The 57,487-nt window shown below is 72.2% G+C and carries 50 protein-coding genes and 1 tRNA gene (1 of these 51 cut by a window edge); 24 read left to right on the forward strand and 27 right to left on the reverse strand.

Translation table 11 applies throughout. From position 1 onward, the window contains the following. The 3 genes from ACFV57_RS03305 to ACFV57_RS03315 form a co-directional block, all read right to left on the reverse strand. Positions 1-1,051 (reverse strand): serine/threonine-protein kinase (locus ACFV57_RS03305; protein ID WP_385225155.1); only part of this gene is annotated, 1,051 nt, incomplete at its 3' end. Then, a complete protein-coding gene (locus ACFV57_RS03310; protein ID WP_385225157.1) occupies positions 1,048-1,791 on the reverse strand; it encodes a hypothetical protein in 744 nt (247 codons plus the stop codon). The genes ACFV57_RS03310 and ACFV57_RS03305, both read right to left, overlap by 4 nt. 143 nt (positions 1,792-1,934) lie before the next feature. Then, positions 1,935-4,007 (reverse strand): N-6 DNA methylase, encoded by a 2,073-nt coding sequence (locus ACFV57_RS03315; protein ID WP_385225610.1) that lies wholly within the window; start codon positions 4,005-4,007, stop codon positions 1,935-1,937. A 346-nt stretch (positions 4,008-4,353) separates the two neighbouring features. Here ACFV57_RS03315 and ACFV57_RS03320 point away from each other — a divergent pair, with 346 nt between their 5' ends. Further along, a complete protein-coding gene (locus tag ACFV57_RS03320) occupies positions 4,354-5,139 on the forward strand; it encodes a DUF4190 domain-containing protein (RefSeq protein ID WP_385225159.1) in 786 nt (261 codons plus the stop codon). 136 nt (positions 5,140-5,275) lie between these two features. Here ACFV57_RS03320 and ACFV57_RS03325 read toward each other — a convergent pair whose 3' ends face one another. After that, positions 5,276-6,034: an HNH endonuclease family protein gene (locus tag ACFV57_RS03325; RefSeq protein ID WP_385225161.1), complete on the reverse strand. Its 759-nt coding sequence runs from the start codon at positions 6,032-6,034 to the stop codon at positions 5,276-5,278. 112 nt (positions 6,035-6,146) lie between these two features. Here ACFV57_RS03325 and ACFV57_RS03330 point away from each other — a divergent pair, with 112 nt between their 5' ends. Beyond that, the gene (locus tag ACFV57_RS03330) at positions 6,147-7,610 is read left to right on the forward strand and encodes a DUF2079 domain-containing protein (RefSeq protein WP_385225163.1); all 1,464 of its coding nucleotides are present in this window, start codon (positions 6,147-6,149) and stop codon (positions 7,608-7,610) included. 74 nt (positions 7,611-7,684) lie between these two features. Further along, positions 7,685-8,254, forward strand: coding sequence for a chloramphenicol phosphotransferase CPT (gene cpt, locus ACFV57_RS03335; RefSeq protein WP_385225165.1), 570 nt, complete (start codon positions 7,685-7,687; stop codon positions 8,252-8,254). A 19-nt stretch (positions 8,255-8,273) separates the two neighbouring features. Here the strand turns inward: cpt and ACFV57_RS03340 are convergent, their stop codons facing one another. The 6 genes from ACFV57_RS03340 to mfd all read right to left on the reverse strand — a co-directional run bounded on the left by ACFV57_RS03340 (position 8,274) and on the right by mfd (position 15,761). Further along, the gene (locus ACFV57_RS03340; RefSeq protein ID WP_385225167.1) at positions 8,274-8,801 is read right to left on the reverse strand and encodes a hypothetical protein; all 528 of its coding nucleotides are present in this window, start codon (positions 8,799-8,801) and stop codon (positions 8,274-8,276) included. Positions 8,802-8,987: 186 nt separating this feature from the next. Next, positions 8,988-9,647 (reverse strand): hypothetical protein, encoded by a 660-nt coding sequence (locus ACFV57_RS03345; protein ID WP_385225169.1) that lies wholly within the window; start codon positions 9,645-9,647, stop codon positions 8,988-8,990. Beyond that, positions 9,644-10,255: a hypothetical protein gene (locus ACFV57_RS03350; RefSeq protein WP_385225171.1), complete on the reverse strand. Its 612-nt coding sequence runs from the start codon at positions 10,253-10,255 to the stop codon at positions 9,644-9,646. Before ACFV57_RS03350 ends, ACFV57_RS03345 begins: the two co-directional genes overlap by 4 nt. 2 nt (positions 10,256-10,257) lie before the next feature. Then, entirely contained in the window at positions 10,258-11,703 is a 1,446-nt protein-coding gene (locus ACFV57_RS03355) for a putative T7SS-secreted protein (RefSeq protein ID WP_385225173.1), read from the reverse strand. After that, positions 11,700-12,107 (reverse strand): WXG100 family type VII secretion target, encoded by a 408-nt coding sequence (locus tag ACFV57_RS03360; RefSeq protein WP_385225175.1) that lies wholly within the window; start codon positions 12,105-12,107, stop codon positions 11,700-11,702. The genes ACFV57_RS03355 and ACFV57_RS03360 overlap by 4 nt, the downstream gene beginning before the upstream one ends. 117 nt (positions 12,108-12,224) lie before the next feature. Continuing rightward, positions 12,225-15,761, reverse strand: a complete 3,537-nt coding sequence (gene mfd, locus ACFV57_RS03365; RefSeq protein ID WP_385225177.1) for a transcription-repair coupling factor — start codon at positions 15,759-15,761, stop codon at positions 12,225-12,227. A 476-nt stretch (positions 15,762-16,237) separates the two neighbouring features. Between mfd and ACFV57_RS03370 the strand changes: the two genes are divergently transcribed. Next, positions 16,238-17,965 (forward strand): MFS transporter, encoded by a 1,728-nt coding sequence (locus ACFV57_RS03370; protein WP_385225612.1) that lies wholly within the window; start codon positions 16,238-16,240, stop codon positions 17,963-17,965. Between the two features lie 77 nt (positions 17,966-18,042). Here ACFV57_RS03370 and ACFV57_RS03375 read toward each other — a convergent pair whose 3' ends face one another. The 4 genes from ACFV57_RS03375 to ACFV57_RS03390 form a co-directional block, all read right to left on the reverse strand. Beyond that, positions 18,043-19,221, reverse strand: coding sequence for a cellulose-binding protein (locus ACFV57_RS03375; protein ID WP_385225179.1), 1,179 nt, complete (start codon positions 19,219-19,221; stop codon positions 18,043-18,045). Between the two features lie 186 nt (positions 19,222-19,407). Then, complete coding sequence (locus ACFV57_RS03380) at positions 19,408-20,349, reverse strand: LCP family protein (protein ID WP_385225614.1); 942 nt, start codon at positions 20,347-20,349, stop codon at positions 19,408-19,410. 220 nt (positions 20,350-20,569) lie between these two features. Then, positions 20,570-23,227: an SUKH-4 family immunity protein gene (locus ACFV57_RS03385; protein ID WP_385225181.1), complete on the reverse strand. Its 2,658-nt coding sequence runs from the start codon at positions 23,225-23,227 to the stop codon at positions 20,570-20,572. A 6-nt stretch (positions 23,228-23,233) separates the two neighbouring features. Then, on the reverse strand, positions 23,234-24,241 hold the full coding sequence (locus tag ACFV57_RS03390; protein ID WP_385225616.1) for an SMI1/KNR4 family protein: 1,008 nt from the start codon (positions 24,239-24,241) through the stop codon (positions 23,234-23,236). 320 nt (positions 24,242-24,561) lie between these two features. Here ACFV57_RS03390 and ACFV57_RS03395 point away from each other — a divergent pair, with 320 nt between their 5' ends. Together ACFV57_RS03395 and ACFV57_RS03400 are read left to right on the forward strand one after the other, a co-directional pair. Next, a complete protein-coding gene (locus ACFV57_RS03395; protein ID WP_385225183.1) occupies positions 24,562-25,074 on the forward strand; it encodes a YwqJ-related putative deaminase in 513 nt (170 codons plus the stop codon). 8 nt (positions 25,075-25,082) lie between these two features. After that, complete coding sequence (locus ACFV57_RS03400) at positions 25,083-25,664, forward strand: SUKH-3 domain-containing protein (RefSeq protein WP_385225185.1); 582 nt, start codon at positions 25,083-25,085, stop codon at positions 25,662-25,664. A 61-nt stretch (positions 25,665-25,725) separates the two neighbouring features. Here ACFV57_RS03400 and ACFV57_RS03405 read toward each other — a convergent pair whose 3' ends face one another. Then, positions 25,726-27,171: a sensor histidine kinase gene (locus tag ACFV57_RS03405; RefSeq protein ID WP_385225187.1), complete on the reverse strand. Its 1,446-nt coding sequence runs from the start codon at positions 27,169-27,171 to the stop codon at positions 25,726-25,728. A 155-nt stretch (positions 27,172-27,326) separates the two neighbouring features. Between ACFV57_RS03405 and ACFV57_RS03410 the strand changes: the two genes are divergently transcribed. From ACFV57_RS03410 to ACFV57_RS03440, 7 genes are all read left to right on the forward strand, one after another. Further along, positions 27,327-28,172 carry a hypothetical protein gene (locus ACFV57_RS03410; RefSeq protein WP_385225189.1) on the forward strand — a complete coding sequence of 282 codons (846 nt, stop codon included), beginning with the start codon at positions 27,327-27,329 and terminating at the stop codon, positions 28,170-28,172. 29 nt (positions 28,173-28,201) lie between these two features. Beyond that, positions 28,202-28,273: transfer RNA gene (locus ACFV57_RS03415), tRNA-Gln, on the forward strand. Between the two features lie 111 nt (positions 28,274-28,384). Next, positions 28,385-29,842 carry a bifunctional UDP-N-acetylglucosamine diphosphorylase/glucosamine-1-phosphate N-acetyltransferase GlmU gene (gene glmU, locus ACFV57_RS03420; RefSeq protein WP_385225191.1) on the forward strand — a complete coding sequence of 486 codons (1,458 nt, stop codon included), beginning with the start codon at positions 28,385-28,387 and terminating at the stop codon, positions 29,840-29,842. A 70-nt stretch (positions 29,843-29,912) separates the two neighbouring features. After that, positions 29,913-30,887: a ribose-phosphate diphosphokinase gene (locus tag ACFV57_RS03425; RefSeq protein ID WP_385225193.1), complete on the forward strand. Its 975-nt coding sequence runs from the start codon at positions 29,913-29,915 to the stop codon at positions 30,885-30,887. A gap of 221 nt (positions 30,888-31,108) precedes the next feature. Continuing rightward, on the forward strand, positions 31,109-31,693 hold the full coding sequence (locus ACFV57_RS03430) for a 50S ribosomal protein L25/general stress protein Ctc (RefSeq protein WP_385225195.1): 585 nt from the start codon (positions 31,109-31,111) through the stop codon (positions 31,691-31,693). Between the two features lie 141 nt (positions 31,694-31,834). Next, on the forward strand, positions 31,835-32,428 hold the full coding sequence (pth, locus tag ACFV57_RS03435) for an aminoacyl-tRNA hydrolase (RefSeq protein ID WP_385225618.1): 594 nt from the start codon (positions 31,835-31,837) through the stop codon (positions 32,426-32,428). A gap of 127 nt (positions 32,429-32,555) precedes the next feature. Further along, the gene (locus ACFV57_RS03440) at positions 32,556-33,095 is read left to right on the forward strand and encodes a hypothetical protein (RefSeq protein WP_385225197.1); all 540 of its coding nucleotides are present in this window, start codon (positions 32,556-32,558) and stop codon (positions 33,093-33,095) included. Between the two features lie 65 nt (positions 33,096-33,160). Here the strand turns inward: ACFV57_RS03440 and ppc are convergent, their stop codons facing one another. Beyond that, positions 33,161-35,938 (reverse strand): phosphoenolpyruvate carboxylase, encoded by a 2,778-nt coding sequence (ppc, locus tag ACFV57_RS03445; protein WP_385225199.1) that lies wholly within the window; start codon positions 35,936-35,938, stop codon positions 33,161-33,163. A gap of 374 nt (positions 35,939-36,312) precedes the next feature. Here ppc and ACFV57_RS03450 point away from each other — a divergent pair, with 374 nt between their 5' ends. The 6 genes from ACFV57_RS03450 (at position 36,313) to ACFV57_RS03475 (ending at position 40,242) form a co-directional block, all read left to right on the forward strand. Further along, positions 36,313-37,305: an acyl-CoA desaturase gene (locus ACFV57_RS03450; RefSeq protein WP_385225201.1), complete on the forward strand. Its 993-nt coding sequence runs from the start codon at positions 36,313-36,315 to the stop codon at positions 37,303-37,305. Positions 37,306-37,327: 22 nt separating this feature from the next. Then, entirely contained in the window at positions 37,328-38,014 is a 687-nt protein-coding gene (locus ACFV57_RS03455) for a TetR family transcriptional regulator (RefSeq protein WP_385225203.1), read from the forward strand. A 291-nt stretch (positions 38,015-38,305) separates the two neighbouring features. Then, positions 38,306-38,599: a WXG100 family type VII secretion target gene (locus ACFV57_RS03460; RefSeq protein ID WP_385225205.1), complete on the forward strand. Its 294-nt coding sequence runs from the start codon at positions 38,306-38,308 to the stop codon at positions 38,597-38,599. 47 nt (positions 38,600-38,646) lie between these two features. Further along, on the forward strand, positions 38,647-39,123 hold the full coding sequence (locus tag ACFV57_RS03465) for a WXG100 family type VII secretion target (RefSeq protein ID WP_385225207.1): 477 nt from the start codon (positions 38,647-38,649) through the stop codon (positions 39,121-39,123). Positions 39,124-39,180: 57 nt separating this feature from the next. Further along, complete coding sequence (locus ACFV57_RS03470) at positions 39,181-39,591, forward strand: hypothetical protein (protein ID WP_385225209.1); 411 nt, start codon at positions 39,181-39,183, stop codon at positions 39,589-39,591. Positions 39,592-39,630: 39 nt separating this feature from the next. Beyond that, positions 39,631-40,242, forward strand: a complete 612-nt coding sequence (locus ACFV57_RS03475) for a hypothetical protein (protein ID WP_385225211.1) — start codon at positions 39,631-39,633, stop codon at positions 40,240-40,242. On the opposite strand, the gene ACFV57_RS03480 is transcribed toward ACFV57_RS03475, so the two are convergent. Continuing rightward, complete coding sequence (locus ACFV57_RS03480; protein WP_385225213.1) at positions 40,232-40,642, reverse strand: glyoxalase; 411 nt, start codon at positions 40,640-40,642, stop codon at positions 40,232-40,234. The two genes, ACFV57_RS03475 and ACFV57_RS03480, sit on opposite strands and share 11 nt — an antisense overlap. Before the next feature lie 46 nt (positions 40,643-40,688). Then, positions 40,689-41,507, reverse strand: coding sequence for a trans-aconitate 2-methyltransferase (locus ACFV57_RS03485; protein WP_385225215.1), 819 nt, complete (start codon positions 41,505-41,507; stop codon positions 40,689-40,691). Between the two features lie 144 nt (positions 41,508-41,651). Here ACFV57_RS03485 and ACFV57_RS03490 point away from each other — a divergent pair, with 144 nt between their 5' ends. The 3 genes from ACFV57_RS03490 (at position 41,652) to ACFV57_RS03500 (ending at position 45,511) form a co-directional block, all read left to right on the forward strand. Continuing rightward, complete coding sequence (locus ACFV57_RS03490; RefSeq protein WP_003984378.1) at positions 41,652-42,149, forward strand: MarR family winged helix-turn-helix transcriptional regulator; 498 nt, start codon at positions 41,652-41,654, stop codon at positions 42,147-42,149. 81 nt (positions 42,150-42,230) lie between these two features. Then, a complete protein-coding gene (locus ACFV57_RS03495; RefSeq protein WP_385225217.1) occupies positions 42,231-43,142 on the forward strand; it encodes an SDR family NAD(P)-dependent oxidoreductase in 912 nt (303 codons plus the stop codon). Between the two features lie 245 nt (positions 43,143-43,387). Further along, positions 43,388-45,511 (forward strand): beta-galactosidase, encoded by a 2,124-nt coding sequence (locus ACFV57_RS03500; protein ID WP_385225219.1) that lies wholly within the window; start codon positions 43,388-43,390, stop codon positions 45,509-45,511. 53 nt (positions 45,512-45,564) lie between these two features. Here the strand turns inward: ACFV57_RS03500 and ACFV57_RS03505 are convergent, their stop codons facing one another. From ACFV57_RS03505 to galT, 4 genes are all read right to left on the reverse strand, one after another. After that, positions 45,565-46,344, reverse strand: coding sequence for a LuxR C-terminal-related transcriptional regulator (locus ACFV57_RS03505; RefSeq protein ID WP_385225221.1), 780 nt, complete (start codon positions 46,342-46,344; stop codon positions 45,565-45,567). A 365-nt stretch (positions 46,345-46,709) separates the two neighbouring features. Beyond that, the gene (galK, locus tag ACFV57_RS03510; RefSeq protein WP_385225223.1) at positions 46,710-47,981 is read right to left on the reverse strand and encodes a galactokinase; all 1,272 of its coding nucleotides are present in this window, start codon (positions 47,979-47,981) and stop codon (positions 46,710-46,712) included. Beyond that, entirely contained in the window at positions 47,978-48,949 is a 972-nt protein-coding gene (galE, locus tag ACFV57_RS03515) for a UDP-glucose 4-epimerase GalE (protein ID WP_385225225.1), read from the reverse strand. Before galE ends, galK begins: the two co-directional genes overlap by 4 nt. After that, positions 48,946-49,992: a galactose-1-phosphate uridylyltransferase gene (gene galT, locus ACFV57_RS03520; protein ID WP_385225227.1), complete on the reverse strand. Its 1,047-nt coding sequence runs from the start codon at positions 49,990-49,992 to the stop codon at positions 48,946-48,948. Before galT ends, galE begins: the two co-directional genes overlap by 4 nt. Positions 49,993-50,225: 233 nt before the next feature. Between galT and ACFV57_RS03525 the strand changes: the two genes are divergently transcribed. After that, entirely contained in the window at positions 50,226-51,896 is a 1,671-nt protein-coding gene (locus ACFV57_RS03525; RefSeq protein ID WP_385225229.1) for a sodium:solute symporter family protein, read from the forward strand. A 33-nt stretch (positions 51,897-51,929) separates the two neighbouring features. Further along, positions 51,930-52,229: a hypothetical protein gene (locus ACFV57_RS03530; protein WP_385225231.1), complete on the forward strand. Its 300-nt coding sequence runs from the start codon at positions 51,930-51,932 to the stop codon at positions 52,227-52,229. Positions 52,230-52,239: 10 nt separating this feature from the next. On the opposite strand, the gene ACFV57_RS03535 is transcribed toward ACFV57_RS03530, so the two are convergent. The 5 genes from ACFV57_RS03535 to ACFV57_RS03555 all read right to left on the reverse strand — a co-directional run. Then, positions 52,240-52,956, reverse strand: coding sequence for a LuxR C-terminal-related transcriptional regulator (locus tag ACFV57_RS03535; RefSeq protein ID WP_385225233.1), 717 nt, complete (start codon positions 52,954-52,956; stop codon positions 52,240-52,242). A 237-nt stretch (positions 52,957-53,193) separates the two neighbouring features. Next, on the reverse strand, positions 53,194-54,990 hold the full coding sequence (locus tag ACFV57_RS03540; RefSeq protein ID WP_385225235.1) for an ABC-F family ATP-binding cassette domain-containing protein: 1,797 nt from the start codon (positions 54,988-54,990) through the stop codon (positions 53,194-53,196). A 212-nt stretch (positions 54,991-55,202) separates the two neighbouring features. Beyond that, complete coding sequence (locus ACFV57_RS03545; protein ID WP_385225237.1) at positions 55,203-56,120, reverse strand: 4-(cytidine 5'-diphospho)-2-C-methyl-D-erythritol kinase; 918 nt, start codon at positions 56,118-56,120, stop codon at positions 55,203-55,205. Further along, positions 56,117-57,010 (reverse strand): 16S rRNA (adenine(1518)-N(6)/adenine(1519)-N(6))-dimethyltransferase RsmA, encoded by an 894-nt coding sequence (gene rsmA / locus ACFV57_RS03550; RefSeq protein ID WP_385225239.1) that lies wholly within the window; start codon positions 57,008-57,010, stop codon positions 56,117-56,119. Before rsmA ends, ACFV57_RS03545 begins: the two co-directional genes overlap by 4 nt. A gap of 68 nt (positions 57,011-57,078) precedes the next feature. Continuing rightward, positions 57,079-57,487, reverse strand: partial view of a ubiquitin-like domain-containing protein gene (locus tag ACFV57_RS03555; protein WP_385225241.1) — the final stretch only. It continues 1,208 nt past the right edge of the window; the window shows 409 of its 1,617 coding nt (coding positions 1,209-1,617); the start codon falls outside the window, past its right edge — the gene reads right to left on this strand; the stop codon is at positions 57,079-57,081.

Below are 57,487 nucleotides of genomic sequence, written 5' to 3' on the forward strand. Positions count from 1 at the left end.
GGGCACCTCGCCGCTGAGCAGTTCGTGGAGCAGCACGCCGAGCGCGTACAGGTCCGTGTACGGGCCGAGCCGCGGCCGGCGCCCCGCCCGGCACCGCGACCGGCTGCGGCGCGGCAGGCGCCGCCGCGCGCGCCGGCCAGGGCGCGTGCGGATGAAGGAACGGCCGGGTCGGGTCCATCGGCGCGCCCGCCCCCGCACCGGCACGCGCCGCGTCCGCGGTGGGCAGCAGCGGCACCAGGGCCCGGTAGACCTCCTGCGCGTCGGCGGGCCGCTCCTGCGGGTCCTTGCCGAGCAGCCGCAGGACGAGCGCCTCCAGCTGTTCGGGCACGTCCGGCCGGAGCCGGCGCACCGGGACCGGCGGCTCGTACAGATGGCGGTGCAGCACGCCCAGGGCCGTGGAACCGGCGAAGGGCACCTCGCCGCTGAGCAGTTCGTGGAGCAGCACGCCGAGCGCGTACAGGTCCGTGTACGGGCCGACCGTGCCGCCCATGGCCTGCTCGGGCGCCATGTAGGCGGGACTGCCGATGGGCGAACCGGTGCTGGTCAGACGGGTGGTGTCGGTGTCCAGGGCGGCGGCGATACCGAGGTCGAGGACGGTGAGGGTGCCGTCCGGCTTGACCATCACGTTCCGCGGCTTGAGGTCGCGGTGGATGATCGGCACGGCGTGCACGGACGCCAGGACGGCGCACAGCTGGGCGGCGACGCTGACCGCCCACGGCCAGGGGTACGGCTCGTGCTCGGCCAGATGGTCGGCCAGGTCGGCGCCCTCGACGTACTGCATGACCAGGTAGAGGTCGTCGCCGTCGCTGCCCGCGTCGTGGACGGTGACCAGGCCGGGGTGGTCGACCTGGGCGGTGACGCGGCACTCGCGTACGAAGCGGCGGCGCATCTCCTCCGCGTCGGGCGTGCCGGAAACCCGGTCGGGGCGCAGCAGCTTGACGCCTACGCGGCGGTCGAGGCGGCGGTCGTAGGCGATCCAGACCTGGCCCATGCCGCCCTGGCCGAGCAGCGCGGAGAGTTCGTAGCGCTCGGCGACGACACGTCCGTTCAACGCCCCTCCTCCTTGCGGAGGTAGTCGCTCAGCTCGTCCAGTTCGGCGCGGACGCGGTCGATGCGCTGCGGCTGGGCCGGGTAGGGGGCGGCGGGCTGCGGCTGGTCGTACGGGGTGCCGGGCGGCGGTTCGTACGCGGCTTGCTGGGGCTGGTGCTGGGCCTGGGGCTGGTGCTGGGCATGGCCCTGGAAGGCGCTCTGCGTGTGGGTCTGCGCGTAGGGCCAGTCCTGGGGCAGCGGCTCCGGGGCCTGCCTCGGCGGCTGGGGCGGCAGCTGCGCTCCGGCGTACGGATGCGGGGCGGGCGGCATGGGGGCCGGGGCGGGGGCCGGTCCGGGATAGCCGTACGCCGGGCCCGTGCCGGCACCCGCGCCCGGGACCGCGCCGGGAGGCCCGTACGCCGGCCAGGTGTGCGCGACGCGCTGGGCGCGCCCGTCGACGACGAGGAAGTACACGACGGCCGCGGCCATCTGGACGAGGATGAGCACCACGCCGGTGTTCGTCTGCCAGGAGTTCTCGTCCCGGCCGCCGCCGAGCATGATCGCGAAGAGGACGAGGGCCAGGTCGGCGCCGAAGATCCACCAGCCCAGCGGGCGGCGCTGCACGAGGGCGGCGCGCAGCAGCGTCGCCCAGGCCAGGAAGCCGAGGCTGAGCACGGCCAGCGCCACGAAGGCGACCCGCAGCAGGACGACCGTCCCTTGCGATGCGGGACGGTGCGGCGGTGCCGGGACAGGGCCGTGCATTACTGCTCCTGACGGATCAAGGCCCGGCGGGGTGCGGTGTGCTGCCGGGGACATGCTGCGGATGCGTGTGATCGAGCGTATATACGACACCGCAGACGCCGCCGGGGTTGTAGGAAATCAGCCGGGCGTGACCGACCCGTCCGTCAGCCGGGCGTGACCGACCCGTCCGTCAGACCGTCGTGGAGCCCTTGTACGAGCTGCTCGCCCAGGCGGGCGGCGAGGCGCAGGGTCTCCTCGAAGGCGGCCAGTTCGCAAAACCGCCGCCCGTAGCGGTGCTGGTCGGCCAGCGGCAGCCGCGGGAGCTGGAGGCGGCGGACGTCCAGGCGGGTGGCGGTGGACGCGTAGCTGCTGGCCTGCCGGGTGTTGGCGGTGCCGCGCAGGAACCCGGCGAGGAACCAGGGGTCGAGGGCGGCCGGGTCGGGCCGCAGGAGGAAGAGGTTGCGGCCGAGGGCGGCGCCCGCGGTGGCCTCGTCGACGACGCGGGCGACGGCGCCGCCGCCCAGGACGGGCACCACGACGTCCCCGGCCGCCACCAGGACGGGTTCCTCGGCCGGTGCGGTCGCGGCGCCTTCGGGCAGCGCGCCGGTGGGTGCCGTACCGCCGATGACGTCGTGCTCGGTGAGGACGGCGGGCGCGGCGTCCGCGGTCGCGGTGCCGGGGCCGCCTGCGCGCAGCACGAGGGCGCCGGCGCGGGCCAGTTCGCCGACGGTGGTCAGCGGCCAGCGGACGGGCGCGGACTCCGGGCCGGCCGCCGGTCGCGGTGTCAGTTCGGCCGTACGGGACAGGGTGGTGGCCAGCCGCTCGCGCATCCCGGCCAGTTCGGCGAGGCCGCCGGCGGCCGACGGGGGCGGCAGGTGCCGGGCCGGGGCCAGGTCCACGTCGTCGCCGAGCAGGTCGATGGCGGCGAGCGAGCGCCGTACGCCGGGCTGTTCCTCGACCCCACCGTCCTGGTCGAAGGCTTCCCAGGCCTCCAGCGCGGTGGTCCGTACGGCCTGCCAGTCCGGCTTGTCCCGGCCGGGCGCGCCGCCGGCGGCGAGGGCCGCGGTGTCGACGACGAGCAGGTGCGGCGAGGGCGCCGCGGCGGCGCCGGGCTTGCGCAGGACCCACAGGTGCAGCGGGATGCCGTACGGCGGCGCGGACCCGGCGGGCAGGGCGATGACTGCGCGCAGGGCGCCGCGGCGCAGCAGGTCGGCGCGGATGCGGCGGCCGGAGCGGCGGGAGGCGGCGGCGGGCGGCATCAGCAGGACGGCGGTGCCGCCCTCGCGCAGCCGGGCCAGCGCGTGCTGCACCCAGGCCAGTTCGGATTCGGTACGGGCCGGGAAGCCGTACTCCCAGCGCGGGTCGTAGGCCAGTTCGTCGTGGCCCCAGTTGCGTTCGTTGAACGGCGGGTGGGCGAGGACGGCGTCTGCGGCGAGCTGCGGGAAGGCGTCGGCGCGGAGGGTGTCGGCGGCGTGCACGCGCACCTGGGCGCCGGGCGCGCGCAGCGCCAGCCGCAGCGCGGTGAGCGCGGCCAGGTCCGGGTCGGCCTCCTGGCCGTACAGCTCCGTGGCGCCCTCGGCGGCGTGCGAGGCGGCGTCCTCGGCGGCGTCCAGCAGGCTGCCGGTGCCGCTCGCCGGGTCGAGGACGCTGCGGGCGCCGCCGGCCAGCGCGGCCATCAGCCCGGCCGGGCCGGGCGGGGTGAGGGTGTACTGCCGGGGGTTGGCGTCCAGGTGGCGGCCGAGCAGGAACTCGAAGGCCGCGACGGCGCCGCCCTCCTCGGAGGCGAGTCCGGCGGTGGCCCGCACGAGGGCGGCGGACGGCAGGAGGGCGTCGCGGGTCAGGCCGTGTACGGGGTGGTGGCGGCCCAGGTGGGCGGCGAGGACCGATTCGAGGATGGCGGGCAGCATCCCGGCCAGTTCGGTGTCGTCGGCGGCCCCGCTCAACTGGTTCCAGGCGGAGGGCCGGTCGCGGACGAAGAGCAGCACGGCGCCGGCGTGCCGCAGGGCGGTGGCGGCGCCGGCCGGGTGCGAGACGAGCTGTTGCCAGACCCGCTCGCGCAGCGGCACCTCGGCGAGTTTGCCCTGTGCGCGCAGCCAGTGCTCGACGTCGGCGAGGGCGAAGGTGGGGCTGGTCTCCGTACCGCCGACGGGTTTGGGGAAACCGGCGTGGCGGCGGCGCCAGTTGCTGACCGCGGCGCGGCCGACGCCGGCCAGCCGGGCGATGCCGGCGGCGGTCACCTCGGCCGGTTGGCCGGGCGCCGTGCCGTCCGCCGGTCCGTTCCCCGTCGCTGCTGCTGTCTCCGGCACCTGGCTGGCTCCCGTCCGCTCGCCCCTCACCTGCGTGTGGCGCCGAGCATACCCACGAATGCGGCATCACCCTCTTCACGGCGTGAATGGACCCATAACCCAAAGCCATGTTGACTCGGTTCACAGCTAGTGTTGTTATTGACCCACCGCACCGCCGGTTCACACGGCGGGACCAGTTCACTCCTGGTAGGCGGCGCACCGCCGCGCGTCCATCCGCCGATGTCCGCCGCTCTCCGCCGACTTTCCTGATCCACCGCCCGGAAGGGGCCGTATCTCCATGTCGCACCAGATGCACCACCCGCACGCCCCGCAGGCCCCCACGGGCATGCCGCCGCACCAGGCCGCACGCAACGGGCTGGGCGTCGCCGCCCTCGTCCTCGGCATCATCGGCGCGCTCAGCGGCCTGATCCCGCTGTTCTTCTGGCTGGCGGGCATCCTCGGCCTGCTCGCCCTGGTCTTCGGCCTGGTGGGCCGCGGCCGGGCCAAGCGCGGCCAGGCCACCAACAAGGGCATGGCCACCGCGGGCGCCGTCTTCGGCGCCATCGCGCTGATCCTGTCGGTGGTCGGCGTGGTGATCACGGCGACCGCGGTCAACGACGCGGTGAAGGAGGTCAACAAGTCCCTGGAGGGCTCGGAGGCGAAGCCCGAGGACGGGCAGGGCGGCACGTCGGCGAAGAGCTACAAGGGCGGCGCCACCGCCGTCTACGACACGGGCCTGAACGTCACCGTCTCCAAGCCGTCCCCGTACACCGCCGACGAGATCGCGGTCGGCCACGAGCAGGGCCACAAGTCCTACAAGGTCACCGTGCGGATCGAGAACAAGGGCGGCAAGGACGTCGCCGGGGACCTGGTCATGGTCGAGGCGCGGGCCGGCAAGGACGGCAAGGCCGCCGAGCGGATCTACGACAGCAAGGTCGGCTCCGGCTTCAGCGGCTCGCTGCAGCCCGGCAAGACCGCCACCGCCGACTTCGCCTTCGACGTACCGGCCGGCGCCAAGGACCTCGACGTCCAGATCCGGCCCGGCTTCGACCACAAGGCCACCCACTGGCAGCTCGGCCTCTGACCGGCCGGCGCCCTCCGTACGGCCCCTTCTCCCCACACAGGCCGCCGGCCCGGAACCCGCGACACGCGGGACCGGGCCGGCGGCCTGCCGTGCACCGCTTCCGGCCGCCCGCTCCGGTTGCGGCCACCCGCCGCGGCTACTTGGCCGCGAACCGCTCCGGCGCCTCCGTCGGCCCGCCGCCCGTCGGCAGCTTCAGCTTCGGGCAGCCGTTCAGCACCTCGGTCATCGCGTCCTTCTCCCCCTGCGTCACCCACAGCCCGTACTTCTTCTTCACGGCCACCTGGTGCGCCACATAGTCACAGCGGTACGCCTTGTTGGCCGGCAGCCACGTCGCCGCGTCGCCGTCCCCCTTCTGCCGGTTGGCGGAGGCGTCGGCGGCGATCAGGTTCAGCGGGTCGTTGGCGAGCGCGACCCGCTTGCGCCCCGGCCACTGCTGCGCACCCTTCTGCCAGGCATCCGACAGTGCCACGAGGTGGTCTATGTCGACCTTGCTGCGCCCGCGCTCGTACTGCACCGCCTGGCCGGTGTACGGGTCCTTGGTCAGCGTCCCGGAGGCCACCTTGCAGTGCCCGTCGGTGAACCGCACCTCCTTCAGGTCCCGCTTGAGGATGTCGTCCCGCGTCCCGCAGTGGTTGCCGTCCGTGTCGGCCCAGGCCGTGCCGAAGCGGTCGCGGGCATAACCCGTCTTGGGGGCGCGGCCCTTGACCGTGAGCGACCCGACGGCGTGCAGCGCGGTGCCGCCCGCGGCGGGAACGGACGTCGCCGCGCCGCCGTCTCCCCCGGTACCGCCGCCCTTGCCACCGGGGGTACAGCCGGTGAGGGCGAGCAGCGCGGCCAGTCCCGCCGCGGCGACGGCGCCGCGGCGGGCGCTGGGCAGGTTCCGTATGGGGGACAACGACGCGGTCCATATCCGGAGCAAGAGGGACATCCCATCTCGAAAGAGGCGACAATACCGGCCGGTTCGACGGCCTCGGATATCTTTTCGGAAGTTGAGAGTAAGGACGCCCATGGACACGGCCGCAGCAACCGCGGCGAGCGGCAGGACGACGTCCGCGCCCGTCGCCGGGGCCGGGTTCGCCCCCGCCCCCGGCCGGCTCCGCGCCCGGACCGCCACCCTGCTCGGCCCCCGGCTGCTCCCGTACTGGACCGCCGCGGCCCTCTTCGCCGTCTTCTTCGCGATCTCCGCCCTGCGGTTTCGCGCGATGGCGACGGCTTCCTGGGACCTCGGGATATTCGAACAGGCCGTACGGGCCTACGCGCACCTGCGCGCCCCCGTCGCCGACCTCAAGGGCCCCGGCACCAACCTCCTCGGCGACCACTTCAGCCCCGTCCTCGCCCTGCTCGCCCCCCTCTACCGGGTCTTCCCCGGCCCCCTGACCCTCCTGTTCGCGCAGGCCTTCCTCTTCGCCCTGTCCGCCGTGCCGGTGACCCGGGCCGCCGTCCGCGCCCTCGGGCAGGGCCGGGGCCTGGCCGTCGGCGTCGCGTACGGGCTGTCCTGGGGGCTGCAGAAGGCCGTCGACTTCGACTTCCACGAGATCGCCTTCGCCGTACCGCTGATCGCCTTCGCGCTCGAAGCGGTGCTGCGCGGCCGCTGGACCGCGGCGGTGTGCTGGGCGGCGCCGCTCGTCCTGGTCAAGGAGGACCTGGGGGTGAGCGCCGCCGCCATCGGCGCGCTGATCCTCGTACGGGCGCGGCGCGCCGTGCCGCTCGCCGTCGCGCTGGTCGCGTTCGGCCTCGTCGCCGCCGCCGTCACCCTCGGCGTGATCATTCCCGGCTTCAACGGCTCCGGCTCGTACGACTACTGGAACAAGCTCAGCGGCGAGGGCGGCCCGGCCCCCCGCATCCCGCCGGACACCGCCGTACGCACCCTGCTGTGGATCGTGCTGCCCACCTCCGGGCTGCTCGCGCTGCGTTCACCGCTGCTGCTGGTCGCGCTCCCCACCCTCGGCTGGCGCTTCATCTCCCACGAGCCGCACTACTGGGGCGTCGACTGGCACTACAACGCCGTCCTGATGCCGGTGGTCTTCCTGGCCCTGGCCGACGCCCTGCCGCGGACGCTGGTCTCCACGCGCCCCTGGGTACGCGCGTACGCCCACCACCTGCCCGCCGCCGTACTGGCCGCCGCGCTGGCCCTGACCACCACACTCCCCCTCGCCCGCCTCACCGAGGCCGGCACCTACCGCAAGCCGCCCGCCGCGACGGCCGCCGAACACCTGCTGGAACGTATCCCCGACGGCGCCACCGTCGAAGCCGACATACGGCCCATCTCCCGGCTGACCGACCGCACCCGGGTCTTCTGGATAGGGGACACCCGGGGCATCGCCCCCGATTACGTCGCCGTGGAGCTGCGCGACGGCCGGGGGCCCGAACAGGCCCAGGACGACGCCCGCAAGCGCCACCCCAAGGCCGTGTACGACATCCTCGGGGCCGCCGGTGACGTGACGGTACTGCGGCGGACGGGACGGCGCTGACCGCATGCTCCGGGCCGGCCCCGGCCCCGTAATTTCACGGGACAGGCCCGGACCCGCCTGCGTACGGTGGCCCGATGACCACCGGCCCCACGCGCACCCGCACCGACGTAGTCGTCCTGAACGGCGGCTCCAGCTCCGGCACTTCGACCATCGTCCGGCAGCTCCAGGGGCTCCTGCCCCGCCCCTGGCTGACGTTCGGCGTCGACTCCTTCATCGAGGCGCTGCCGCCGTCGCTCGTCACACCGGAAGCCTCCGCGGCCGCGCCGGGCCTCGGCCTCGCCCCCGACGGCAGCATCACCGTCGGGCCGGTCTTCCGCGCCCTGCAGACCGACTGGCAGGAGGGCGTCGCGGCCATCGCCCGCACGGGCACCGGCGTCCTCCTGGACGAGGTCTTCCTCGGCGGCGGCGCCGGCCAGGAACGCTGGCGCCGCACCCTGAAGGGCCTGTCGGTGCTGTGGGTCGGCGTACGCTGCGCCCCCGAGACGGCCGCCGCCCGTGAGGCCGCGCGCGGCGACCGCGTCACCGGCATGGCGAAGTCCCAGGCCGAACTGGTCCACCAGGGCGTCGCCTACGACATCGAGGTCGACACCACCGACACCGACCCGCTCACCTGCGCACACCGGATCGCCGCCCACGTGGTGTGAGGGCGGGCCGGGCCCCGGCTCACTGCCAGTGCGGACGCCCGCTCTGCATCTCACAGCTCAGCGTCGCGCCGTGCGAGTCCTTCGTGGTCAGACCGAGGTGGGCCTTCTTGCAGAACTGGCCGCGGCGGTAGTGGTTGCCGGACGGCGCGAGGATCACCCCGTCGTCCGAAGCGCCGGAACCGGAGCCGGAACCGGAGCCGCCGGAGGACGACCCGCCGGACCCGCCGGAGGAAGAGCCACCGGAACCGGAACCACCGGAGCCCGAGCCTGCGCCGGTCCCGTGCGTCTTACGCGCCGGCGCGGGCGGCTCGGCCGCCTCGGGCGTGGGCGCGGGCGCGGCGGACGACGGCGTGGCACTCGGGCTCGGACTCTCGGACGGCGACGCGGACGGCGAAGGCGTGGCCGGGGCCGAGGCGGAAGCCGTCGCGGACGGGCTCGCCGCGCCGCCCTTGTCCGCACCGCCGTCCGGAGTGCATCCGGAGAGGGCGACCAGCGCCGCGGTGATCAGGGAGGCGGCGGACAGGGCGGCGCGGCGGGGTCTTATCACGGTGGAAACATCCAGTTCTCGATGGTCGGGTGCCCCCGTGGGACCCACGAGGCAGCCCGACCATAGAGCGATATCTCCCACCGGTCACCGTCAAGGTGCCTGAATGGGGCGGAAGACGGCAGAAACGCCGCTACGCCCGGCGCGGCGAGCACAGCGGGGACGTAGCGGCGGGTGTAGCGGCCGGCCTCAGCCGAAGGTGGAGCGCATTTCGTCGGCAACGCTGTGCCGCGAGGTGCCCACCTCGGCGCCGGAGCCGGACGGGGGCCCGGCGTCCACGACCGTCACGGTCTCGGCGATGAGGCGCAGCATGTTGACGTACACCGGCAGCTCGGTCAGCGACGGGGTGCTGAGGGAGAGCGTCAGCAGCTGGGAGCGGCTCGGGACGGGAATCTGCGCGTCCACGCGGGCGATGCCGAGCGGCTCCGCGCCCTCGGACGGCACCCATTGCGAGCCGTGGAAGGACACCACGCACGGACCGGCGGGCACCCGCGTCACGCTGACTTCCGTCGTCGTGTGGGACAGCGCCTCCGCGAGCCCGGCGGCGACGATGTCGGCATCGGCCGCGTCCGCGTCGTCGAGCCGGGCGACCACCGATGCGGTGCTGACGCGGTCGTCGTCCATGCCCACGAAGCAGACACCGGCGTAGAACGCCCCGTCGTCGGCGAAGGTCCCGGCCATCTCACCGTAGACGGCCGCCATGGTGTCGCGCTGGAGATCGGTCCCTTCGGACCAGACGAGGTCCGCCATCTCCTGAACGCAGTCCTCGCGGTAGGCGTCGTCGCCTTCGAGCCCGAGGGTGTGGAACCCGTCCGGTATCTCGATATGGAGCTGAGTGGACTGGGTCATGGCCTTCCGGAGGGGGTGTTGGGGGGTGAAGTTGGGGTGTTGCGGGGGTTCGGGATGGCAAGGGCGAGGCCTTGGTCGTCGTCAGGGGCCATGTCTCCCGCCATCCGGTCCCCGGGCGCGATGATCCGCCAGCCGTCGGCCCGCGCTATGCGCCGGGCGGCCTCCGGTCCGCATCCGCGGTAGTGGTGCACAAAGACGATGAAGGCGACGTCGGCGAAGAGGTCGGAGCGCTCCTCGTGCTCCGCGCGCGCGTGCGTACTCAAGTACTTGAGACGCGCCCGGAGCGGGTACCCCACTTGGCCGGGCGACATGATCTTCGCCGCTTCCGCACGCAACTTGGGCAGGAGGGCCCGGAAGTGGTCTTCCCAACGGGCCGGGTCCCGGCTCCATTCGCGGGCGAGCCGCCGGGGGCCGACGTAGATCCGGACCAGGTAATCGAGGCGGGGCGTGCTCTCGACGACCGCGTTCGCGAGGAACGCGCAGACGTACCAGAGCACTATGAGTGCCACAGCAACCGGCAACACCAGCCACTGCAGCACAAACCACACCAGGAGCCAGGTCCGGGAGAGGTATGCGGGCCCGCCGCCCGTTTCCTGTCGATGAACCATGCTCACCCCTCGGTCGCGGTCTGGTAGCTGCCCACTCCTGCGCTGACGGCGCCCTGCCCGACGAGCGGGCCCTTGGACCACCAGGACATGGGGTCGAGGGTGCCGTCCGCCCGGAGGGCCGCCTTGAAGGAATCGGCGTCCGCGACTCCGGGGATCCTCTTCAGCGTCTGCGCCCAGCCTTGTTCCTTGATGCCGGACGCCATGTTGTTGCTGACATGGCTCTCCCAGGCCAGCTTCATCCGGTTGGAGAAACCGCCGTTCGCCTCGAAAACCCGCCCCGCGGCACGCTCGATGGGGCCGAGACTTCTACCCCTCGCGAGGTCGTCGCTGGAGGCGATGCCCCGCTGCACCAGTCCCTCAAGGTGGTTCACCTGGGCCACCTTGTCCACGTCGTTCACCACGCTGCGCGCACCCGTCGCCGTGTCGATCAGCTCCCTGGACCCCACCCGGATCTTCACCTTCCCAAGCACCCCCGCCTTCGCGAACTTGCCGAACGGCAACACCCCCACGGCATCCATACCGAGATCCGTCCAGCTCACCTTGGCCCCGCCCAGCTTGGCCCCGGCGTGTGCCGCCAGCGAGCCCAGGGACAGCGCGCCGCCCGCCAGGGCGAGGGCGCCGGACAGCGGCGGGCACCACATGGTGAGGAGGGAGAGGACGCCCAGGACGCCGGCGATGTTGCCGAGCCAGTCACCGATCGTCTTCAGCAGGTCGGCGTGCTTGACGCACCATTCCTTGATCGCGTGGCCCAGGCGCTTGAAGGCGTCCCCGAGCCGCTCGAAGAGGCTGATGTCCGGTGCGTTCTTGTTGGCCTTGCGCAGTCGGTCGGCGACGTCCCGCGCGTCGGACTGGTGGTGTTCGAGGAGTTCCTTGGCCTTCTTGATGATGTCGTCGAGCTCGTCCTTGGCCGCGTCGAGACGCTTGCCCACGGTGTCGAGTTCCTGGCCGGCGGACTTCAGCCGGGCCTGGGCCGCGTCGAGCTTGCTCTGTGCCTCGTTGAGCGCCGCCTGGTCGGTGTAGTACTGGCCGGCGAGCCGGAAGGCCGGGGCCGAGGCTGCCTGGTTGTAGTCGTTCGTCGCCCGGTCGTGGGCCGCCTCTTGCGTCTTGATGCGTTCCTTGGCCGCCTTGGCCTCGGCCTCGTACTGGCGGGCCGTGTTCTGGTAGCCCGACAGTTTGCCGCGCCAGCCGCCGAGCTGGGTGGACGCCTGCTTCAGCGCGTCGACGCTGTCGGAGAGGGATTTCGGCAGGTCGCCGACGTGCTGGCTGAAGGCGTTCGCCGCCACGCCTTCCCACGTCTTGCCGCCCTTGGCGATGCCCATGAGCGTCTTGTGGGCGCTCTCCAGACCGCCGGACGCTCGGTTGATCTTGTTGCTGAGGTCCTCGACGCTCTCGACCTTGCCCGGGGCCGGGTCGAAGCCGAGGCCGGGGAAGTCCTTGTCGTCGCTCACCGGGCGCCCGCCCCGGGGCCGGACGACGGGGCCGGTGCCGGTGCCGACGGCCGTGGGCCGGCCGGGTACGCGCCCACGTTGGGCGGTGCCGACGGGGCCGGCATCGGCGGGGCCGCGCCCTTGGACATGGCGTCCCGGATGGCCCTTTCCGTCTCCTCGTAGTTGTTCTTGGTGGCCTTCAGCTTCTCCTCGATCTGCTGGGTCCCCTTCGCGATCTTCTTGATCGCGTCGTCCCAGCTGTCGTGGAACTCGTCACAGGCGTGGTCGAGGGCCACACTGCCCGTGCTCTTCGGCCCGACGCGCTCAAGGGCGTCGAGGGCTTTCTCCATGTCCTCGCGCCCGGTGGCCAATTGCCGCAGAAGCCGGTCGAGTTCCTGTGTCTCGACCTGTAACTTGCCGCCCAACGTGCTCCCCCGCCTCTCGTCCGGTCTGCCACGGCATCGTAATCAAACGCCTCGGGAGGGGAACCGCACCCTTGGGCGGTTCCCCTCCCTCGCGACAGCCGGCCTCCCGGCCCGGGTTCAGCCCAGCACCGTCGTCAGGAACTCCCCCACCCACGCGAGCAGTTCCCGGCCGACCAGCGGTTTGCCGCCGATCTTGCCGGTGGACGGGCGCGGTACCAGGATCTGGCGGGTGGCGGGCTTGAGGATCGTGCGGGGGTACAGGCGCTTGAGGCGCAGTTCCTGCGACTCGCGCAGTTCGACCGGGCCGAAGCGGATGTTGGAGCCCTGGAGGGTGATGTCCGAGACGCCGCTGGAGCGGGCGAGCATGCGCAGCCCGGCGACCAGGAGGAGGTTCTCGACCGGCTCGGGCAGCTTGCCGTAGCGGTCGGTCAGTTCCTCGCGGACCGCCGCGATGTCGTCCTCCGAGGTGGCGGCGGCGATCGCCCGGTACGCCTGGAGGCGCAGCCGCTCGCCCGGCGCGTAGTCGTGCGGGACGTGCGCGTCCACCGGAAGTTCGATCTTCACCTCCAGCGGCGGCTCCTCCTCCGCGCCTCCCTCCAGGGACGCCCGGTAGTCGGCGACGGCCTCGCCCACCATGCGTACGTACAGGTCGAAGCCGACGCCCGCGATGTGGCCGGACTGCTCGCCGCCGAGGAGGTTTCCGGCGCCGCGGATCTCCAGGTCCTTCATCGCGACGTACATGCCCGCGCCCATCTCCGTGTGCTGCGCGATGGTCGCCAGGCGCTCGTGGGCGGTCTCGGTGAGGGGCTTCTCCGGCGGGTAGAGGAAGTAGGCGTAGCCGCGCTCGCGGCCCCGGCCGACGCGGCCGCGCAGCTGGTGCAGCTGGGACAGGCCGAAGTTGTCGCCGCGCTCGACGATGAGGGTGTTGGCGTTGGAGATGTCGATGCCCGACTCGACGATCGTCGTGGAGACCAGCACGTCGAACTTCTTCTCCCAGAAGTCGACCACGACCTGTTCGAGCTGCGCCTCGCCCATCTGGCCGTGCGCGGTCTGGATACGGGCCTCCGGCACGATCTCGCGCAGCCGGGCGGCGGCCCGGTCGATGGACTCGACACGGTTGTGGATGTAGAAGACCTGGCCCTCGCGCAGCAGTTCACGCCGGACGGCGGCGCCGATCTGCTTCTGCTCGTACGGCCCGACGAACGTCAGGACCGGATGCCGCTCCTCCGGCGGCGTGGTGATCGTCGACATCTCGCGGATGCCGGTCACCGCCATTTCGAGCGTACGGGGAATGGGCGTGGCGGACATCGTCAGCACGTCCACGTTGGCACGCAGCTTCTTCAGCTGCTCCTTGTGCTCGACGCCGAAACGCTGCTCCTCGTCCACGATGACCAGGCCCAGGTCCTTGAACTTGGTCTCGGAGGAGAACAGGCGGTGGGTGCCGATGACCAGGTCGACCGAACCGTCCTTGAGGCCTTCGAGGGTGGCCTTGGCCTCGGTGTCCGTCTGGAAGCGGCTGAGCGCCTTCACCACGACCGGGAACTGGCCGTACCGCTCGGTGAACGTACCGAAGTGCTGCTGCACCAGCAGCGTCGTCGGCACCAGCACCGCGACCTGCTTGCCGTCCTGGATGGCCTTGAACGCCGCCCGCACCGCGATCTCGGTCTTGCCGTAGCCGACGTCGCCGCAGATCAGCCGGTCCATCGGGACGGACTTTTGCATGTCCTCCTTGACCTCGGCGATCGTCGTGAGCTGATCGGGCGTCTCCGCGTACGGGAACGCGTCCTCCAGCTCGCGCTGCCAGGGGGTGTCCGGCCCGAAGGTGTGGCCGGGCGCCGCCATCCGCGCCGAATACAGCTTGATCAGGTCGGCGGCGATCTCCTTGACGGCCTTCTTGGCGCGCGCCTTGGTCTTCGTCCAGTCGGCGCCGCCGAGGCGGTGCAGCGTCGGCGCCTCGCCGCCCACGTACTTGGTGACCTGCTCCAGCTGGTCGGTGGGGATGTACAGCCGGTCGCCGGGCTGGCCGCGCTTGGCCGGCGCGTACTCCACGAGCAGGTACTCGCGGGTGGCTCCCTGGACCGTACGCTGCACCATCTCGATGTAGCGGCCGACGCCGTGCTGCTCGTGGACGATGAAGTCGCCCGCCTGGAGCGTCAGCGGGTCGATGGTCTTACGGCGGCGGGCCGGCATCCGGCCCAGCTCCTTGCTGGCCGACTTCTGGCCCGTCAGGTCCGTCTCGGTCAGCACCGCCAGCTTCCGGCCCGGGTCGACGAAACCGTTGTCGAGGGACCCGCACGAGACGTGCACGACCGACGGCGACAGCTCGCCCAGCTCCGGGTCGAGACGGGCCGCGATGCCCTCGTCGCCCAGCACCTCGACCGTACGGGCGGCCGGGCCGTGCCCCTCGGTGATGAACACCGACCGCCAGCCCTCGGCGATCCAGCGCTTGGTGTCGGCCAGCGCCCGCTGCGTGTCGCCGCGGTACGTCTCCGGGGCGTGCATCCCCAGCTTGAGGGTGTCCTCGTCCAGCTCCTCGTCGGCGGCGAACGGGCTCACCGTCCACCACATCATGCCCAGTTCGCGCGCCCGGTCCCGGACGTCGGCGATGCCCCAGAGGGAGGCGGCACCGACATCGATGGGGGCCTGCCCACCGCCCGCACTGGCCGCCCACGACGCCTGGAGGAACTCCTGCGAGGTGGCCACCAGGTCGGCGGCGCGCGTGCGCACCCGCTCCGGGTCGCACACCACCGTCATGCTGCCCCCGGGCAGCACGTCGAGCAGCAGCTCCATGTCGTCGACCAGCACCGGAGCCAGCGACTCCATGCCCTCGACGGCGATCCCCTCGGAGATCTTGCCCAGCAGCTCGCCCAGCTCCGGGTGCTGCTCCGCGAGGTCCGCGGCGCGCGCCCGCACCTGGGCGGTCAGCAGCAGCTCACGGCACGGCGGCGCCCACAGGCCGTGCTCCGCCACCTCCAGGGACCGCTGGTCGGCGACCTTGAAGTAGCGGATCTCCTCGACGTCGTCGCCCCAGAACTCGATCCGCAGGGGGTGTTCCTCGGTCGGCGGGAAGACGTCCAGGATGCCGCCGCGCACCGCGAACTCGCCGCGCTTCTCGACCAGTTCGACCCGCGCGTAGGCGGCTGCCGCCAGCCCCTCCACGACCTCTTCCAGGTCCGCCGTCTGCCCCGTGCGCAGCGCCACGGGCTCCAGCTCGCCCAGGCCCTTGACCTGCGGCTGGAGCACGGACCGTACGGGTGCGACGACCACCTGGACGGGGCCCGCGGTCGGGTCGTCCTGGCTGGGGTGGGCGAGGCGGCGCAGCACCGCCAGGCGGCGGCCGACCGTGTCCGAGCGCGGCGAGAGCCGTTCGTGCGGCAGCGTCTCCCAGGAGGGGTACTCCACGACCGCGTTCTCCTCGCCGGCCGGCATCAGCGAGCGCAGCGCGGCGGCCAGGTCCTCGGCCTCCCGGCCGGTGGCGGTCACGGCCAGGACCGTACGGCCGGTGCGGCGGGCGAGGGCGGCGACGGAGAACGGCCGGGCGGCCGGCGGGCCGACCAGGTCCACGTGGGGACGGTTGCCGTCACCCGCGGCCCGCACGGCTTCGGCGAGCGCCGGGTCCTGGACGACGGCGTCGAGCAGACCAGTCAGGCTCATGAGAAAAGGCTTTCCGTCCCGGTGAGGCGAACAACGCGAGCAGCCCGACACGTGCGACGGGCCGGGTTTCAACAAGAGTACGACTCCCTGCTGACACCCGCGTTCCACTCGCCCCACCGGCCGGGTCCGGGCGTCGCGAAGCGCCGTTCCGGTTACGGCCCCCGCATGGAAAAGTGTCATTTACACGGAACAGCCGAGGGGGGCACGTGAGCCGCAGCAGCAAGGGATGGGACACGAGCGGGAGGCCGGGCGGGGAGGCGGGGCGGAGAGGGAGTACGGAGCCGGGCCCGGTGTCCGCTGTGGACGGCACCCGGATACCGGCGGAGGACGGCGACCGGATGCCGGGCGCGGAGGGCGCGCGGAGGACTGGGGCGGGCGGGGCGGGCGGGGCGGTTTCCGCGTCCGGCAGGCCGGGGCCCGGGGCGGACGGGGCGGGTCCGACGACCGGCGGGGCGGTTCCCTCGTCCGGCGGCCCGGTGCGCGCCACGCCCGCTCCTGCCGTACCACCAGCCCCTGCCGTACCGATGGCACCCGCCGTACCGCCCGACCCCGCCGCCCCTTTACCCGCCAAGCGCGGCCGCGTCGTCGCCGCCCTGATGCTCTGTATGGCGCTCGCCGCCCTCGACTCGACCATCATCGCCACCGCCGTCCCGCAGATCGTCGGTGACCTGGGCGGCTTCGCCGTCTTCTCCTGGCTCTTCTCCGGATACCTGCTCGCCGTCACCGTCACCCTGCCGGTCTACGGCAAGCTCTCCGACACCTTCGGCCGCAAGCCCATCCTGGTCGCCGGCGTGATCATCTTCCTCGTCGGATCGCTGCTGTGCGCGGCCGCCTGGAACATGGCCTCCCTCATCGCCTTCCGCGTCCTGCAAGGGCTCGGCGGGGGCGCCCTCCAGGGCACCATCCAGACCGTCGCCGCCGACCTCTACCCGATGAAGGAACGCCCCAAGATCCAGGCCAAGCTGTCCACCGTATGGGCGACCTCCTCGGTCGCCGGGCCCGCCCTCGGAGGGCTGCTCGCCGCGTACGCCGACTGGCGGTGGATCTTCCTGGTCAACCTGCCGGTGGGCGCCCTCGCGCTCTGGCTGGTCGTACGGCACTTCCGCGAGTCGCTGCCCGCCCGCGACCGCACCCGGCGCCCCCGCGTCGACTGGCCCGGCGCACTCACGATCTTCGCCTGCGGCGGGCTGCTGCTGACCGCCCTCGTCCAGGGCGGCGTCGCCTGGCCCTGGCTCTCCGCCCCGTCCCTGCTGTTCTTCGCGGGCAGCGCCGTGTGCGCGGCGGCCACCGTCGTCATCGAGCGCCGCGCCGCCGAACCGATCATCCCCGGCTGGGTCTGGCGCCGCCGTACGATCTCGGCCGTCAACCTCGCGCTCGGCGCCGTCGGCCTGCTCATGGTCGCGCCGACCGTCTTCCTGCCCACCTACGCCCAGGCCGTCCTGGGCCTGGGCCCCATCGCCGCCGGTTTCGTCCTGTCCACGATGACCCTGAGCTGGCCGGTGTCCGCGGCCCTGAGCAGCCATGTCTACAACCGCGTCGGCATCCGCGCCTGCTCCATGATCGGCATCGGCACCGCCACGCTGGTGCTGCTCGCCTTCCCGCTGCTCCCCTACCCCGGCGCCGCCTGGCAGCCCGCGCTGATCATGTTCGCGCTCGGCGCCGCCCTCGGCCTCTTCCAGCTGCCGCTGATCATCGGCGTACAGTCCTCGGTCGGCTTCGAGGAGCGCGGCACCGCGACCGCCTCGATCCTCTTCTGCCGCCAGGTCGGCCAGTCCGTAGGCGCCGCCCTCTTCGGCGCCGTCGCCAACGCCACCCTCAACGGCCGCCTGGAGGCCGCGCCCCCGGACATCCGGCCGGGCCTGCCCGGCGACCTGGACTCCGTCTCGCACGCCCTGGCCCGCGCCGGCGCCCTCACCGACCGCGCCGCCGACTACCTGCGGCGCGCCGTGGACGCCACCGTCGAGCACGTCTACATCGGTGCCGCGGTCGCCGCCGGCCTCTCCTTCCTGGTCCTCCTGCTGCTCGCGCCGCGCCGCTTCCCGGTCCACGGGGAGCCCGCGCCCGCCGAGGGGGCCGCCGGTACGGGCGGGACCGCCGGTACGGGCGGCACGGCCGATCCGAGCGGTACGACCGGTACGGACGCCGCCGTCAAGGAGACCGCCGTCAAGGAATCCGCCGCCGAGTCCGCCCGGCGCAACGGCTGACCGTCAGGGCGCCCGCCGGGGAAAGGGCGGGCGCCCCTCGGTGCCCGCCGCTCTCCCCGCACGGTTCGCGGCCCGCGTCACTGCTGCCCTTCCGGCAGCCGCGGCAGCTTCGTCTCCAGGGTGTCCTCGTTGTCGGGGTCCACCGGCGCCCGCGTGTCGGACCCGGCTCCGGCGGCGGCCGAACCGTGATCGGCACCCGTGGCCGCACCGGACGTACCGACCTCACCGGACACGCGAGTCTCGCCGGGCTCACTGGACGCACCGGGCTCACCAGCCTCGGTGACCCCACCGGACTCGGTGACCCCACCGGCCCCCACGCCCGCCGCGTCTCCCGCGCCCTCAGCGTCCTCCGCCGCGCCGCCGGCCTTCTCCAGCAGCACCGTGCCGCCGTCCGCCCGCGTCGTGGCCCCCGCCTCCCCGGCCTCCCCGGCGTCCCCGGCCGTCGGCTCGTCCTCGTCCGGCGCCTTGCCCGTCAGGGCCGCCAGCGTGTTGCGGACGTGCGTCATGTGCTCGCGCACCTTCTCGCGCCGCTCCGCGTGCTCGCGCAGCGTCCGCTCGGTGGCCCGCTCGATCCGCTCGACCTCGACCCTGGCCTGCGCCAGCTGGTCCGCGGCGCGCGCCTCGGCGTCCTCGTCGCGGTGCCGCGCCGCCTCCTCGGCCTCCGCGAGGAGGCGCTCCGCCTCGGCGACCTTGGCGCGGCCCAGTTCCTCCAGCTCCGCCACCCGCTGTTCGAGGTCGGCCTCCTGCGCCGCGAGGTCGCGGCCGGCCGCCTCCCACTGCTCGGTCTGCTCCTGCTCCAGCTCCCGCAGCGTCGCGGTCGTACGCCGTTCCATCTCGTGCAGCGCGTCGGCCGCCGCGGTCCGCCACTGACCGGCGTCCTTGACGGCCGCGGCCTCGATCTCGTCCGCCTCGGCCCACGCCGCCTCGACCGAGCGGCGCGCCCGGTCCTCGGTCTCGTCCCGCAGCTCCTGGCCGGCCCGGCTCGCGGCCTCCTGGATCTGCCGCCCGTACGCCTCGGCCTCCTCGCGCGCCTCCTCGGCCGCCTGCTCGGCGTCCGAACACAGCCGCGCCGCCTCCGCCTCGGCCGTCGTCAGGATCAGCCGGGCCTGCTCGCCCAGCGACTCGTACGTCTGCGGCGGCAGCTGCCGTACGTACTCCTGCAGCTCCGCCAGCTCGGCCGTCATCTCGTTGGCGAGGACCGTCAGCCGCGCGGCGCGCTCCCAGCAGGAGTCACGGTCGACCGAAAGCCCTTCCACCCGGCGGTCGACATCCTCGGGACGGTAGCCACGTCCTCGTACGATCTCGAACCCATGAGGCGAAACCGATGCACTCATCCCTCTAGCCCCTCTCCGACGTGCGGCGCGATGGTGCGCACATCTTTCTGGATCGATTCGAAGCGACCGTTACGCGACACTCCGCCCCTTTCAATGCTCCAGGATGCGTCAATTGTTGCCAGAAGTCGGAATCGGGACATCTTCGCGGAGCGCCTGGAAGAGCCGCCGCGCTCCCTGCTCGTCCCACTCCACCACATCGCCCAGACCACCCAGATCCACCCCGGGGTTCGCCACCGGAACGGTGGTCGCCGCACCCGCCCCGTCCGAGATCTCCTTCATCGCCCAGCCGAGGCGCGCCAGGTCCTGCACCCCCGCCTCCCGGTCCACGGTCAGCGCCGACAGCGCCGCGTCCAGCGCCGGGACCAGGGCGAACGGGTTGAGCAGCACACCGGCCCCGAGCATCTTGTCGCCGAGCGCGCCGATCAACCGCCGCTGCCGCCCGACCCGGCCCAGGTCACCCTCCGGGTCCGTATAACGCGCCCGTACGTACGCCAGTGCCCGCACTCCGTCCATCTCCTGGCAGCCCGCCCGGAAGTCGGCACCCGACTTCTCATCCTTGAGCGGTTTGTCCAGACACATCCGTACCCCGCCGAGCGCGTCCACCACCTTCACGAAGCCCAGGAAATCGACCTCGGCGTAGCGCGTGATCCGCAGCCCGGTCGCCTGCTCCACGGTGCGCGTCAGCAGCTTGGGGCCGCCCTCCGCGAACGCCACATTGACCTTGTTCCTGCCGTGGCCGGGGACCGCCACATAGCTGTCCCGCGGCAGGCTCACCAGGTAGGGGCCGCTGTCCCCGTGGTGCAGCACCATGATCGTGTCGGTGTTCAGGCCCTGGTCGTTGCCGACGTGCAGCTGCTTGCGCTGCTCGGGCGTCAGGCTCTCACGACTGTCCGAACCGACCAGCAGCCAGTTCGTGCCCTTGCCCGGTGCCGGCCTGCCGGAGTAGTCGGCGAGGGCGTCGGTACGGCGCGCCTGATCGCCCGCCCACACGTACAGCGCCACCCCGCCCGCCACCACCAGCACCACCAGAACCAGCAGCACCAGCACGATCCGCTTCGGCCAGGACAGCCGGCGCCGCCGCCGCGGACGACGGCCCCCGTGCCCGGCGCGGTACAGCGTCGACGTGCCCTCCGGCGACGGAGGCTGCGATGACCACGACGGCTGACCCATATACGAAGGATCATGGTGACCCGGCCGTCCCGCAGGTCAAGCGCCGCCACAGGCGGCACACCGGCAACCGGCGCACCGCCCGCACCACCCCCGCGGCGGCCTACAGCAACCCGTCCCACATCTGTTCGAGCAGCACCGACCACCACGTCTCCGACGACCCCAGCGCCGGCGCGTCCAGCGCCACCAGCTGCGCCTGGAAGTCCACCGTCCAGCGCCCCGCCTGCTCCGGCGTCAGCCCGTACCGCAGCCGCCACATCCGGCCCAGCATCGCCAGACAGCGCACGAACTCCGGCAGCCCGCTGTTCACGAACTGCGGCGCCGCCGGCTGCCCACCGGGCCCCGCCGCGGCACCCCCGTCCAACGGCACCGCCACGATGTGCGCCGTCCCGTACTGCACACACAGCTGACGGCCGAAGTCGTTGCCCATGACCAGGTACGACCCCGCGTCGGCCGCCGGCCGCACCCCGCGCTCCGCCGCCAGCTCCGCCAGCGTCGGCACCGGACGGCCCGGCTGCGCCTGCGCCCAGAAGAACGGCCCGAAGTCCAGCGGCAGCCCGGCCCACACCAGCGTGTGCGCCACCACCTCCGGCACCCCCTGCCGGGAGACCGCCCGCTGGTCGAAACGGAACACCCCCTGCGGGCCGAACGCCTGCTCCAGCTCCTGCCCGAACACCTGCGGCGGCACCGGGGGCACCGGCTGCACCTGGGACGGGTGCGGCAACGGCGCCCGCACCGGCGCCGGCCGCGCCGGACCGTCCGCCACCTGGTGCAACTCGCCCTGATGCTCCACGAGATGACGCACACCCTGCTGCCGCGAGGCGTGCTCCGTCCCGTACGCCGCGGTGTGGCTGATCCGCACCTGCGGCCAGGTCTCCCGGACCATCCGCGCGCAGTAACCGCCCGGCAGGTCGCACGACTCCAGCTCCGTGTGGAGCTCCAGCACCTGCTGCGGCGGAATGTTCATCCCGCGCAGCTCGTGCAGCAGCTGCCACTCCGGATGCGGCGCGCCCGGCGCGGAACGCCGCACGATCTTCTGCTCCGAACCGTCCGGCGCGCGGTAGCTCAGTACGGCCATGTAGCCGGGGCCGACGGTCGGCTGCCCGGACGGCGCCTGCGGCTGCGGCTGCGGCTGCGGATAGCCGTACGAGCCGGCGGCCGGAGGCGCGGCGGCCGGAGGCGCGGCGGGCGGCTGCGCGGCGGGCGGCTGCGCGGACGGGCCCGGGGCGGCGGGCGGCGGCACACCGGGGCCCGGCACGGCCGGGCCGGCCGCACCACCGGCGAGCATCGTCGCCGCCGCGTGCACCCCGCCACCAGGACCGCCGGACAGCGGCCCGGCCGGAGGCGGCGACGGCGGCGGGGGCGGACCGGCCGCCTCACCGGAAGCCGCCTTCCCGGGCGCGCCGGAAGCCTTCGGGCCACCGGGCGGGCCGGGCGGCGCGGCCGGTGGCGCGGCAGGCGGCGGCACACCAGGGCCCCCGGCACCACCCGCTCCGGCGTCACCCGCCGGGGACTGGATCACCGCGCCACCGGCCAGCATCGTCGCGGCCGCGTGCACACCACCGCCGGGGCCCCCGGCAGGCGGCGCGGACGGCCCGTGCGGCGCTTCCGGAGCGGCCGGGACGGCACCGTCCACGGCGCTGAGGTCCACCTCGTCCGCGTCGAGCTGCGAGACGAGCTGCGTCGGGACGTACCCGCCCGCCGGAGCAGCGACGGGCGGCGTGGCGGCAGGCGGCTGCGCGGACGGCCCCTCGGCAGCGCCCGGCCCACCGCCCTGACCCGCGTACGCGGCAGGCGGCGGCACATCCGCGATCGGCGGACCGGACGGCGGCGGCAGCTCCGACAGCTCCGCCGCACCCGGCCCGGCCACGTCGGCAGGCGGCACGGAACCGCCGTACGGCACGGCCCCGGCGGGCGGAGCGGGCGGAGGCGACGACGGCATCGGCGGCGCCACCGGCCCCCGCCCCGGCTCCTCGACCGCCGGCGCCAACGTCGTCCGCGGCAACTGACTGCCACCCGCGAGCAATTCGGTCCTGGCCTCCGGCCGCACGCCCGGCGGCGGCGCGTCCTCGTCGTCGAACCCGGCCAGCGGCGGCGCGAACACGGTCTCGGGCAGCCCCACCGAACGGTCGTCGGCGCCCTCGTCCGCCCGGACGTCCGTACCCGCCCACGGGGCGGCATCGGCTGGCTCCCCGGCACGCCCCGGCACCTCGTCCCGCACGGCAGGGACCTGATCCTGTACGGCAGGGACCTGATCCTGTACGGCGGGAACCCCATCCCGTACGGCGGGAGCCCAGCCGTCTGCGCCGGAGCCGCCCGGAGACGGCTCGGCCGCCTCCGCCACCGCGCCGGAAACCACCACCCCCGCCCCCGACGTCCGCCGGTCCCCCAGCCCGATCTGGTCCGCCGCCTCCTGCAGCCACTCCGGCGGCGTCAGCAGAAACGACGTCGCCTCCAGATCGATCCGCTGCGGCGGAGCCTCCGGCACGGCGGCATCCGCCACCGCGCCGTACTCCTCCTCATACCGCCGGATCACCTCACCCACCGGCAGCCCCGGCCACAGCGTCGTCTCCCCGCTGTCCCGCGCGATCACCAGCCGGGCCCGGCCACCATCCGTGCCGGGCCCCCCTGCACGGTCCTCCGCCCAGGCCACGAAACCCAGGTCGAACTCCCGCACCCGCACCTCACGCTGAAACGGCCCCGGCACCTCTCCGTTGACCCAGCGCTCCGCACGCTCCTGCGCCTGCGCGAACGTCACCACCGCGCCTCACCCCTCCACCGGAACGACACGCGCGAAGCCGCCGTCCACCATCAGACCCGCCACCGTCTCCAGCTCCGGCGGACTCCCCGCCAACTGCTGCAGGAAATCGTCGAAATCCACGCCGCACGGCAACAACAGCTCCGCCACCCGCTCCTGCACCGGCCAGCCGTCCCGGTCCCGGGCATCGTCGTACGCGCAGAACCACACCGAACCCGGCGCCTCCCCGCGCACCCGCACCGCCAGCACACCGCCCTGCACGAACCCCACCCCCAGGAAATCCTTGGTGAAGTGGTCGCGCAGACACTTGTTGACGTACACCAGATCGTTCATCGCGGCCTCGTCCCGCACCGTGAAGAACGGCTGGTCCACCAGCAGCCCCAGATCCGCGTGCAGCCCCACACCCACCGGCGCACAGCCGCCCGCCGCCTTCAAGAACGCGCGATAGGCACCCGGCAGCCGGTACCCCAGCACCTCCTCCGCCTGCCGCACCTGCTCCTCCGACACCGACAGATCCCGGTGCGGCAGCCCGAAATGCACCGGCCGGGTGTCCTGCAACGGCCGCGTACCGCGCTTGCCGTGATCCACCGCCGCCGTCGCCAGCCCACCGTGATGCCGCAACAGCGCCTTCACCTCGACCGGCACCAGCTCCATCCGCCGCGTACCCGCCACGTGATGCCACGTCCAGCCGTGCGGCGTCGCCACCGACGGCACGTCCTCCCACAGCTCGTGCCCCCGCGCATGCAGCGCCACATTCGCCGACACATAGTCCGTCAGCCGCAACTCGTCCACGCCGAAACCCTCCGGCGGCTCCGCGATCTCCGCGGCCGCCCGCGCATACGACGAGAAATCCGGAAAACCCCGCCCGTCCACCGGCACCCCCCTGGGATACCGCGCGGCACGCACCGGGTCCGGGAAATGCACGACCTGCCCGGCATAGGCCGTGTTCGGTGGCGCGGCGTGGCCCGCGACCTGAGGGCCGGGAGGTGCCCCCAGCCCGTGCCGACCTGACGTCATGGCGGTGCTCCCTGGCTGAATCCGGCTACTGGGCACAGCCTATGCCGTGCCGCAACCCACCCTCCCGCGCACGTCAACCACCCTCCCCCCGCCCCCGGCCCAACAACCCCCAGCACACACCCACTTCAACCACGCGCCCCCACCGCACACCCACCCGCCAACCCCGGCCGCACCGGCACCGGACCCGGACACAACCGTGACATCACCGACAGCCCACCCGACTTCCCCAACACCCGGGGCATTTGGCAGGCTGACCCTCCCCCTACCCTTGCGGGGGACCTCCGGCGTCCCGGGGATTCGGGGAGGGAAAAGCACTGACCATGCGCACCACGGCACACCACAACACCGCCACCGCGGGAGACCCCCGCGTCGGCTGGAGCGGCACCGCGGACGACGACCGTCCGCCCGCCCTCCACCACCGCCGCGACGGCATCCTCCCCACCGTCGGCGCCGCCCTGTCCGTACGCGGACGCACCCTCACCTGCACCGCGAGCAAAGCCGAACAGCCCCCCGCGCTCCACCACCTCGTCCAGGACTTCCTCGACACCCTCGCCACCGCCCAGCGCGAACGCTTCACCGGCCGCTGCCCCGAAGCCGTCCTGCTGAGCCGGCACCTGACCGCCGTCGAAGCCAACCGGGGAAAACGCGCCTCCCGCAAACCCCTCACCAACGGCGAAGCCCGCCGCTCCCTGAAACACTCCAAAATCACCGCCCGGCACATCCGCGAGGACGGCGACCCCCTGCACGGCAGCTACGCTCCCCCCTGTCGCTCCTGCGACGCCCTCCTCGCCTTCTTCGGCGTCATGCCCATCGGTACGCACGCAGGGAGCTGACCAGCACCATGCCCCCCACCGCACCGTCCGCGGACTCCGCAGCACCGGCCGCCGCCGCGCCCGTCGCCCCGGTCTACGACTCCTACGACCGGACCTCGGCCACCCGCTTCCCCGTCGCCGTCGACGCCGCCCTCCAGGACGCCGGCTGGCGCACCGGACGCTGGGACATCCAGCAGGCCGAACACTGGGCCGACGCCCTGCGCGCCCACGCCTCCCCCGCCGGACACCGCCACACCGTCTTCGCCGCCGCCGTCGAGGCCTGGGCCGAATTCGGCGGCCTGGACATCGTCCCCACCGGCCCCGGCCGCCACATCGCCCCCACCCCCTTCACCCTCGACCCCCTGCACGGCCTCCACCTCGCCCGCACCCTCGGCGACCTCGGCCGCGCCCTGGAAACCGACGTCGCCCCGCTCGGCCAGGAAGCCGGCGGCCAGGCCGTCCTCGCCATCGACGCCGAAGGCCGCGTCTACAGCCTCGACCACACCGGCGACTGGTACCTCGGCGCCGACATCGACCAGGCCCTGAGCACCCTCGTCCTCGGCACCCGGCCGGCACGGCTCAGCCCGGCGGGAACGACGGGACAGGACTGACGGGACGGGCCGGGACCGGCGGGAACCGGCGGGAACCGGCAGGGACCACACCCCCTGCCCCCTACCGCCCCGGCAGCACCGCCGACACCCGGAAACCGCCCGCCTCCGTCGGCCCCGACACGAACACCCCGCCCAGCCCGGTCACCCGCTCCCGCATACCGACCAGACCGTTACCACCGCTCGGCAACCCGACATCCGCCGCACCCCGCTCCGACGGACCGTTCTCCACCTGCACCGCGACCTCACCCTCACGATGCGCCAGCCGCACCCGGACCCGCGCGCCCGGCGCATGCTTGTGCACATTCGTCAGCGCCTCCTGCACCACCCGGTACACCGTCTGCTCCGCCCCCGGCGGATAAGCACCCGCCCCGGCCACACCGTCCACCGACAGCTCCACCGCCATCCCGGCCACCCGCGACTGCCCCACCAGGCCGTCCAGGTCCGCCAGCGAAGGCCCCTCACCCTCCGGCTCCGCCGTCACCACCACCGCACCACCGCGCGCCGGACCACCAGGCCCCGCACCGGCCTCCGCCGCCACCGACGCCCCGGACCGCACCCCGGCACCACCCGCACCACCGGAATCCGGCGCCGCCTGCGACTTCACCTTCGACGCCACCGCCACCAGCCGCTCCGGCTCGTCCGACACCGGCGCCGACGACCGCCCCGAGGCCCCCTCCCCCGTACGCAGCACCCCCAGCATCTCCCGCAACTCCGTCAACGCCTGCCGGCCCATGTCCCCCACCAGCCCCGCGTTCCGCGACGCCTTCTCCGGGTCCTTCAACGCCACCGCCTGCAACGCCGCCGCATGCACCACCATCAGGCTCACCCGGTGCGCCACCACGTCGTGCATCTCCCGCGCGATCCGCGTCCGCTCCTCGTTACGGGCCCACTCCGCCCGCTCCTCGGCCCGGTCGGCCAGCAGCGACAGCTCCCGCTCCAGCCCGTCCGCCCGCTCCCGCAGGCTCTCCACCAGACGGCGCCGGGCAGCCACGTACAGCCCCCACAGCACCGGCGGCGCCGTCACGACCAGCGCCACGGCCGCCGCCATCACCAGCACGAACCACGTCGGCGGATGGAAATCGGGCTCGCCGCCCACGTCCTGCCGGATGGTGAAGAAGCTGGAGACCAGCGTCCCGACCACCGACATCCCGGCCAACAGCCCCACCACCCGGCGCGGCGCGTCCGAGACCGCCAGCGAGTACAGGCCCACGATGCTCAGCAGGCCGCCCATCTGCGCCGGCGTCACCGCGATCGACACCAGCACCACGGCCACCGGCCAGCGGCGCCGCAGCAGCAGCACCGGCCCGACGACCAGCCCCAGCAGCAGCCCGACCCACGACGGCAGCCCCGCGTCCCCGGCGAAGTCCAGCCCTTCGAACGCGGTCTCCAGTGTCGAGACGACGGCCAGCGACACGTCCAGCACAGCGCTCCGCCGCCGTGGCCACCACCACGGCCCGGCGGGCGCGTCCCTCGCACCCGTTGCTTCGATTGCCCCCGTTGCGGTCATACCGACCAGCCTACGGGCGCCCGCGAGGGTTTTTCCGTCGCGCGCTCTGCACGCGAGTGCACCGTTACGGACCGGTACTGAGCATATTTCCCTCGAACTATTGAATCGTCCACATTTTCGACCCGTGCACACGCCGACGGCCCGACCCTGACGTCATGCACCACACACGACCGGACTTCGAGTCCCTGCGCGACCAGGCCGTCACCCTCCGCCGCGCCGGCCTCAGCCGCCGCCAGATCCGCGACCGCTTACACCTCCACAACAACGACATCCTCAACCGCCTCCTGGAAGGCGAACCGGCACCGGACTGGACCCGCCGCCCGAACGCGAAGGACGACCTCCGGGCGAGGGCGCGGGAGCTTCGGGGGCGGGGGATGACGTACGACGCGATCCAGGTCGAACTGGGAGTGTCGAAAAGCTCCATCTCACTCTGGGTACGGGACATGCCCCGACCGCCCAGGCGCACCCGCGAGCAGGCGTCCGCCATCGCCAGGCGCGGCTGGGAGGCGACACTGCGCCGCCGCGACGAAGAGCGGCAGCGGACGAAACGCGGCGCCGCCGACGAGGTCGGCGCGATGAGCGATCGCGACCTGTTCATCACCGGGGTCGCTCTTTACTGGTCCGAGGGCAGCAAGAGCAAGCTCCACAACCCTCAGGAGCGCGTGACCTTCATCAACAGCGACCCGGGCATGATCCAGGTCTTCATCGCATGGCTCTCGCTCCTCGGGGTCGCGCCGGAGCGCATGCAGTTCCGCGTCCAGATCCACGAGTCGGCCGACGTCGGTGCCGCCGAGCGCTACTGGGCGGATCTGGTCGGCGTCGATGTCGCCGCCTTCGCCAGGACAACACTGAAGAAACACAACCCGAAGACCGTTCGCAAGAACGTCGGCGAGGGCTATCACGGCTGCCTGGTGGTCCGAGTTCTGCAAGGAGCGGACCTGTACCGTCGCATCGAAGGCTGGTGGTACGGCATAGTGTTGGGAGCCCGGTCGACAGCCTGACGGAATGTCCGGTTTGACCGTAAATACACTCCCCTGTGGTGTAATAGGCAACACTGTCGGTTTTGGTCCGATCGTTCCGGGTTCGAGTCCTGGCAGGGGAGCAAAGCGAAGTTCGGGTCCCGACCTCCGGTCGGGACCCGCCCGCGTTTCGGCCGCAAACCGCACCGGTATCCTTCGGGTGTCCACCACCCGAAGAAGCCGAAGGGCATCCCGTGAGCGCCAACCGCCCGGCCGCCGTCGTCGTTCTCGCAGCGGGTGAGGGCACCCGCATGAAGTCGACGACCCCGAAGGTTTTGCACGCGATCTGCGGCCGCTCCCTCGTGGGGCACGTCGTGGCCGCCTCCCGCGAGCTGGACCCCGAGCACCTCGTCGTGGTCGTCGGCCACGCCCGTGAGCAGGTCGGCGGGCACCTCGCCGAGATCGACCCGGATGTGCGCACCGCCGTCCAGCACGAGCAGAACGGCACCGGCCACGCCGTCCGCATGGGCCTGGAGGAGCTGAGCGGCAGCGGTGTCTCCCTCGACGGCACCGTGATCGTCGTGTGCGGCGACACCCCGCTGCTGACCGGCGAGACCCTCAAGAAGCTCGGTGACACCCACGCCGCCGACGGCAACGCCGTCACCGTGCTGTCCGCCGAGGTCCCCGACTCCACCGGGTACGGCCGGATCGTGCGGGACGAGAACACCGGCGCGGTCACCGAGATCGTCGAGCACAAGGACGCGACGGACGCGCAGCGCGCGATCCGGGAGATCAACTCCGGGGTGTTCGCGTTCGACGCGCAGCTGCTGACCGACGCGCTGGGCAAGGTCCGTACGGACAACAGCCAGGGTGAGGAGTACCTCACCGATGTGCTGGGGATTCTGCGCGAGGCCGGGCACCGGGTCGGCGCCGCGGTGGCGGACGACCACCGGGAGATCCTGGGCATCAACAACCGCGTCCAGCTCGCGGAGGCGCGCCGGCTGCTCAACGAGCGTCTGCTGCACCGCGCGATGCTGAGCGGTGTGACGGTCGTGGACCCGGCGACGACGTGGGTGGACGTGTCGGTGACGTTCGAGCCGGACGCGACGGTGCACCCGGGTACGCAGCTGCTGGGCGGTACGCATGTCGCGGCGCACGCGGAGGTGGGTCCGGACGCGCGGCTGACGGACACGTCGGTCGGCGAGGGCGCGAAGGTGTCGTTCACGGTCGCGGACGGCGCGAAGGTCGGTCCGGGGGCGAGCGTGGGTCCGTACGCGTACTTGCGTCCGGGTACGGATCTGGGGCCGAAGTCGAAGGCCGGTGCGTACGTGGAGATGAAGAACGCGTCGGTGGGCGAGGGCACGAAGGTGCCGCATCTGTCGTACGTGGGTGACGCGACGATCGGTGAGTACACCAACATCGGTGCGGCGAGCGTGTTCGTGAACTACGACGGCGAGTCCAAGCACCACACGACGATCGGGTCGCACTGCCGGACCGGCTCGGACAACATGTTTGTGGCTCCTGTCACGGTCGGGGACGGCGCGTACACCGCGGCCGGCTCGGTCATCACCAAGGATGTGCCCCCGGGTTCGCTGGCGGTCGCGCGCGGCCAGCAGCGGAATATCGAGGGTTGGGTCGCTCGTAAGCGTCCCGGAAGCGCCGCCGCGCAGGCTGCGTCTGCTGCTGGCCAGGAGTCCGACGGCGAGCAGTGATCGTGCTCGGGTGCGCCGTGCGGGGCGTACCGTGATAAGCGCACGCAAACAGGATCTGAGGAGATTTGCTGTGACCGGGATCAAGACGACCGGCGAGAAGAAGCTGATGCTCTTCTCCGGCCGCGCCCACCCCGAGCTGGCTGAGGAGGTCGCCCACCAGCTGGGTGTCGGGCTGGTCCCGACCAAGGCGTTCGACTTCGCCAACGGAGAGATCTACGTCCGTTACCAGGAGTCGGCGCGTGGTGCGGACTGCTTCTTGATGCAGAGCCACACGGCTCCGATCAATAAGTGGATCATGGAACAGTTGATCATGATCGATGCGCTGAAGCGGGCCTCGGCCCGCAGCATCACCGTGGTCATCCCGTCGTACGGGTACGCCCGCCAGGACAAGAAGCACCGTGGCCGCGAGCCGATCTCCGCCCGGCTGATCGCGGATCTGCTGAAGTGCTCGGGCGCCGACCGCATCGTCACGGTCGACCTGCACACCGACCAGATCCAGGGCTTCTTCGACGGCCCGGTGGACCACCTGTTCGCCCTGCCGGTCCTCGCGGACTACGTGGGCGCGAAGGTGGACCGCGAGAAGCTGACCGTGGTCTCGCCGGACGCGGGCCGGGTGCGGGTCGCGGACCGCTGGTGCGACCGGCTGGACGCGCCGCTGGCGATCGTGCACAAGCGCCGGGACAAGGACGTGGCGAACCAGGTCACCGTCCACGAGGTCGTCGGTGACGTCAAGGACCGGGTCTGTGTCCTGGTCGACGACATGATCGACACCGGTGGCACGATCTGCGCCGCGGCGGACGCGCTGTTCGCGAACGGCGCCGCGGACGTCATCGTGACGGCCACGCACGGCATCCTGTCCGGCCCGGCGGCGGACCGCCTGAAGAACTCGAAGGTCAGCGAGTTCGTCTTCACGAACACCCTGCCGACCCCGTCCGAGCTGGAGCTGGACAAGATCACGGTGCTGTCGATGGCGCCGACGATCGCCCGCGCCATCCGTGAGGTCTTCGAGGACGGCTCGGTGACCAGCCTCTTCGAGGAGCAGTGAGCCGGATTCCGTAGCCCGCGGGGCGTACGGAGATCGACTTTGGGGGCGGCCTCCCCGCCGGGTAGACTCATCGAGTTGCTCGGCGAGGGAGGCCGCACTTTTCTGTGGTGCGGCGGTCCGTTATCGACGCGCTCTTCGTAGCAGGTCTGTCGTGGGCCGGGTGACGCCCCACAGATCCGTCCGGTCGTCCGTCGACCGTGCCGACTACGAGGAGTGCCGCCATGGCCGAGGTCAAGCTCGAAGCCAAGATCCGTACCGACTTCGGTAAGGGTGCCGCCCGCCGTTCGCGCCGCGAGGACATGGTCCCCGCCGTGATCTACGGCCACGGTGCCGAGCCGAAGCACATCGCCATCTACAACCACGCGCTGATGATGGCCCTGAAGACCCCGAACGCGCTGATCCGCCTGGACGTGGACGGCAAGAGCGAGCTGGTCATCCCCAAGGCCGTGCAGCGTGAGGCCATCCGTGGCTTCCTGGTCCACGTGGACTTCCTGGCCGTCAAGAAGGGTGAGAAGGTCACCGTCGAGGTGCCGATCCACACCGAGGGCGACCTGGCGCCGGGTGCCAACCTGCTGGAGCACCTGCTGAACACCCTGCCGCTGGAGGCCGAGGCCACCCACATCCCGGAGTCGGTGACCGTCTCCGTGGCGGGCCTGGACGCCGGTGACTCGGTGCACGCCAAGGACATCACCCTGCCGGCCGGTTCGGCGCTGGCCATCGACGAGGAGACCGTGGTGCTCCAGGTCGTCGCGGCGCAGGCCGAGGCGCCGGCGGAGTCCGAGGGCGACGAGTCCGCCGAGGGCTGATCGCTTCCGTAGCGCGGCGCGGGCCGGGCTCGCCCGCCGTGGCCCGTCCCGCGCGTGGTTTCGTCAACCGCCGCCCCGCACTGCTGGTGCGGGGCGGCGGTTGAGCCGTTTCACGGTTGGCTGCTGCAAGGAGACATGAGGATGACGACGGACGCCGAGGGTCCCTGGCTGGTCGCGGGGCTGGGCAACCCTGGCCCGGAGTACGCGGCCAACCGCCACAACGTGGGGTTCATGGTGGCGGATCTGCTCGCGGAGCGGATGCGCGGGCGTTTCAAGGCGCACAAGGCGCGGGCGCAGGTCGTGGAGGGCCGGATCGGTCCGCCGGGGCCGGGCAGCCGCCGGGTGGTGGTCGCCAAGCCGATGACGTACATGAATCTGTCGGGCGGGCCGGTGACGGCGCTGCGGGACTTCTACAAGGTTCCGGTGGCGAACATCATCGCGGTGCACGACGAGCTGGACATCGACTACGGGGCGCTGCGGCTGAAGCTGGGCGGGGGCGACAACGGCCACAACGGGCTGAAGTCGATCACGAAGTCGCTGGGTGCCGAGTATCACCGGGTGCGTTTCGGTATCGGTCGTCCTCCGGGCCGTATGCAGGTGGCGGATTTTGTGCTGAAGGACTTCTCCGGGGCGGAGCGCAAGGAGCTGGACTACTTCGTGGACCGGGCGGCGGACGCGGTGGAGGGGCTCGTCGTGGACGGTCTGGAGCGGGCGCAGAGCACGTACAACTCCTGAGGGTGCGGTGGGTGCGTTACGTGGTGTGACCGGTGCGGTCCGGGTGAAAGGGGACAGGGGGCGCCAGTCCTGGCGAACCGGCGTCCCAGGTTGACCGCGCGCAGTCAGATGGCCAAGGATCGCCGCCATGCCCAAGAGCCGCCCGAGCACCAAGACGCGCAGTCGTACGGTCAAGAAGCGCAGCCGCAGCCGCCGACTCGGGGAGAGCGCCTATGGGCTGCTGCTGGTCGCCCGTACGGGCCTGATGGGCGCGCTGGCGCTGCTGCTGCTGGTGGCGGGTGTGTGGACGTCGTGGAACACGGCGCAGTACGCGATGCTGGTGCAGGCGCGGGAGCGCGGCACGATGACGGTGGCGGACTGTCGCGACAATCGGTGTACGGGCCCGTACACCCCGTCGGAGGGTGCGGGCCGGCACCGGTCCAGGGTGTCGATAGCGGCGGCGACCGCCCCGGCCAAGGGTGAGCAGGTCGAGGTGACGGTCAAGCCCGGCACGACCCATGCCGTGCGTACGGGGGCGGGCGGCATTCTGCACGCGTGGGTCCCGTTCGCGGGTTCGCTGCTGCTGGCGGCGCTGGTGGTGGCGGGCGGTATGAAGCTGCGGCGCACGGCGTGGGTGATGGGGCTGATGGGCGCGGTGCTGCTGGGGGCGACGTTCGCGGCGTTGTAGTGCGTGTGTACGTGCGCTGGGGCCGGTGGCCGGGGCCTGTGGGAGGCCCCGGCCGGCCGCCGGGTTCACCCCGTGTTGCGGAGTCCCGCCGCGACCCCGTTGACGGTGAGCAGCAGTGCGCGTGCCAGTACGGGGTCGGCCTCTTCGCCCCGTTCCGCCGCGGCCCGCTGCCGGTGCAGCAGCGATACCTGGAGGTAGGAGATCGGGTCGAGGTAGGCGTCGCGGATGTGGAAGGTCTGCTTCAGTACCGGGTTGGAGTCGAGCAGTTCGTCCTCTCCGGTGATCCGGAGGACTTCCCGTACGGTCAGCTCGTGTTCGGCCCTGATCGTGTCGAAGACGTGCTTGAGCTCGTCGGGTACGAGGGTGTCGACGTAGTGCTGGGCGATCCGCAGATCGGTCTTGGCCAGGGTCATTTCGACGTTGGACAGGAAGTTGCGGAAGAAGTGCCAGTGCTCGTGCATCTCGTCGAGGACGACGTCGAGTCCGGCTTCGCGGGCGGCCTTGAGGCCCGTGCCGACGCCGTACCAGCCGGGGACGATCTGGCGGGACTGGGTCCAGCCGAAGACCCACGGGATGGCGCGCAGGCCGTCGAGTCCGGCGCCGGAGTCGGGCCGGCGGGAGGGCCGGGAGCCGAGGTGCAGTTCGGCGAGCTGGTCGACGGGGGTGGAGGCGAAGAAGTACGCGGGCAGGTCGGGGTCCTCGACGAGCTGCCGGTAGGCGCCGTGTGCGGCGTCGGAGACGGTCTCCATGGCGGCGTCCCAGCGGGCGAGCGCTTCGTCGGACTGGCGGGGCTCGGTGTGCAGGGCGGAGGCCTGGAGGGTGGCGGCGACGGTCAGTTCCAGGTTCTCCCGGGCGAGGGAGGGGACCAGGTACTTGTCGGAGATGACCTCGCCCTGTTCGGTGACCTTGATCTCGCCTTCGAGGGTGCCGTAGGGCTGGGCGAGGATCGCGTCGTGGGAGGGGCCGCCGCCGCGGCCGACGGTGCCGCCGCGGCCGTGGAAGAGGCGCAGTCGTACGCCGTGGCGGTGGGCGACGTCGCGCAGCAGGCGCTGGGCGCGGTGGATCTCCCACTGGCTGGTGGTGATGCCGCCGAACTTGGAGGAGTCGGAGTAGCCGAGCATGACCTCCTGGACGTCGCCGCGCAGGGCGACCAGGCGCCGGTAGGAGGGGTCGGCGAGCATTTCGTCGAGGAGCTGGTCGGCGATCTTGAGTTCGTCGGTGGTTTCCAGCAGCGGCACGATGCCGATCTTCGCCCAGCCGGCGTGCAGGTCGATGAGTCCGGCTTCGCGGGCGAGGACGGTGGCGGCGAGGACGTCGTCGGAGCCCTGGCACATGGAGATGATGTAGGACTCGACGACCTCGGGGCCGAAGGTGCCCTTGGCCTTGAGGATGGTGCGGAAGACGCCGAGGGTCTTGGCGCCGGCCTCGTCGAGGGGGGCGGGGCTGGGGGCGAGGGGGCGGCGCGAGCGCAGTTCCTTGGCGAGGAGCTTGCGGCGGTAGTCGCGCGGCATGTCGGTGTAGCGCCAGGATTCCTCGCCGAGGCGGTCGAAGAGCTGGCCGAGGGCGTGGTGGTGGGCGTCGGCGTGTTCGCGGACGTCCATGGTGGCGAGCTGGAGGCCGAAGGCGGCGATGGTGCGGATCGTGCGTTCCAGGCGGCCGTCGGCGACGAGGCCGCCGCGGTGTTCGCGCAGCGAGGTCTGGATGAGGGTGAGGTCGTCGATGAGCTCGGCGGTGCCGAGGTAGTCGCGGCCGGGTACGTGGGGGGTGTCGCCGGCGAGGCGGTCGCGGGTGTTGACGAGCTTCTGGCGGATGCAGGTGGCCTTGAGGCGGTAGGGCTCCTCGGCGTTCAGCCGCTTGTAGCGGGGGCTGATCTCGGGGAGCGCGTCGAGGTCCTGCTGGAGGGAGGTGAGGAGGTCTTCGGTGGCGCCGCAGTTGCGGATGGAGTTGGAGAGGGCGCCGCGCAGCTCGTCGACGTGTTCGAGGGCGTCGGTGATGCCGTGTTCGTGCTGGAGGATCAGGACGTCCCAGGTGACCTGGGGGGTGACGTTGGGGTTGCCGTCGCGGTCGCCGCCGATCCAGGTGCCGAAGGTCAGGGGGCGGGTGCCGGGCGGGAGCTGGGCGCCGGCGCGTTCGAGTTCGGCGGCGAGGTCTTCGAGGACGTCGCCGACGGCGCCGCGGCCGAGTTCGTCGAGGTAGTAGATGGCGTTGCGGGCCTCGTCGGTGGGCTCGGGGCGGGCGACGCGCAGTTCGTCGGTCTGCCAGATGAGGTCGATGTTCTCGGCGAGGCGCAGGTCGGCGCGGCGGCGGTCGGCCTGGTCCGTGCGGTCGAGGAGTTCGGCGACCTTGCGGAGCTTGGTCAGCACGGAGCGGCGGGCGGCTTCGGTGGGGTGGGCGGTGAAGACGGGCCGTACGCCGAGGTTGGCCGCGGTGGCGCGCAGGTGTGCGGGGTCGGCGTCCTTGAGCATGTCGGCGGTGCGGGCGAGGATGCCGCCTTCGGCGGAGCGCCTGGCGCGCAGTTCGCGGCCGCGGTGGACCTGCTCGGTGACGTTGGCGAGGTGGAAGTAGGTGGAGAAGGCGCGGACCAGCTTGGCGGCGGTGGGCAGGTCCGTGTCGCCGAGGAGCCGGGCGGCGGCCTCGCCGTCGGAGCGGGTCAGGGCGCGGACCTGTTCGACGAGGTCGAGGAGGTCCTGGCCTTCCTGGCGGACGAGGGTTTCGCCGAGGAGGTCGCCGAGGCGGCGGATGTCGGCGCGCAGGGGGCCGTTGTCGCGCGCGGCTTCGGCGGCGGGGGTGCCGGCGCCGGTGCGCTCGTCGTTCGCGGCGGGGGTGTTGTCGGCACTGCTCACAGGTGCGGCTCCTTGCAGTGATCTTCGTGATCTGAGCACGTCCGGGCTTGCAGGGGTGCTCCCCTGCCGGTGACGGCCGGGGAGGTTCGCGGACCGCGCTGTCCGACGTCCCCAGGATAGGTCTCCGCGGCGTCGGCGGATCACCCTGTCCGTTCTGTGGGCACCTACCTGTCCGGCGTGGCGCTCACACCTGGTTGTTGTTCATATGTGACGGAACTTGCACCGCCTGCTTGCCTTTTTCTGCCGCATTTCGGTCACCCGTTACCGACCTGTCGGACCCTTGCCCGCACTGGCGCCACTGCCATACTTACGAGACCGTAGGTTACGGTCGCGTAGCCGTAGCCGTGCCCCCGAGCCCCGACGAGGGACGCCACATGACCGCTAGCCCCGAAGTCATCGAAGAATCGCCGAAACCCGCCGAAACCCCTGCGCAGTCCGCGACGCTCGGCGGCGACAGCAAACGCTCGGTCGAGCAGATCACCCTGCTGCTGTTCATCACCCTGCCCTTCGTGGCGCTGGTGGCCGCGGTGCCGCTGGCCTGGGGCTGGGGCGTGAGCTGGCTGGACCTGGCACTGCTGGCGGCGATGTACTTCATCGGCTGCCACGGCATCACGATCGGCTTCCACCGCTATTTCACCCACGGCGCCTTCAAGGCGAGGCGGCCGCTGCGGATCGCGCTGGCGGTCATGGGGTCGCTGGCGGTCGAGGGGCCGCTGGTGCGCTGGGTGGCCGACCACCGCAAGCACCACAAGTTCTCCGACGCCGAGGGCGACCCGCACTCCCCCTGGCGGTTCGGCGAGACGGTGCCGGCGCTCATGAAGGGCCTGTGGTGGGCCCACATCGGCTGGATGTTCGACGAGGAGCAGACGCCGCAGCACAAGTACGCACCCGATCTGATCAAGGACGACGCGATCCGCCGGATCTCGCGCCAGTTCGTCCTGTGGACGGTCGTCTCCCTGCTGACCCCGCCCCTGATCGGCGGCCTGGTCACGATGTCCTGGCAGGGCGCGGCCACCGCCTTCTTCTGGGGCTCCCTGGTGCGCGTGGGCCTGCTCCACCACGTCACCTGGTCGATCAACTCCATCTGCCACGCGGTCGGCAAGCGCCCCTTCAAGTCCCGCGACCGGTCCGGCAACGTCTGGTGGCTGGCGGTGCTCTCCTGCGGCGAGTCGTGGCACAACCTGCACCACGCCGATCCGACGTGCGCGCGGCACGGCGTCATGAAGGGGCAGCTGGACTCCAGCGCCCGCCTGATCCGCTGGTTCGAGAAGGCCGGCTGGGCGTACGACGTGCGCTGGCCGAACACCGCGCGCCTCGACGCCAAGCGCCTGGACGGGGCCGCGCGCGGGGGTACCGGGCCGCGGTAGGCGGGGGAGGCATGATTGACGGGTGGCGATCGACGGCAGCAGCGTGAACGACAACCAGGGCAAGGCCCCCTCCGGCACGGGCACCCGGCGCACCCGCAGGGTGCGGATGACGGGCGCCCAGCGCCGTGAGCAGCTGCTCGACATCGGTCGCGCCCTCTTCGCGGAGCGGGGCTTCGAGGGCACCTCGGTCGAGGAGATCGCGGCCAAGGCCGGCGTCTCCAAGCCCGTCGTCTACGAGCACTTCGGCGGCAAGGAGGGCCTGTACGCGGTCGTGGTGGACCGCGAGATGCGCCAGCTGCTGGACATGGTCACCGGCGCCCTGACCGCCGGCCACCCCCGCGAGCTCCTCGAACAGGCCGCCTTCGCCCTCCTCGACTACATCGAGACGTACACCGACGGTTTCCGCATCCTGGTCCGCGACTCCCCCGTCGCCCAGTCCACCGGTACCTTCGCGTCGCTGATCAGCGACATCGCCACCCAGGTCGAGGACATCCTGGGCCTGGAGTTCAAGGCCCGCGGCTTCGACCCGAAGCTGGCCCCCCTGTACGCCCAGGCCCTGGTCGGCATGGTCGCGCTGACCGGCCAGTGGTGGCTGGACGTCCGCAAGCCGAAGAAGTCCGAGGTCGCCGCCCACCTGGTCAACCTCGCCTGGCACGGCCTGGACGGCCTCGAACCCAAGCCCCGCCTCATAGGCCACCGCCGCGCCTGACCGGGCCCGATCACCCCTTCTCAACACCTCCCCCCTTCACCATCACCCCCCAAACTCCCCAAACTCCCCGAATACCCCTCACCACCACAGCACTATTTTCACACCCTTTACTTCCCCTTGGCCAAATTCACCACCACCACGCGATATATTCGCCGCACCCATTCCTCAGCAGTCGTCTCGCCCCCGACTCGATAACCGCAAGCCGGCGTCGTAACCTCTCCCCCATACGGCATTCGAGGAATGGCCCGGCCGTAAAGGCTGCACGCCACGCCACGGGGGGAGAACTGCGACATGGCGAATGATTTCCGTATCGACGTCGAGCGCGTACAGAAAATGCTGACAAAGCTCTCGGACGCCGACGACCGCATGCGGGACGCCCAGAAGCGCCTGAACAAGGTGGGCCCGAAGGCCCTGGGCACCGACGGCCTCGACGACGCCTGTGACGAGTTCCAGGACCAGTGGGGCGACGGCATCAAGCGCATCGCGGACGCCGCCAAGGACATCCACGAACGCCTCAAGGCCACGCTGGACGCCTACAAAGCCGGCGAAGAGGAAAACCGCAAGATGCTCAGCGGCAAGAAGTAGCCGCCGGCCCGGCCTGCCACAAAACTTTCACATCAGGGGGAGAACGCATGTCCTGGCGGAGCATGTTCATCGAGGACGACTCGGCGTGGCCCGGCGTCGGTTTCAATCCGGCCAAGGGTGACCTGCACGCGATCCAGGCACTGGCGTCCGACGTCAAATCCGTGGGCGACGAGCTGGACGAGCTCGACCAGCTGCTCAAGTCCGTCGGCAAGAGCGACGGCGCCTGGGAGGGCGAGGCGGCGCAGAACTTCGCGAAGAAGCTCGGCGAGCTGCCCAAGTACCTGGAACAGGGCAGCGAGTCCATGCACGACTGCGCGAAGGCGCTGCGCGGCTGGCACACCCACCTGCAGACCTTCCAGGACAAGGCCGAAAAGATCGAGGCGGAGGCCGCCCCGGCCCGCAAGCAGGCGGACGCCGACCGCGACCACTTCAACGATCTCTACCGCCAGTACCAGCCGTCCTCGATGCCGAGTGGTCGCCCACCGGTCAGACGCTGCCCGTGCAGCAGTCGCAGATTCAGGTAGAACGGGGACGCGTGGTCACGTTTCCTGTCCCGGTTCTTCCGCGCGTTCACCAACGATGTGCCGTCCACGCATCGGGGCACATCCGTCGAAGGCCCCTCCCTGAGGGGTAAGCGCCAGAAGAACAAGGAACCGTTCTTCGGCGGGTGGGACAGCCTGGCCGGGCAGTTCCTGATCGCCGGGCAGCCGCGGTCCAAGACCGGCGCGGCCGCCGTCGTGGCCGTCACCGATGTCTGCATGCGTTTCGTCTACGTCCAGTACCGGCGTGTGCGCGGCGGGTTCGGGGAGGCTGTCGAGCTGGGCGCCTCCTTCCCGCGCGAAGCCCTGGTCTGGACCCGACGTCACGAGCCGAAGAACGAGATGCAGTTCGGGTTCTCCGACGGGTCCTGGGGGACGCTGTTCGTCGCCGACGAGGATGCCTTCATGGCGTATTTACCGAAGACGCTCGGCCGTGAAGTTCCCATTCCGTGACTCCCCCGTCATGACCATTCGAAGGAAGAGATAACAGTCTTGATTCCCGAGCTGGAAAAGAAGGTTGCCGCCGTGCTCCCCGCCGGCGAGGCGCTCGTGGGGGCTTTTCGGGTTGAGCGTACCGAGGAGGGTGATGGCAGTGTGCCGCGTCGCAGGCGGCCGAAGGTGTTGGGCGGGCGGGGTGGGGTGGGGGATGTCGTGGCGAGGTTTTTTCGGTTTTTCTACTGCGTGGTGACCACCGATGTGCCCGCTTTGCAGATCCCCACGGTCTCGGACGACCCCGCGCAGCGGGAGCGGCGGCAGCGGAAGAAGGGGTTGTTCTTCGGGACGTGGGAGGGAATGGCGGGGCGGTGGATGGCGGCCGGGCAGCCTCGGTGCATGCCGGGGGTGAATACGGTGGTGGCGGTCACCGAGGGGCATCTGCGGTTCGTGTACGTGCAGTGTGCGCGGTTGTCCGGGAAGCTGGGGGCCGTGGAGACGGGGGCGGTGTTCCGCCGGGGTGATCTTGTCTGGACCCGGCGGCACAATACGGCCGGCGATATGCAGTTCGGGTTCGCGGACGGGTCGTGGGCGACGCTGACGGTTCCCGGTTTCCAGGATCTCGTCCGGGTGTTTCCCGGAACGCTTGCGCCCAAGGACCCTATTCCGTAGGGGCGGGCGTATTCCCCGTAGCCGTAGAGCTGCCCGGAGTCCGCGGCTCCAGGAATTCCAGCCGGTTGCCGACCGGATCGTGGGTGTAGAAGCGCTCGTGGTCCGGGAGGTTGTCGTCCCAGGTGATGGGGGTGTTGTGGGTGGTGAGGCGGGTGGCGTGGGTGTGGATGGCGGTGACGCGGAAGGCGGGGTGGGCCTTTTCGGCGGGGTGGAAGTCGGGGTCGATGCCCAGGTGGAGCTGGGTGGCCGGGCCGGCCTCGAACCAGCATCCGCCGCGGCCGGCGAGCGATGCCGGTTTGGGGATTTCCCGCAGGCCGAGGACGCCGCCGTAGAACGCGCGCAAGGCGTCCTCGCTGCCGGGTGGCGCGGCGAGCTGGACGTGGTCGAGGCCGGTGATCATGGCTGGTTCACCTCCGGGTCGGGCAGGAGAGGGGGCCGGCGGCGGCCTAGTTCTCCTTGTGGGCCACCACGAATATGCGGCGGAACGGGAAGACCGTGCCGTGCGGACCGGGCGGGTAGGACTTGCGCAGCAGGTCGCGGTACTGGGAGAGGAATTCGTCGCGGGCCGCCGGGTCGTCCTCCAGGACGGTCAGTACGGGGCGCAGGGCGGTGCCCTTGACCCAGTCGAGGACCGGGTCCTCGCCCTGGAGGAGCTGGACGTAGGTCGTCTCCCAGGCGTCCACCGCGCAGCCGAGCGCGGTGAGGCGCTCCAGGTAGGCGGCGGGGGCGAGGATGTGGACGAAGCGGCGGCCGTGGCCGCCGAGGCGGTCGCGCCATTGGGGTTCGTCGCACAGGTCGCCGAGCAGGGCGTGGCTGGGCGAGGTGAAGTTGCCGGGGACCTGGAAGGCGAGGGTGCCGCCGGGGGTGAGGCCGTCGACCCAGTCCGGGAAGGATTCGGGGTGGTTGGGGACCCATTGCAGCGCCGCGTTGGAGACGATCAGGTCGAAGGGTTCCGCGGGGCGCCAGTCGGTGGCGTCGGCGGGGCCGAAGTCGAGGTGGCCGCCGCCGGAGGTGGGCCCGGCGTACAGTTCGGCTTCCTTGAGCATGTCGGCGGAGCTGTCCAGGCCGGTGATGTGGGCGTCGGGCCAGCGGTCGGCGAGCTGGACGGTGACGTTGCCGGGGCCGCAGCCGAGGTCGGCGATGCGCGCGGGGCGGTTGCGGTTGGGCAGCTCGGGTATGCGGGCGAGCAGATCGTGGAACGGGCGCGTGCGGTGTCCGGCGTGGCGCAGGTACTGCTGTGGATCCCAGGTTGGTGCGACGTGCATGTTCGAACCCCTTCAGCTGATGCAGGGTTGGTACAGGCCACGCGAGCGCAGCGTGAGCCCCTCGCCGACGATGCCCAATAGTCCACGGAAATATATCTTGACGTCAAGAGACTTCACGTCGACAGACCAACTACACTGATCGACATGGAGGACGAGGTCGACCGACTGGTCGCAGCATGGCGCCGGGAGCGCCCGGACCTCGACGTGGAGCCGCTTGAGGTCCTCAGCCGCATCAGCAGGCTGGCCAGACACCTCGACCGCGCCCGCCGCCTCGCCTTCTCCGAGGTGGGTCTGGAGCCCTGGGAATTCGACGTGCTCACCGCGCTGCGCCGCGCGGGGGCCCCGTATCAATTGTCCCCCGGCGCGCTGCTCACGCAGACCCTGGTCACCTCCGGCACGATGACCAACCGCATCGACCGGCTGGCGAAGAAGGGCCTGGTCGAGCGGCTGCCCGACCCCAGCGACCGGCGCGGCGTGCTGGTCCGGCTGACTCCGGAGGGGCGCGAGGCGGCCGACGAGTCGCTGGCCGGACTGCTCACCCAGGAGCGCGCGATCCTGGCCGAACTGTCCCACCAGCAGCGCGGCGAACTGGCCCGGCTGCTGCGCCAGTTGACGGCTCCCTTCGACAACACGCCGGGCTGACGGCCGTCCGTCCACGGCCGGCGGACCCGGCCCGCCATGTCCTCTTGCCCCGCCCCCGCCCGTTGGGCTTGGATCGCGACCATGAGCCAGCACGGCCCGCGGGGCCAGCAGGGGCACGAGGGACGGCAGGGACACGAGGGACGGCAGGGGCAGTACGACCGGTCCGGGCGCCATGGACAGCACCCACACGGAGCGTATGAGCGGCACGGGCGCCGACGGCCCGCCGGGGCGCCGGACGGCGCGCGGTTCCTGGGCCGTACGGTCCTGGTGACCGGCGCCGCCGCCGGGATCGGGGCGGCGACCGCCGACCGGCTGGCCGCCGAGGGCGCGCAGGTGCTGCTCCTGGACATCGACGACGAGCCGGGCGAGCGCACCGCCCGCCGTATCCGCGCCCTGGGCGGCCGGGCCTCGTACGAGCACTGCGACGTGGCCCGCGAGGAGCACTGGCAGCGCGCCGTGCACGCCGCGCGGCAGCGGTACGGGCCGGTGGACGGCCTGGTCGGCAACGCCGCCCTCCAGGGGCGGCACGCGCCCGCCGACCTGGCCTCGCCTGCGGACTGGGACCGGCAGCTGGCGGTGAACCTGACCGGCGCCTTCCTGGGCGTGCGGGCCGTGCTGGCGGATCTGCGGGAGCGGCGCGGCGCGGTGGTCCTCACGTCGTCGGTGCAGGCCCGCTTCGGGCTGCCGGGCCGTCCCGCGTACGCCGCGTCGAAGGCGGGGCTGACCGGGCTGGCGCGCCAGCTGGCCGTCGAGTACGGGCCGGAGGTGCGGGTGAACTGTGTGCTGCCGGGGCCCGTGCTGACGCCCGCGTGGGACACCGTCGGGGAGGCGGACCGGCGGGCCAGCGCCGGGGAGACGGCCGCCGGGCGGCTGGGGCGCCCGGAGGAGGTGGCGGCCGCCGTGGCGTTCCTGCTGTCCGACGACGCGTCGTACGTGACGGGGACGGACCTGGTCGTGGACGGCGGCTGGAGCGTCGTCAAGAACTCGTCCTGACGGCCGGGAGGCCGTAGCGCCGGCCGAGGCCGTACGCCCGTGAGCCCGCCCCGCAGGCCCGCCTCCCATCCCGAGCCCACCCCCCCATGCCCCCGGCGAACGCGCCGCCCCGCTTCGCGGCCGGATGTGCGCGGTGCGGCGCCCGCGTCCGGGAATCATGACGGTACGGGCGGCACGCGCCGCGCACGTACGGCCCCGCGCCGCCCGCAGCTCGTGCCGGTACACGTCGCGACCAAGGGAACCCGATGGGCATCCATTTCGGTGCGGACTACAACCCCGAGCAGTGGCCCGAGGAGGTGTGGGAAGAGGACCTGAGCCTGATGAAGCGGGCCCACGTCACCATGGTCACCGCCGGGATCTTCTCGTGGGCGAAGGCCGAGCCCCGGCCCGGTGCGTACGACTTCGACTGGTTCGACCGGGTCATCGACGGTCTCGGCGGCGCCGGCATCCGCGTGTGCCTGGCCACCATGACCGCCTCCCCGCCGCCCTGGCTCACCCGCGCGCACCCGGAGGTGCTGCCGCAGGGCCCGGACGGGCAGCGCCGCTGGCCCGGCGGACGGCAGCACTACTGTCCGTCCAGCCCCGTCTACCGCGACCGCGCGGTCCGCCTCGTCGAGCGGCTCGCCGTCCGCTACGCCGGGCATCCGGCACTGGCCATGTGGCACGTCGGCAACGAGTACGGCTGCCACACCCGCCAGTGCTTCTGCGACGTGTCGGCCGCGGACTTCCGGGGCTGGCTGCGCGCGCGGTACGGGAACGTGGACCGCCTCAACGACGCCTGGTCGACGGCTTTCTGGTCCCAGGCGTACACGGATTTCGAGGAGGTGCTGCCGCCGCGTACCGCGCCCACCTTCCCCAACCCGGCGCAGCAGCTGGACTATCTGCGCTTCAGCGACGACGCGCTGCGCCGCTGCTATCTGGCGGAGAAGAAGGTGCTGGGCCAACTGAGCCCCGGGGTGCCGGTGACCACGAACCTGATGCCGTTCCACAAGCCGGTGGACGCCTTCGAGTGGTCGCACGACATGGACGCGATGGCGCTGGACTTCTACCAGGACCCCTTCGACCCGCAGACGCACCTGAAGGCCGCGTACACCTTCGACCTGATGCGGTCGGCACGCGGCGGGCAGCCCTGGCTGCTGCTGGAGCAGGCGCCCGGCGCGGTCAACTGGCGGCCCCGCAACGGCCCCAAGCCGCCGGGCGCGATGCGTCTGTGGAGCTGGCAGGCCGTGGCGCAGGGCGCGGACGCCGTCCTGTACTTCCAGTGGCGGCAGTCGCGCGGCGGCGCGGAGAAGTTCCACTCCGCGATGGTGCCGCACGCCGGTACGGACACCCGGATCTTCCGCGAGGTGACGGAGCTGGGGCGGGAGCTGGCGTCCGTACCGGAGATCGCGGGGACGCGGATGGTGCGGCCGACGGCGGCGCTGGTGACGGACTGGGACAGCTGGCGGGCCCTGGAGCTGGACTCGCACCCTTCGACGGCGCTGCGCCTGCCGGACCTGGCGGTGGCGCACCACCGGCCGCTGTTCGAGGCGGGCGTGGCGTGCGATGTCGTGCCGCCGGACCGTGACCTGTCCGGCTACCGGCTGGTCGTCGTGCCGAATCTGTACCTGCTGCCGGAGTCCGGGGCGCGGCGGCTCGCGTCCTACGTGCAGGGCGGCGGGCACCTGTTGGTGTCCTTCTTCTCCGGTGTCGTGGACGACTGCGACCGGGTGCATCCCGGTGGCTGTCCGGGGCCGCTGCGGTCGCTGCTGGGGCTGCGGGTGGAGGAGTTCTGGCCGCTGGACGAGGGCGCGACGGTGCGTGTGCGGGGCCTCGCGGGGGTACGGGGGCGGGGCACCGAACCGGGTGACGCGCCCGGTGGCGAGCCGGGCGGCGGCACGGGACGCGCGGGAGCGGCGGCGGGCGCCTGGGAGCTTCCGGCCGGTTCGGCCGACCTGTGGTCGGAGGCCATCCGTCTCGAAGGCGCCGAGCCCGTCGCGGAGTTCGCGGACGGCCACCTGGCGGGCCGGCCGGCCGTGGCCCGGCACGGCTACGGCGCGGGCACGGTGACCTATGTCGGCACCCGGCTCGAACCGGCGCTGATGCGGACCCTGATGGACGGCGTACGGGCGGCGGCGGGCGTGCGGCCGGTGCTGGCCGGTCTGCCCCCGGGCGTGCAGGCCACCGTCCGCGAGGGCGCCGCCGGGCGCTTCCTCTTCCTGCTCAACCACGGCGCGCGGGCGGCCGACATCACCCTGCCCTGCCCGATGGCCGACGCGCTCGCCGGGGCGCGCGGAGAGCGGGTGGACCATACGTACCGGATCACGCTGCCGGCCCGCGGCGTGGCCGTGCTGAAGGACCTGCACCGGGCGGTGCCCGCGGACGCCTGACCGGGGCCGGCCGGTGCCGGGCGGCGCGGCGCGGGCGGCCCCCGCGCCGCGTCTCAGGTCAGCGCGGAGGCCGCGGCCGTGGCCGGTTCGAGCTCCACCGGCCCCACGCCGGCGCGCCGCGCCAGCGCCACGGCGGCGAGCGTCGAGTGCACGCCCAGCTTGCCGAGCACGTTCTGCATGTGCGTACGGACCGTGTGCGGGGACAGGAACAGCCGCTCGGCGACCGCCTTGCGGCCCAGCCCCGCCACCATGCAGCGCAGCACCTCGCGCTCGCGCGGGGTCAGCGACTCGACCAGCCGCTCGCTCTCCGTACGGTGCTTGCGCGCCGCCGTCAGTTCCCGCAGCACGCCGGTGAGCAGCGCGGGCGGCAGATGCGTCTCGTCGCGCAGCACGCCGCGGATGACGGCGAGCAGGCGGGAGAGCGAGCAGTCCTTGGCGACCCAGCCGCCGGCGCCCGCCTGAAGGGCGAAGGCGGCCCGGCGCGGGTCGTCCTTCTCCGCGAGCACGACGGTACGGACGTACGGGTACGCCGTGCGCACGCCCGCGACCAGCGAGATGCCGTCCAGCGGGCCGCCGTCCGAGGCGCCGTCGCGGCCCGGCGCCGGCCGGTCCGGTACGGATGCCAGCGGTGCCGTGACGGTGCCGAGGTCGGCGTCGATGAGCATCACGTCGAAGCGCCGGCCGTCCGTGGCCGCCCGCTCCAGGCTGCGCAGAGCCGCCGGTCCGCTGCCGGCCGCCGCCACGTCCACGTCCTGTTCGGCCGCGAGTGCGGCCGCCAGGGACTCGGCGAAGATGCGGTGGTCGTCGACCACCAGAACCCGGATGCGTTGCACTGAGACCCCCTGTCTCGGGGAACGGACCAAGTGGGCACGACGCCCGGGACAAAGGCCGACGCAGCCGCACAGCCGCCGCCGTGCCGCATGGCTACCCCACCCCGGGCGTCGTACCCGACTGTCTCGCCCCCTGATCAGCACCGGCCCCCACCGGTGCTGGGACTCAGAGTACGGACGGGGTGCGGCAACGGAAGGCTATTGGCAAAACTGCCCGGCCCAAGTGTTCAGGGTGGGGCCAGGCGGCCGTCGAGGGGCGGAAGTCGACAGGGTTCGTCTCAATACGATCGGCCCGGGAGCGGGCCCGGGGCGGGCCGGAGGGGGGCCGGGGGCGGGCCCGCGTCCGTGTCCGCCCCCGGTACGGGACCTCACACCAGCCGCCGCGCCCCCGCGCTGGGAACGGCCGGAAAGATCCGCGGCGCCGCGTGTCCGGCCGCCGCGAACGCCTCGGTGATCCGCGCGGCGACGGTGTCCGCGGCCGGTTCCTCGACCAGTACGACGGCCGAGCCGCCGAACCCGCCGCCCGTCATCCGGGCCCCGAGCGCGCCAGCGGCCCCGGCCGCCTCGACGGCGAGGTCCAGCTCGGGGCAGGAGACCCGGAAGTCGTCGCGCAGGGAGGCGTGGCCGGCGGTCAGCAGCGGGCCGATGGCGCGGGTGTCACCGGCGTCCAGGCGGGCGATGACGTCCTCGACGCGCCGGTTCTCGGTGACGACGTGCCGGACGACGGCCCGGACGTCGGGACCGGAGCCGGGGCCGGGGGAGCCGCCCTCGGGACCAAGGGGGCCGCCCTCCTGACCGTCCTCCGACGCGGCCAGACGCCTCAATGCCTCCGGCAGATGCGCGTACTGCACATCGCGCAGCGCGTGTACGCCGAGCGCCCGCGCACCGCGCTCGCACATGGCGCGCCGCTGTGCGTACGCGCCGTCGCCCAGCTCGTGTTTGACCCGGGTGTCCACGACCAGCAGCCGCAGCCCCTCCCCCGCCAAATCGAACGGCACCTGCCGCTGGGTCAGGTCGCGGGTGTCCAGGAACAGCGCGTGGCCGTCCGTGCAGCAGGCCGCGGCGGTCTGGTCCATGATTCCGCAGGGCACGCCCACGAAGGCGTTCTCGGCGCGCTGTGCGAGCTGCGCCAGGCGCTGCCGGGTGAGCCCGAGGCCGTACAGGTCGTCGAGGGCGAGCGCGGTGACGACCTCCAGGGCGGCCGACGAGGACAGTCCGGCGCCGACCGGGACGGTGCTGTCGTAATGGAGGTCGGCGCCGCCGACGGGCAGCCCGGCCTCCCGCATGGCCCAGACGACGCCCGCGGGGTAGGCCGCCCAGCCGCCGTCGGGGGCCGGGCGCAGGGCGTCCAGCCGTAGTTCGACGGTCTGGCCGTCACCGCTGCTGCCGCCGTCGCCGGAGTGCACCCGCAGGACGCCGTCGGTGCGGGGCGAGGCGGCGGCGAGGGTGGTGTGCGGCAGTGCCAGCGGCATCACGAAGCCGTCGTTGTAGTCGGTGTGTTCGCCGATCAGGTTGACGCGGCCGGGCGCCGCCCACACCCCGGCGGGGGCGGCGCCGTACACCTCGCGGAAGCGCTCGGCGGTCTGCCGGGCGCGGCGGTCCTGGTCCGCGGTGGTGCGGCCGGTGTCGGTGCGGGTCATGGGGTGGCGGCCTCCCTGCGCCGGGCGAACTCCCAGGCGTCGGCGACGATGTCGGCCAGATCCGTACGGCTGGGGCGCCAGCCGAGGCGGTCGACGGCGGTCTGTGCGGAGGCGACGAGGACGGCGGGGTCGCCGCCGCGGCGGGCCGCGGTGATCTCGGGTACGGGGTGGCCGGTGACCTTGCGGACGGTCTCGACGACCTCGCGTACGGAGAAGCCGTTGCCGTTGCCGAGGTTGCAGATCAGGTGCTGTCCGGGTGCCGCCGCTTCGAGGGCGAGCAGATGGGCCTCGGCCAGGTCGGCGACGTGGATGTAGTCGCGTACGCAGGTGCCGTCGGGCGTCGGATAGTCGTCGCCGTAGACGGAGATGGCCTCCCGCTTGCCCTGGGCGACCTGGAGGACGAGCGGGATCAGGTGCGACTCGGGGTCGTGGCGTTCGCCGCAGTCGCCGTAGGCGCCCGCGACGTTGAAGTAGCGCAGCGAGACGGCGGCCAGGCCGTGTGCGGCGCACTCCCCGGCGATCATGTGGTCGACGGCCAGCTTGGAGGCGCCGTAGGGGCTGGTGGGCGCGGTGGGCGCGGACTCGGTGATCGGGGTGGTCTCGGGTTCGCCGTAGGTCGCGGCGGTCGAGGAGAAGACCAGGGTGCGCACGCCCGCGCCGCGCATCGCGGCGAGCAGGTCCATGGTGCCGCCGACGTTGTTGCGCCAGTACTTCTCGGGGTCGGTCACGGACTCGCCGACCTGGGAGAACGCGGCGAAGTGCAGCACCGCGTCGTAGGAGGCGTCCAGGTAGCGGGCGGCGTCCTGGACGCGGCCCTCGACGAAGCGGGTGCCGGCCGGGACGCCCTCGCGGTGCCCGGTGGACAGGTCGTCGAGGACCGTGACGGTGTGTCCGGCCTCGACCAGGTGGGCCGCCACGACGCTGCCCACGTATCCCGCGCCGCCGGTGACCAGGTACTTGTTGCTCACTCGCTCGCTACCTCTCGCAGTCGCTCGGCCGCAGCCTCCGGCGGCACATCGTTGATGAACACGTTCATGCCGGATTCGGAACCCGCGAGGAACTTCAGCTTGCCGGAAGTACGGCGGACGGTGAAAAGCTCAAGGTGGAGCGCGAACTCGCCGCGGTCGGCGGCGTACAGCGGCGCCTGGTGCCAGGCGGAGATGTACGGGGTCGGCGGCTCGTCGGGGCCGAAGATCCGGTCGAAGCGCCGCAAGACTTCCAGATAGACCTGTGGGAACTCTGTGCGCGCGTCCTCGCCGAGGGCGAGCAGGTCGGGGACGCGGCGCTTGGGGTAGAGGTGGACCTCGTACGGCCAGTGCGCCGCGTACGGGACAAAGGCCGTCCAGTGGTCCGCGTCCAGGACGACGCGGCGGCCGTCGGCGCGCTCGTCGGCGAGGACGTCGTCGAAGAGGTTGCGGCCGCCGGTTTCCTCGCGGTGGGCGGCCAGTCGGTCGAGCATCCGCTCGGTGCGCGGGGTGGTGAAGGGGTAGGCGTAGATCTGGCCGTGCGGGTGGCCGAGGGTGACGCCGATCTCCGCGCCGCGGTTCTCGAAGCAGAAGACCTGCCGGACGCCAGGGTGCTGGGAGAGTTCGGCGGTGCGGTCGGTCCAGGCCTCCAGGACGAGCGCGGCCTGCTCCTCGGTGAGGTCGGCGAAGGACGCGTCGTGGTCGGAGGTGAAGCAGACCACCTCGCAGCGGCCGGTGTCGCCGGCCAGGGAGGGGAAACGATTCTCGAAGACGGCGACGTCGTAGTCGGCCGCGGGGATCTCGGTGCTGCGGCCGTCGCGGGAGGGGCACAGCGGGCAGGCGTCGGCCGGCGGGTGGTACGTACGGCCCTGGCGGTGCGAGGCGACGGCGACCGCATCGCCGAGCAGCCGGTCGTGGCGGATCTCGGAGGCGGTGGAGACCGGGTCGAGCGGCCGGCGGTCGGTGTCGTCGCGCACCACGTCGTCGCGCAGGTCGTAGTAGATGAGCTCCCGGCCGTCGGCGAGCCGGGTCATCGTCTTCTTCACTGGAGCACTCCTAGGCACACAGCCACACCCACCAAACACAAACACACACAATGAAGCACAACTCAACAAGCCCGTCAACGCCGACGCCGGCCGGGTCGGCAACCGGAGATTTACCGACAAATCACCCGCCTCCATCACGATCCCACGACGAGAACGAACAAAAGTCTTCAGTTTCTGAACGACCGCGCGTAGTTTCCTGTGCGTTCATCACGCACAGAGAAGTGAGTGCCCCCATGATCACCTTGGCCGCAGGGCTCCGGCTGCCCACCAACGGGCTCGACTACGCGATTCTGGCCATCTACTTCGCCGTCGTCCTCGGCATCGGCTTCGCCGCCCGGCGCAGCGTGAAGACCAGCCTGGACTTCTTCCTCTCCGGGCGGTCGCTGCCCGCCTGGGTCACCGGACTCGCCTTCGTCGCCGCCAACCTCGGCGCCACCGAGATCCTCGGCATGGCCGCCACCGGCGCGCAGTACGGCGTCTCCGTCGTGCACTGGTACTGGATCGGCGCCATCCCCGCCATGGTGTTCCTCGGCCTGGTGATGATGCCCTTCTACTACGGCTCACGGGTCCGCTCGGTGCCGGAGTTCCTGCTCCAGCGCTTCGACAAGTCGGCGCACCTGCTCAGCTCGGTGCTGTTCGCCTTCGCCGCCATCCTGATCGCGGGCGTGAACCTCTACGCGCTGTCGATCGTCGTCGAAGCGCTGCTGGGCTGGCCGCAGTGGGTCGCCATCGTCGTCGCCGGCGTGTTCGTCCTCGCGTACATCACCGTCGGCGGCCTGTCCTCGGCGATCTACAACGAGGTGCTGCAGTTCTTCGTCATCCTCGCCGCGCTCATCCCGATCTGCGTCATCGGCCTCAAGCGGGTCGGCGGCTGGGACGGTCTGACCTCGTCGCTGGAGAAGAGCCACGGGCACAGCTTCCTGACCGCGTGGGACGGCACCGGAATCGGCGAGGCCAACGCGCTCGGCGCCAACTGGCTGACGATCATCCTCGGCCTGGGCTTCGTGCTCTCCTTCGGCTACTGGACCACCAACTTCGCCGAGGTGCAGCGCGCCCTGTCCGCCAAGAACCTCTCCGCCGCGCAGCGCACGCCGCTGATCGCCGCCTACCCGAAGATGTTCATCGCCTTCCTGGTGATGATCCCCGGCCTGGTCGCCGCGGTCGTCGTGCCCGGCCTCGGCCAGGAGGGCTCCGGCCTGACCTACAACGACGCCATCCCGCTGCTGATGCGGGACCTGCTGCCCAACGGCGTCCTGGGCATCGCGGTCACCGGCCTGCTGGCCGCCTTCATGGCGGGCATGGCCGCCAACGTCTCGTCCTTCAACACGGTCTTCACCTCCGACATCTGGGCGAAGTACGTGCGGCCCGGCCGCGAGGACCGCTACTACCTGCGCTTCGGCCGCCTGGTCACCGCCGTCGGCGTGCTGTGCAGCATCGGTACGGCCTTCCTGGCCGCCAGCTTCAACAACATCATGGGCTACCTCCAGACGCTGTTCTCGTTCTTCAACGTGCCGATGTTCGTGGTCTTCATCATCGGCATGTTCTGGAAGCGGGCCTCCATGAAGTCCGGCGTCTGGGGCCTGGTCGCGGGCACCACCGCCGCGATGGTCAACTACTTCTGGATCTACAAGCAGGGCATCATCGCCATCCCCACCGACCAGGGCGCCAACTTCGTCTCCGCGATCGTCGCCTTCGTCGTCGGCGCGGTGGTGATGGTCGCCGTCACCCTGTTCACCGAGCCCAAGCCCGAGGCGGAACTCGCCGGCCTGGTCTACGGCACCCGGGCCCCCGGCCTGGAGGAACCGCCCGCCAAGGGCGACGACGCGTGGTACCGCAAGCCGGCCCTGCTCGGCTGGGGCGCGATCGTGCTCGCCGCGCTCTGCTACGTCCCGTACTCCTTCTGACGCCCGCACCCCAGCCGAAGGAACCCCAGCACCATGAGTGACTACCAGCACGAAGTCGAACTGGAACGCAGGTCGGCCACGGCCGCCCGGCTCTTCGACATCCGGCTCATCATCGGCGGCCTGTTCACGCTCTACGGCGTCATCGTCATGATCGCCGGGTTCGCCGTCTCCGAAGCGGACCTGAAGAAGGCCGAGGACATCAACATCAACCTCTGGACGGGCCTGGGCATGCTGCTGCTCGGCCTGTTCTTCCTGGCCTGGCTCAAGCTCCGCCCGACCGTCCCGCCGACCGCCGAGGAACTCGCGGCCCTCCAGGAGGACGACACCGCCTGACCGGCGCGCGTCACGGCGGCGGGACGGCCTCGGCCCCCGCCGCCTCGTGCACTCCGGCGCCCCGGGTCGCCGCCCGGTCCAGCAGCCCCGTACGCGCCGCCAGCGCCGCCGCCTCCAGCCGCGAGCCCACGCCGAGCTTCATCAGCACCCGCTGCACATGCGTACGGGCGGTGCTCGGCGCGATGCCCATGCCGGCCGCGATCAGCCGGGTGTCCTCGCCCTCGGCGACCCGCACCAGCACCTCCACCTCGCGCGGAGTGAGCATCTGCAGCAGCCGGGCGCCCTCGTCGTCAGGCTGCGCGGCCGGATGCAGCAATTCCTCGAAGGCTTGCTGGAGCAACTGCGGCGCGATCGCCGCCTCGCCCGCGCGCGCCTTCATCATGGCGCGTTCCACGCCCTCGATGCGCTCGTCGTGCCGTACGTAGCCCGAGGCGCCGGCGGCGAACGCGGCGGCGATACCCCGCGGGTTGGGCACCGGACCGAGCACCACCACCGCGACCTGCGGCCGCTCCTTCTTGATCCGTACGACCGGGTCGAAGGCGCCCGGCTCGGCCGGGGACGCCGTGCCCAGCAGGCACACTTCGGGCGCGCGGCTCACCACCAGATCCGCCGCCCCGGCGCTCGGGGCCGCCGCCGCGAGCACCCGGTGCCCGCGCAGTTTCAAGGCCGAGGCGAGTGCCTCGGCGAGCAGTCGGTGATCGTCGACCACCATCAGCCGCACGCCCATTGCAGCAACCCCCCAAATTCCCCGGCGAGCCCAGCCCCCCGGCCCTCGCCAGGCCCCTTGCCCCCGGAAGCTACACGCTTGTTCGACGTTGCGCGCCCCCTAAGGGGAAGAAGCCTGCCGCAACGCTGAAATCCCGGCCAATCAGGGTTAGTTACGCACAGCTTCTTGGCCGTTTGTGACAGGTGAGACGCCAGAGCCGATCGCTCACGACCGGCTCCGGCGGTAGTGGACCGTCCGCTACGCGTCCTCGGCGAGCTCCAGCCACCGCATCTCCAGCTCCTCCCGCTCCCCCACCAGCTCCCGCAGCTGCGCGTCCAGCCCCGCGACCTTCTCGAAGTCCGTCGCGTGCTCGGCGATCTGCGCGTGCAGCTTCGTCTCCTTCTCGCCGATGCGGTCCAGCTGCCGTTCGATCTTCTGCAGCTCCTTCTGCGCCGCCCGCGTCACCGCGGCCGGCTTCTGCTTCGGCGCGGCCTCCACCGGAGCCGGCGCCGCGGCGTCGATCACCTGCTGCCGCCGCTCCAGATACTCGTCCAGCCCCCGCGGCAGCATCCGCAAGGTCGCGTCGCCCAACAGCGCGAACACGCGGTCCGTCGTCCGCTCGACGAAGTACCGGTCATGGCTGATGACCACCAGCGACCCCGCCCACCCGTCGAGCAGGTCCTCCAGCTGCGTCAGCGTCTCGATGTCGAGATCGTTCGTCGGCTCGTCCAGGAACAGCACGTTCGGCTCGTCCATCAGCAGCCGCAGAATCTGCAACCGGCGCCGCTCACCACCCGACAGGTCACCGACCGGCGTCCACTGCTTCTCCTTCGTGAACCCGAACTTCTCGCACAGCTGCCCCGCGGTCATCTCCCGGCCCTTGCCGAGATCCACCCGCTCACGCACCCGCTGCACGGCCTCCAGCACCCGCAGCGCCGGGTCCAGCTCCGCGACCTCCTGCGACAGGTAGGCCAGCTTCACCGTTTTGCCGACCACGATCTTCCCGGCCGCCGGCTGCGCCTCGCCCTCCGTACGCGCCGCCTCGGCCAGCGCGCGCAGCAACGACGTCTTGCCCGCACCGTTCACCCCCACCAGCCCGATCCGGTCCCCCGGCCCGAGCTGCCAGGTCAGATGCTTGAGCAGCACCTTCGGCCCGGCCTGTACGGTCACGTCCGCCAGCTCGAAAACGGTCTTGCCCAGCCGCGAGTTGGCGAACTTCATCAGCTCGGCGGTGTCCCGAGGCGGCGGCACGTCCGCGATCAGTTCATTGGCGGCTTCAATCCGGAACCGCGGCTTGCTCGTCCGCGCCGGAGCCCCCCGCCGAAGCCAGGCCAGCTCCTTGCGCATCAGATTCTGCCGCTTGGCTTCCTCACTGGCGGCGATCCGCTCCCGCTCAGCACGGGCGAACACGTAGTCGCTGTAGCCGCCCTCGTACTCGTGGACGTCGCCGCGCTGCACGTCCCACATACGGGTGCACACCTGGTCCAGGAACCAGCGGTCGTGGGTGACGCACACCAGCGCGGACCGCCGCGCCCGCAGATGCCCCGCGAGCCACGAGATCCCCTCGACGTCCAGATGGTTCGTCGGCTCGTCCAGCACGATCAGATCCTGCTCGGCGATCAGCAGCTTCGCCAGCGCGATCCGGCGGCGCTCCCCGCCCGACAGCGGCCCGATCACGGTGTCCAGGCCCTGCCCCAGCCCCGGCAGGTCCAGCCCGCCGAACAGCCCGGTCAGCACGTCACGGATCTTGGCGTTGCCGCGCCACTCGTGGTCGGCGAGGTCGCCGATGACCTCGTGGCGCACGGTCGCGGACGGGTCCAGCGAGTCGTGCTGGGTCAGCACGCCCTGCCGCAGTCCGCTGTTGTGCGTCACCCGGCCGTCGTCGGCGTCCTCCAGCTTCGCGAGAATCCGGATCAGGGTCGTCTTGCCGTCGCCGTTACGCCCCACGACGCCGATCCGGTCCCCCTCATTGACACCAAGGGAAACACCGTCGAGCAGCGCACGGGTCCCGTACACCTTGCCCACGGCTTCCAGATTGACGAGGTTGACGGCCACGCTTCACTCCATCGGTCGGGTTCCTCCTGACAGCCTAGTCCGGCCCCAGAAGGGTTTTTCCTCGCACACTTCGCACGCGGTTCCGAGCGCACCGAGCGCCCAGAGCCTGTGCAAGTACTCAGCCACGACGGCGGGAAAGCCGCGTACGGCGCGGGGCCCGAGCCCCCACCCACCGGACAGACAGCGCACACCGCGCACCCCCACACGGCGCCCTAAACGACCGTAGCCCCCGCCACCGGCCCCACCGCAACCCTGGCAGCCCGACACGTCCCAGACGCCAACAACGCCTCAGCCACCACCCCCGCCGACAAGGCATCCTTGGTCAGGAAGGCCGTAGTGGGCCCCGACCCGGACACCAACGCCGCCAACGCCCCCGCACCCGTCCCCGCCGCGAGCGTCGCAGCCAACGACGGCCGCAAGGACAACGCCGCAGCCTGGAGATCGTTGGAGACCGCCCCGGCCAGAGCCACCGCGTCCCCCATCCGCAACGCGTCCAGCAACCCCACCGACGCCACCGGCCCCGGCACGTCCACCCCCTCGTTGAGCCGGTCGAACTCCGCGTACACGGCCGGCGTGGACAGCCCCCCCTCGGCCACCGCGAACACCCAGTGGAACGCCCCGTCCCCCGCGCCGCCCACCTCCAGCGGCGTCAGCATCTCCCCCCGCCCGAGCCCCAACGCCGCCCCGCCGACCAGCGAGAACGGCACATCACTGCCCAGCTCGGCGCAGATCGCGAGCAGCTCCTCGCGCGAGGCACCCGTGCCCCACAGCGCGTCGCACGCCACCAGCGCGCCCGCCGCGTCGGCGCTGCCGCCGGCCATGCCGCCCGCGACGGGAATGTCCTTGGCGATGTGCAGGTGCACGTCGGGCGCGATGCCGTACCGGGCACCGAGCAGCTCCGCGGCGCGCGCGGCGAGGTTCGTACGGTCCAGGGGCACGCGGTCCGTGTCCGGGCCGGTCGCGGTGACGCGGAGCGTGTCGGCGGGCGTGGCGGTGACCTCGTCGTACAGGCCGACGGCCAGGAAGACGTTGGCCAGGTCGTGGAAGCCGTCCGGGCGCGCGCCGCCCACGGCGAGCTGGACGTTGACCTTCGCGGGAACGCGGACGGTCACGGACGCGGGCGCGGTCATGCGGTGCTCCCCTCGCGAGCGGGCCGGTGTTCGGCGACGCGCGCGAACTCCTCGACGGTCAGCGCCTCACCACGCGCCTGCGGCGACACCCCCGCGGCGACCAGCGCCGTCTCGGCGGCGGCCGCCGACCCGGCCCATCCGGCCAGCGCCGCGCGCAGCGTCTTGCGGCGCTGGGCGAACGCCGCGTCGACCACGGCGAAGACCTCTGCGCGGCTCGCGGTGGTCTCGACCGGCTTCTCCCGGCGGACGAGCGAGACCAGCCCGGAGTCGACGTTGGGCGCGGGCCAGAACACGTTGCGCCCGATCGCGCCGGCCCGCTTGACCTCGGCGTACCAGTTGGCCTTGACCGACGGCACGCCGTACACCTTGTTGCCGGGGCGGGCCGCGAGCCGGTCGGCGACCTCGGACTGCACCATGACCAGGGTGCGGTCGATGGTGGGGAACGTCGCGAGCATGTGCAGCAGCACCGGCACGGCGACGTTGTACGGCAGGTTGGCGACCAGCGCGGTGGGCGGGGGGCCGGGCAGCTCGCGCACCAGCATCGCGTCACTGTGGACCAGCGCGAAGCGGTCGGCGCGGCCGGGCAGCCGGTTCTCGACGGTGGACGGCAGCGCGGCGGCCAGCACGTCGTCGATCTCGACGGCGGTGACCCGGTCGGCGGCCTCCAGCAGTGCCAGGGTCAGCGAGCCGAGCCCGGGTCCGACCTCGACGACGACGTCGTCCGGCCGGACCTCGGCGGTGCGCACGATGCGCCGGACGGTGTTGGCGTCGATGACGAAGTTCTGGCCGCGCTGCTTGGTGGGGCGTACGCCCAGCGCGGCGGCCAGTTCGCGGATGTCGGCGGCGCCCAGGAGGGGGCCGGGCTCGTCGGTGGTGCTGCTGTTGCTCACCCGTGCAGCTTACGGCGCGCCGGCCCGGTGGCGGCGACAGCGCCCGCCGCCCCGCCTCCGCACCCCGCTCAGTCGCGCAGCTTGCGCCCGCACACCGGCCACGGGCTGGCTCCCCGGCTGATGTACAGCTTCTTGGCGCGGTAGGTCTGTTCCCCGGCCGGGGCGTCCTGCGGCCGTCCGCTGCCGCCGAGGCCGCGCCAGGTGCCGGTGTCGAACTGGTAGAGCCCGCCGTAGGTGCCGGAGGCGTCGACCGCGTCGGGGCGCCCGCCCGCCTCGCACTGGGCGAGCGCGCCCCAGTTCAGGTGGTCGGCGCCGGCCACCCTCGCGGGCATCGGCTTGGTGCCGACGTGCACGATCCGGTCGCGGGGCGCGCGGACGACCTCCGAGCCGACCTTCCTGGGCTTCTGGTGGACGCCGTTGACCGTGCGGATCTCGTAGGTGAGGCGCCGGATGCCGGGCTGTCCCTGGCGTACCACC

The sequence above is a fragment of the Streptomyces sp. NPDC059788 genome (assembly GCF_042732265.1).
Taxonomy (GTDB): domain Bacteria; phylum Actinomycetota; class Actinomycetes; order Streptomycetales; family Streptomycetaceae; genus Streptomyces.

What these genes read in the sequence shown, in the direction of transcription:
- ACFV57_RS03480 (WP_385225213.1), bottom strand. Translation starts at nt 40,642, where the DNA reads ATGATCACCGGCCTCGACCACGTCCAGCTCGCCGCGCCACCCGGCAGC.
- ACFV57_RS03390 (WP_385225616.1), bottom strand. Translation starts at nt 24,241, where the DNA reads ATGACGTCAGGTCGGCACGGGCTGGGGGCACCTCCCGGCCCTCAGGTC.
- ACFV57_RS03400 (WP_385225185.1), top strand. Translation starts at nt 25,083, where the DNA reads ATGCCCCCCACCGCACCGTCCGCGGACTCCGCAGCACCGGCCGCCGCC.
- ACFV57_RS03320 (WP_385225159.1), top strand. Translation starts at nt 4,354, where the DNA reads ATGTCGCACCAGATGCACCACCCGCACGCCCCGCAGGCCCCCACGGGC.
- ACFV57_RS03330 (WP_385225163.1), top strand. Translation starts at nt 6,147, where the DNA reads ATGGACACGGCCGCAGCAACCGCGGCGAGCGGCAGGACGACGTCCGCG.
- ACFV57_RS03440 (WP_385225197.1), top strand. Translation starts at nt 32,556, where the DNA reads ATGCCCAAGAGCCGCCCGAGCACCAAGACGCGCAGTCGTACGGTCAAG.
- ACFV57_RS03450 (WP_385225201.1), top strand. Translation starts at nt 36,313, where the DNA reads ATGACCGCTAGCCCCGAAGTCATCGAAGAATCGCCGAAACCCGCCGAA.
- galK (WP_385225223.1), bottom strand. Translation starts at nt 47,981, where the DNA reads ATGACCCGCACCGACACCGGCCGCACCACCGCGGACCAGGACCGCCGC.
- mfd (WP_385225177.1), bottom strand. Translation starts at nt 15,761, where the DNA reads ATGAGCCTGACTGGTCTGCTCGACGCCGTCGTCCAGGACCCGGCGCTC.
- cpt (WP_385225165.1), top strand. Translation starts at nt 7,685, where the DNA reads ATGACCACCGGCCCCACGCGCACCCGCACCGACGTAGTCGTCCTGAAC.
- ACFV57_RS03405 (WP_385225187.1), bottom strand. Translation starts at nt 27,171, where the DNA reads ATGACCGCAACGGGGGCAATCGAAGCAACGGGTGCGAGGGACGCGCCC.
- ACFV57_RS03535 (WP_385225233.1), bottom strand. Translation starts at nt 52,956, where the DNA reads ATGGGCGTGCGGCTGATGGTGGTCGACGATCACCGACTGCTCGCCGAG.
- ACFV57_RS03465 (WP_385225207.1), top strand. Translation starts at nt 38,647, where the DNA reads ATGTCCTGGCGGAGCATGTTCATCGAGGACGACTCGGCGTGGCCCGGC.
- pth (WP_385225618.1), top strand. Translation starts at nt 31,835, where the DNA reads ATGACGACGGACGCCGAGGGTCCCTGGCTGGTCGCGGGGCTGGGCAAC.
- ACFV57_RS03530 (WP_385225231.1), top strand. Translation starts at nt 51,930, where the DNA reads ATGAGTGACTACCAGCACGAAGTCGAACTGGAACGCAGGTCGGCCACG.
- ACFV57_RS03500 (WP_385225219.1), top strand. Translation starts at nt 43,388, where the DNA reads ATGGGCATCCATTTCGGTGCGGACTACAACCCCGAGCAGTGGCCCGAG.
- ACFV57_RS03395 (WP_385225183.1), top strand. Translation starts at nt 24,562, where the DNA reads ATGCGCACCACGGCACACCACAACACCGCCACCGCGGGAGACCCCCGC.
- ACFV57_RS03460 (WP_385225205.1), top strand. Translation starts at nt 38,306, where the DNA reads ATGGCGAATGATTTCCGTATCGACGTCGAGCGCGTACAGAAAATGCTG.
- ACFV57_RS03495 (WP_385225217.1), top strand. Translation starts at nt 42,231, where the DNA reads ATGAGCCAGCACGGCCCGCGGGGCCAGCAGGGGCACGAGGGACGGCAG.
- ACFV57_RS03525 (WP_385225229.1), top strand. Translation starts at nt 50,226, where the DNA reads ATGATCACCTTGGCCGCAGGGCTCCGGCTGCCCACCAACGGGCTCGAC.
- ACFV57_RS03485 (WP_385225215.1), bottom strand. Translation starts at nt 41,507, where the DNA reads ATGCACGTCGCACCAACCTGGGATCCACAGCAGTACCTGCGCCACGCC.
- ACFV57_RS03350 (WP_385225171.1), bottom strand. Translation starts at nt 10,255, where the DNA reads ATGGTTCATCGACAGGAAACGGGCGGCGGGCCCGCATACCTCTCCCGG.
- ACFV57_RS03410 (WP_385225189.1), top strand. Translation starts at nt 27,327, where the DNA reads ATGCACCACACACGACCGGACTTCGAGTCCCTGCGCGACCAGGCCGTC.
- ACFV57_RS03490 (WP_003984378.1), top strand. Translation starts at nt 41,652, where the DNA reads ATGGAGGACGAGGTCGACCGACTGGTCGCAGCATGGCGCCGGGAGCGC.
- ACFV57_RS03345 (WP_385225169.1), bottom strand. Translation starts at nt 9,647, where the DNA reads ATGACCCAGTCCACTCAGCTCCATATCGAGATACCGGACGGGTTCCAC.
- ACFV57_RS03310 (WP_385225157.1), bottom strand. Translation starts at nt 1,791, where the DNA reads ATGCACGGCCCTGTCCCGGCACCGCCGCACCGTCCCGCATCGCAAGGG.
- ACFV57_RS03545 (WP_385225237.1), bottom strand. Translation starts at nt 56,120, where the DNA reads ATGACCGCGCCCGCGTCCGTGACCGTCCGCGTTCCCGCGAAGGTCAAC.
- ACFV57_RS03430 (WP_385225195.1), top strand. Translation starts at nt 31,109, where the DNA reads ATGGCCGAGGTCAAGCTCGAAGCCAAGATCCGTACCGACTTCGGTAAG.